General features: G+C 44.9%; 42 protein-coding genes and 1 pseudogene. 29 read left to right on the forward strand and 14 right to left on the reverse strand.

Annotation, left to right across the window (positions count from 1 at the left end; translation table 11 throughout):
• Nucleotides 1-950 precede the first annotated feature (950 nt).
• Nucleotides 951-3,728, reverse strand: a complete 2,778-nt coding sequence (locus QUA20_RS24475; protein WP_333191882.1) for a phycobilisome rod-core linker polypeptide — start codon at nucleotides 3,726-3,728, stop codon at nucleotides 951-953.
• A 680-nt stretch (nucleotides 3,729-4,408) separates the two neighbouring features.
• On the opposite strand from QUA20_RS24475, the gene QUA20_RS24480 reads away from it, so the two are divergent.
• The 6 genes from QUA20_RS24480 (at nucleotide 4,409) to QUA20_RS24505 (ending at nucleotide 7,848) form a co-directional block, all read left to right on the forward strand.
• On the forward strand, nucleotides 4,409-5,650 hold the full coding sequence (locus tag QUA20_RS24480; protein WP_333191883.1) for a class I SAM-dependent methyltransferase: 1,242 nt from the start codon (nucleotides 4,409-4,411) through the stop codon (nucleotides 5,648-5,650).
• 171 nt (nucleotides 5,651-5,821) lie between these two features.
• Nucleotides 5,822-5,995, forward strand: a complete 174-nt coding sequence (locus QUA20_RS24485) for a hypothetical protein (protein ID WP_333191884.1) — start codon at nucleotides 5,822-5,824, stop codon at nucleotides 5,993-5,995.
• A 95-nt stretch (nucleotides 5,996-6,090) separates the two neighbouring features.
• A complete protein-coding gene (locus QUA20_RS24490) occupies nucleotides 6,091-6,357 on the forward strand; it encodes a hypothetical protein (RefSeq protein ID WP_333191886.1) in 267 nt (88 codons plus the stop codon).
• Nucleotides 6,358-6,900: 543 nt separating this feature from the next.
• Nucleotides 6,901-7,125 carry a DUF433 domain-containing protein gene (locus QUA20_RS24495; RefSeq protein WP_106332354.1) on the forward strand — a complete coding sequence of 75 codons (225 nt, stop codon included), beginning with the start codon at nucleotides 6,901-6,903 and terminating at the stop codon, nucleotides 7,123-7,125.
• Nucleotides 7,122-7,454, forward strand: a complete 333-nt coding sequence (locus QUA20_RS24500; protein ID WP_333191888.1) for a DUF5615 family PIN-like protein — start codon at nucleotides 7,122-7,124, stop codon at nucleotides 7,452-7,454. Before QUA20_RS24495 ends, QUA20_RS24500 begins: the two co-directional genes overlap by 4 nt.
• Before the next feature lie 34 nt (nucleotides 7,455-7,488).
• Entirely contained in the window at nucleotides 7,489-7,848 is a 360-nt protein-coding gene (locus QUA20_RS24505) for a hypothetical protein (protein ID WP_333191891.1), read from the forward strand.
• A gap of 8 nt (nucleotides 7,849-7,856) precedes the next feature.
• On the opposite strand, the gene moaA is transcribed toward QUA20_RS24505, so the two are convergent.
• Nucleotides 7,857-8,846, reverse strand: coding sequence for a GTP 3',8-cyclase MoaA (moaA, locus tag QUA20_RS24510; RefSeq protein WP_333191893.1), 990 nt, complete (start codon nucleotides 8,844-8,846; stop codon nucleotides 7,857-7,859).
• A 269-nt stretch (nucleotides 8,847-9,115) separates the two neighbouring features.
• On the opposite strand from moaA, the gene QUA20_RS24515 reads away from it, so the two are divergent.
• The 13 genes from QUA20_RS24515 to QUA20_RS24575 all read left to right on the forward strand — a co-directional run bounded on the left by QUA20_RS24515 (nucleotide 9,116) and on the right by QUA20_RS24575 (nucleotide 17,521).
• Nucleotides 9,116-9,568: a nitrate reductase associated protein gene (locus QUA20_RS24515; RefSeq protein ID WP_333191896.1), complete on the forward strand. Its 453-nt coding sequence runs from the start codon at nucleotides 9,116-9,118 to the stop codon at nucleotides 9,566-9,568.
• A 180-nt stretch (nucleotides 9,569-9,748) separates the two neighbouring features.
• Nucleotides 9,749-9,928, forward strand: coding sequence for a hypothetical protein (locus QUA20_RS24520; RefSeq protein ID WP_333191899.1), 180 nt, complete (start codon nucleotides 9,749-9,751; stop codon nucleotides 9,926-9,928).
• 397 nt (nucleotides 9,929-10,325) lie between these two features.
• Nucleotides 10,326-10,781 (forward strand): ATP synthase subunit I, encoded by a 456-nt coding sequence (locus QUA20_RS24525; RefSeq protein WP_172184531.1) that lies wholly within the window; start codon nucleotides 10,326-10,328, stop codon nucleotides 10,779-10,781.
• Between the two features lie 27 nt (nucleotides 10,782-10,808).
• Nucleotides 10,809-11,564 (forward strand): F0F1 ATP synthase subunit A, encoded by a 756-nt coding sequence (atpB, locus tag QUA20_RS24530; protein WP_333191903.1) that lies wholly within the window; start codon nucleotides 10,809-10,811, stop codon nucleotides 11,562-11,564.
• Nucleotides 11,565-11,710: 146 nt separating this feature from the next.
• Nucleotides 11,711-11,956 carry an ATP synthase F0 subunit C gene (atpE, locus tag QUA20_RS24535; protein ID WP_172184535.1) on the forward strand — a complete coding sequence of 82 codons (246 nt, stop codon included), beginning with the start codon at nucleotides 11,711-11,713 and terminating at the stop codon, nucleotides 11,954-11,956.
• 26 nt (nucleotides 11,957-11,982) lie between these two features.
• Nucleotides 11,983-12,450 carry a F0F1 ATP synthase subunit B' gene (locus QUA20_RS24540; RefSeq protein ID WP_333191905.1) on the forward strand — a complete coding sequence of 156 codons (468 nt, stop codon included), beginning with the start codon at nucleotides 11,983-11,985 and terminating at the stop codon, nucleotides 12,448-12,450.
• Between the two features lie 87 nt (nucleotides 12,451-12,537).
• Nucleotides 12,538-13,065: a F0F1 ATP synthase subunit B gene (locus QUA20_RS24545; protein ID WP_172184539.1), complete on the forward strand. Its 528-nt coding sequence runs from the start codon at nucleotides 12,538-12,540 to the stop codon at nucleotides 13,063-13,065.
• A 3-nt stretch (nucleotides 13,066-13,068) separates the two neighbouring features.
• Nucleotides 13,069-13,614: an ATP synthase F1 subunit delta gene (gene atpH, locus QUA20_RS24550; RefSeq protein ID WP_172184541.1), complete on the forward strand. Its 546-nt coding sequence runs from the start codon at nucleotides 13,069-13,071 to the stop codon at nucleotides 13,612-13,614.
• 118 nt (nucleotides 13,615-13,732) lie between these two features.
• A complete protein-coding gene (gene atpA, locus QUA20_RS24555) occupies nucleotides 13,733-15,250 on the forward strand; it encodes a F0F1 ATP synthase subunit alpha (RefSeq protein WP_172184543.1) in 1,518 nt (505 codons plus the stop codon).
• A gap of 128 nt (nucleotides 15,251-15,378) precedes the next feature.
• On the forward strand, nucleotides 15,379-16,332 hold the full coding sequence (locus QUA20_RS24560) for a F0F1 ATP synthase subunit gamma (protein WP_172184545.1): 954 nt from the start codon (nucleotides 15,379-15,381) through the stop codon (nucleotides 16,330-16,332).
• A gap of 334 nt (nucleotides 16,333-16,666) precedes the next feature.
• The gene (locus tag QUA20_RS24565; protein ID WP_190657378.1) at nucleotides 16,667-16,852 is read left to right on the forward strand and encodes a copy number control protein; all 186 of its coding nucleotides are present in this window, start codon (nucleotides 16,667-16,669) and stop codon (nucleotides 16,850-16,852) included.
• Between the two features lie 74 nt (nucleotides 16,853-16,926).
• Nucleotides 16,927-17,130, forward strand: a complete 204-nt coding sequence (locus QUA20_RS24570) for a hypothetical protein (RefSeq protein ID WP_190657376.1) — start codon at nucleotides 16,927-16,929, stop codon at nucleotides 17,128-17,130.
• A gap of 16 nt (nucleotides 17,131-17,146) precedes the next feature.
• Entirely contained in the window at nucleotides 17,147-17,521 is a 375-nt protein-coding gene (locus QUA20_RS24575) for a hypothetical protein (protein ID WP_190657374.1), read from the forward strand.
• 29 nt (nucleotides 17,522-17,550) lie between these two features.
• On the opposite strand, the gene QUA20_RS24580 is transcribed toward QUA20_RS24575, so the two are convergent.
• On the reverse strand, nucleotides 17,551-17,763 hold the full coding sequence (locus tag QUA20_RS24580) for a helix-turn-helix transcriptional regulator (RefSeq protein WP_332958465.1): 213 nt from the start codon (nucleotides 17,761-17,763) through the stop codon (nucleotides 17,551-17,553).
• A 162-nt stretch (nucleotides 17,764-17,925) separates the two neighbouring features.
• On the opposite strand from QUA20_RS24580, the gene QUA20_RS24585 reads away from it, so the two are divergent.
• The 10 genes from QUA20_RS24585 (at nucleotide 17,926) to QUA20_RS24630 (ending at nucleotide 26,370) form a co-directional block, all read left to right on the forward strand.
• On the forward strand, nucleotides 17,926-18,369 hold the full coding sequence (locus QUA20_RS24585) for a hypothetical protein (RefSeq protein ID WP_333191909.1): 444 nt from the start codon (nucleotides 17,926-17,928) through the stop codon (nucleotides 18,367-18,369).
• A 7-nt stretch (nucleotides 18,370-18,376) separates the two neighbouring features.
• Entirely contained in the window at nucleotides 18,377-18,832 is a 456-nt protein-coding gene (locus QUA20_RS24590) for a hypothetical protein (protein WP_333191912.1), read from the forward strand.
• A 15-nt stretch (nucleotides 18,833-18,847) separates the two neighbouring features.
• On the forward strand, nucleotides 18,848-21,079 hold the full coding sequence (locus QUA20_RS24595; RefSeq protein WP_333191915.1) for a Z1 domain-containing protein: 2,232 nt from the start codon (nucleotides 18,848-18,850) through the stop codon (nucleotides 21,077-21,079).
• Between the two features lie 128 nt (nucleotides 21,080-21,207).
• Nucleotides 21,208-21,780 carry a hypothetical protein gene (locus tag QUA20_RS24600; RefSeq protein ID WP_333191918.1) on the forward strand — a complete coding sequence of 191 codons (573 nt, stop codon included), beginning with the start codon at nucleotides 21,208-21,210 and terminating at the stop codon, nucleotides 21,778-21,780.
• Between the two features lie 175 nt (nucleotides 21,781-21,955).
• Nucleotides 21,956-23,137 carry a GTPase gene (locus tag QUA20_RS24605; protein ID WP_333191921.1) on the forward strand — a complete coding sequence of 394 codons (1,182 nt, stop codon included), beginning with the start codon at nucleotides 21,956-21,958 and terminating at the stop codon, nucleotides 23,135-23,137.
• Between the two features lie 105 nt (nucleotides 23,138-23,242).
• Nucleotides 23,243-23,782, forward strand: a complete 540-nt coding sequence (locus QUA20_RS24610) for a Uma2 family endonuclease (RefSeq protein ID WP_333191923.1) — start codon at nucleotides 23,243-23,245, stop codon at nucleotides 23,780-23,782.
• Nucleotides 23,783-24,021: 239 nt separating this feature from the next.
• The gene (locus QUA20_RS24615) at nucleotides 24,022-24,339 is read left to right on the forward strand and encodes a 2Fe-2S iron-sulfur cluster-binding protein (RefSeq protein WP_006631117.1); all 318 of its coding nucleotides are present in this window, start codon (nucleotides 24,022-24,024) and stop codon (nucleotides 24,337-24,339) included.
• A gap of 57 nt (nucleotides 24,340-24,396) precedes the next feature.
• Entirely contained in the window at nucleotides 24,397-24,588 is a 192-nt protein-coding gene (locus tag QUA20_RS24620) for a hypothetical protein (protein WP_172184567.1), read from the forward strand.
• Nucleotides 24,585-25,745 (forward strand): DUF3326 domain-containing protein, encoded by a 1,161-nt coding sequence (locus tag QUA20_RS24625; protein WP_333191926.1) that lies wholly within the window; start codon nucleotides 24,585-24,587, stop codon nucleotides 25,743-25,745. Before QUA20_RS24620 ends, QUA20_RS24625 begins: the two co-directional genes overlap by 4 nt.
• A gap of 31 nt (nucleotides 25,746-25,776) precedes the next feature.
• Nucleotides 25,777-26,370 carry a CPBP family glutamic-type intramembrane protease gene (locus QUA20_RS24630; protein ID WP_172184571.1) on the forward strand — a complete coding sequence of 198 codons (594 nt, stop codon included), beginning with the start codon at nucleotides 25,777-25,779 and terminating at the stop codon, nucleotides 26,368-26,370.
• Nucleotides 26,371-26,716: 346 nt separating this feature from the next.
• Here the strand turns inward: QUA20_RS24630 and QUA20_RS24635 are convergent, their stop codons facing one another.
• From QUA20_RS24635 to QUA20_RS24675, 11 genes and pseudogenes are all read right to left on the reverse strand, one after another.
• Nucleotides 26,717-27,751 carry a methyltransferase gene (locus QUA20_RS24635; protein WP_333191931.1) on the reverse strand — a complete coding sequence of 345 codons (1,035 nt, stop codon included), beginning with the start codon at nucleotides 27,749-27,751 and terminating at the stop codon, nucleotides 26,717-26,719.
• Between the two features lie 120 nt (nucleotides 27,752-27,871).
• Nucleotides 27,872-28,444 (reverse strand): REP-associated tyrosine transposase, encoded by a 573-nt coding sequence (locus QUA20_RS24640; RefSeq protein ID WP_333191935.1) that lies wholly within the window; start codon nucleotides 28,442-28,444, stop codon nucleotides 27,872-27,874.
• 136 nt (nucleotides 28,445-28,580) lie between these two features.
• Nucleotides 28,581-32,423 (reverse strand): beta-ketoacyl synthase N-terminal-like domain-containing protein, encoded by a 3,843-nt coding sequence (locus QUA20_RS24645; RefSeq protein ID WP_333191937.1) that lies wholly within the window; start codon nucleotides 32,421-32,423, stop codon nucleotides 28,581-28,583.
• Nucleotides 32,416-34,959: an amino acid adenylation domain-containing protein gene (locus QUA20_RS24650; RefSeq protein WP_333191938.1), complete on the reverse strand. Its 2,544-nt coding sequence runs from the start codon at nucleotides 34,957-34,959 to the stop codon at nucleotides 32,416-32,418. Before QUA20_RS24650 ends, QUA20_RS24645 begins: the two co-directional genes overlap by 8 nt.
• A 331-nt stretch (nucleotides 34,960-35,290) precedes the next feature.
• Nucleotides 35,291-36,325 carry a methyltransferase gene (locus QUA20_RS24655; RefSeq protein ID WP_333191940.1) on the reverse strand — a complete coding sequence of 345 codons (1,035 nt, stop codon included), beginning with the start codon at nucleotides 36,323-36,325 and terminating at the stop codon, nucleotides 35,291-35,293.
• Between the two features lie 524 nt (nucleotides 36,326-36,849).
• Nucleotides 36,850-36,921: pseudogene (locus QUA20_RS32125) on the reverse strand (AMP-binding protein); the annotation flags it as partial.
• Between the two features lie 47 nt (nucleotides 36,922-36,968).
• Entirely contained in the window at nucleotides 36,969-43,445 is a 6,477-nt protein-coding gene (locus QUA20_RS24660; protein WP_333191944.1) for an amino acid adenylation domain-containing protein, read from the reverse strand.
• A 369-nt stretch (nucleotides 43,446-43,814) separates the two neighbouring features.
• Entirely contained in the window at nucleotides 43,815-49,502 is a 5,688-nt protein-coding gene (locus QUA20_RS24665; protein WP_333191945.1) for an AAA family ATPase, read from the reverse strand.
• A gap of 704 nt (nucleotides 49,503-50,206) precedes the next feature.
• On the reverse strand, nucleotides 50,207-50,329 hold the full coding sequence (locus QUA20_RS32130; protein ID WP_445304709.1) for an IS1/IS1595 family N-terminal zinc-binding domain-containing protein: 123 nt from the start codon (nucleotides 50,327-50,329) through the stop codon (nucleotides 50,207-50,209).
• Between the two features lie 160 nt (nucleotides 50,330-50,489).
• The gene (locus QUA20_RS24670; RefSeq protein ID WP_333191946.1) at nucleotides 50,490-50,894 is read right to left on the reverse strand and encodes a TIGR02588 family protein; all 405 of its coding nucleotides are present in this window, start codon (nucleotides 50,892-50,894) and stop codon (nucleotides 50,490-50,492) included.
• Nucleotides 50,891-51,745 carry a TIGR02587 family membrane protein gene (locus tag QUA20_RS24675; protein ID WP_333191947.1) on the reverse strand — a complete coding sequence of 285 codons (855 nt, stop codon included), beginning with the start codon at nucleotides 51,743-51,745 and terminating at the stop codon, nucleotides 50,891-50,893. Before QUA20_RS24675 ends, QUA20_RS24670 begins: the two co-directional genes overlap by 4 nt.
• Between the last annotated feature and the right edge of the window lie 364 nt (nucleotides 51,746-52,109).

Genomic DNA, 52,109 nt, shown 5'->3' on the forward strand with positions numbered 1-52,109 from the left:
TTCATTTTTTTATGGTCACAATCAAGTATTGCATATAATTGTATCACAATCATGATAATGATTTAGGATTGCTATAGATAACTAGCCAATCGCTCTGTCTGTGACGATCGCGATTTTGTATATTGAAATCAAAGACGAAGAGTTGGCGGTAATGTTCTCGCGTCAAAGTGGCTATTTTAGTACGGTTAACCGAATGTAGAAAGGGCGGGTACTTGCACCCCCCCGATGCAATTATCAAGTCCAGATTGGCTCAAAGCTCAAACCTCAAATCTAATTGCAGCAGCAAATCCAGTGGCAAATTTAAAACTGTTTGCTGCACCGATTCAGCAGATTTGACCCCGAGCAAAAACGGATACTTGCGAAGGACAACAGTCGTAGAGAGATCAAAGTTTTAGACTCTTATTCAATCTCCCAGATTCATGTGTGTAGTAAATCTAAAATCTAAAATCTAAAATCTAAAATCGACTGACAGTGCTATTTTCCATAAATCTTACCATTCGTTCGCGTACACCTGCTGAAGCCTGGTTTTGACCTGTGACCAGCCTCTCGATCGCAACAACGTAAACTTGAAAGTTAGAAAAAACAACGGCAAAAAATAAAACGGATGCTAGAATCGTAGCAGTTTGATTAAATTAGGGCTTACCCACGCTTTATTCAACAATTCGGTTTCTTCCTATATTTATCGTTGCTAAATCTCTTATTTTGGTAAAAACCGGATTTTTTAGCACACTCTCTCTTCCCTAAATCTGCGGTCTCTGCGCCCTCTGCGGTTATTTAAAAAACTCTTTATCCCCAATCAAATAAAACTTTTATATTCTGTTCATGTGCGTGTATCTGCGGTTAAAAATCCCCAAATTATACCAAAAAAAGGGCTGGTAACTACACCAGCCCTTCAACTAATTTGAGACGTTAAATTAACAGCAATTTAACATCTCAAACATCAAATCAATCTAGCTTCTGTCGATCGCAGCCGCAGGCTCAAAACTCGGAACCACAATTTCACCATTCTGCTTAGTCAACTGGTTGTACAGTCTTTCAGTATTCGGGAAATTAGCAGCCGGTAGAGTCGGAAAGCGGCGGTAAGGAACAGTATCCTCACCAAAAGCATCAGCATATTCAACGCTGTTCAACATCGCGTTGATAAAGCCCTTAATCCCTTTACTTGCCAAGATTTGGTTGTAAGTCCGAATCTCCGCTTGATTGCGAGGAGCGCGGCCCAAGAAGTGCTTTGTGCCCAACTCAATCACCTTAGTATTTGGATAAGGTGCGTAGAACTGTTTGACGTACAGCGAGGAACAACCTAAAGCTTCAATGAACTCCTTGAGATTGATTTCATTGTTGCCAAGTTTGCTTTCGAGCGCCGTGAATTCATTCTTCACAACGTAGGGATTCAAGTCGCGTTCAAAAACTTGACGGTAAGCAGCTTGAATTAAAGTTTTCAAAGCTACCTTGTCCGAAGTAGTCGTCAGCTTGAAAACCTTAGTTTGTTCGCGTCGCTTGCTGACACCTTGAGCAATCCGATTTTGCAGATCCAAATCGCCCCGATCGCCTGCTACACCGAGTTCGATAAACCGAGGCGTGTCCGCAATCTGAGCTTGGAGATTTTGGTCAGCGACGGAACTCGATCGCATCGTCCGCATCGACAAACCTGCGGGAGTTACGTAGCGCTCGTAGGGCACTGTATCTTCCCCGAAAGCTTCGTTGTACTCCAGACTGTCGATGATGCCATCGACCAGCGCGTAGAAACCCTTCTTGGCGCAAATGTCAAAGTAAGCGTTCATTTCTTGGCGGCCGTAGGTAGGGCGTCCCAGGAGTCGGCGGTGAATGTACTCGATCGCCTTACAAACGTAAAGCTTGCTCCAGTACATATTGCGGAACACGTCTGACTTCGCCAACATCCGAATAAACTCGCGCATCGGAATGTCGCCGTTTTCCAGCTTAATTTCCGCCACCTTTTGGCGCTGGCCGTCGAACACGTCGCGACCGAACACTTGCAGGTAAGCAGCCCGAATCACCGCTTGAGTGGAACTTTCGGTATATTTGACACTGGAACTGTTGCTGTAGCTGCTAGAGACACCGCGGGCAGTTTTCTTGGAAGCAACATAGTTGCTCGGTAACTGGTCTAATTTAAAGACCTTGGGGCCCAGAGAACCAGGAGCAGCACCGCGAGCCGCCGGATTGCTCAACTGATTGTCAATCCCCGCACCTTGACGGATCAGGATACGGCGAGTGTCTTTGCCGAAGGGAGCTGGACGGTTCTTGGGGTTGCGAGTTTCTTGCGGGAAAATCGCGCCGAACTGAATTTCTAAGGGGTCATTGCCAACACCGTAAACGTGCTGGTCTGGTAGCGGCTGAGTGTAGCCCGCAAACAAGGTGATGAACTGAGGAACCTTGCGGAACGGAGCGCTGAAATTGAACAAATCAATTTGCGGGCCCCAGTTGCGACATTCCTGAGCTTCTTGACCCAAACCGCGCAGGTAAGGCACGGTTTCTTCCCCGAAGTAGTCGGAATATTCCTGAGAATAAACCATCGCGTCTACGAGAGCTGCCAGACCGCCTTTAGTGACGATCGCAAAATACTTGCTGAACTCCTCCCGCGAGCTCAAACCGCGGCCTAGGAAGTGACGGGCGGCCAATTCTACAGCACGGCTGTTGACAAACGGCTCGTAGAATTGCTGGCGGTACAGAGGAGATTTACCCAACCGGCGGATAAACTCTTTCATCGAGATTTCGCCGTTTTTGACCTTGGATTCCAGGTCAGAAATGCTTTGGCTGTATGCGCGGCTAATGTCGCGCTCGAATACTTGGCGGTAAGCTGCTTTGATTATTTCTAGCTTTTCTGCCGATGACAGGCCGGTTTTCATGACGAATTTCGACCGTCGCTCGGCTGCGTTGAAGTAGATTTGAGGCAGTTGCAGCCCTTGCTGGTCGTTGCTTTCGCGCTGCCGCACCTTGTCTGAAGGTGTGGGAGCTTTGAATTCGGTAATCGCTACCTCGAAATATTGTCCGACGATCGCCGCGGCCTCTGCATTGTTTCTGAAATAGCCCAAAGATGCTGCCTTCATTTCCTGCATTGCCACAATTGTGGCCGCCGAAGAGCAAGCATTTTCGATGATTTCCCGCAATCCGCGCACGTTCACCGAAATAATATTCGGGTCGCCAGCTACGATCGCGTAGGTGATGTAGCGCAAAAACCAGCTCAAGTCCCGCAGAGATTTGGTCATGTTGCCCGGGCCGTAGCGCGAGACATTGATCGGCTGAAATCCTGCTGGGATTGGGCCGTTGTAGCCGCCACCGTTGCCAGAAAACAGATTTCCCAGCCCCAAGAATCCGCCGCCGCCTGAGCCGTTGCCACCGCCGCCTGCGCGACCTTCAACGTAGGTAACTGTTCCCAGTTTCATGCCTTCAGAGACATTCCCCGAGCCGCCGCGAGCCGCGCCTGCTACAGCCATCGCAGGTTCTTGTGGTCTTTCCAAAAATGCCAGCGGAGAACCGCCGGTAAAAATCCGGTTGGCTGCGCGAGATACAATCAGTTCCGAGTTTTGGGTCAGCGTCTCAGAAATCGCGATCCGAAGAGCCCCTGAACTGAAATAACTTGCCAGTTCGCTGAGTTCGCCCCGCTGTAGAAAGCGGTCTTGCTGTTCTGCTTGCGAAATTGTTGCGACTGGTACAGTTTGATATAGTTGCGGACGTGCAACTGAGCTTCCACCACTTGCCTTTACAGTCATTAGACTCCTTAGCTCCCTATCTAAATCGTTGAAGCATTTACCCAGACTAACCTTGCCTTCTCATGCAGGTAAAATTAGGTATTTTTGCTTTGTTTACTTTTTGCCTTTACCTGTCACGAGGTTCGGGCGCGCTTACTTTCTTAGATTAAAATGTTTTGGTTTCATCTTTCTTCCTGCCGGCAAATGTCCGACCCGAAGGCAGGCAGGGGGCACTCCCTCCGCGGAGCTCCGCCCGTAAACCCGTGGAAACAAAGACTTGGCAGGAGAGTTGCCTTTGGGCGATTGCAGGAAGTGCCGTCAATTAAGGGAAAAGAAAATCTAAAATTTTCTTCTGCCTTTTTCTGGGCCTCTTGCTCTCTTGAGAGACGCCTCCGCTTTACCCGAAAGCTCAGCGGTGGGTTATTGGCAGTCCTTGTTTGTTAAAAAGCCTGCCGAGATTTATTGTATAGATTTAAGAGAGCGTATATGAGAAAAAATGATAAGTTTTATTACGCAGAAGCTGTCAGGGCTTGGCTATCAGGGGTTAGTCGATCGCCCGATCCCTTTCTTTCAGGCTTGCCCAACTTGACGGAGCGACACTTTGGTTGCGAGTAACGAAGCAATAGAAGTGCATCGCGTAGCGCTGTTCGCCCGTAGCTACTGACAACCAATCTCAAAACTCACGCACTATTACCTCACCTATGGATACTACGCCTGATATCAGTGCTGCCGTGCGGCGGCTGTACGATACTTTCCCTTTCCCGCCCGATCCTTTGTCAGATGAACCGCCTCCAGGGTACAACTGGCGCTGGAGTTGGCCTGATGCTTACAATTTTTGCACAGGCCAAAAGCCGCGAAAACTAGATGTTCGGATTTTAGATGCTGGCTGCGGCACTGGTTCGAGCACCGATTATCTGATTCACCTCAATCCTGAAGCTTCGGTAACGGCCATCGACCTGAGTGAAGGTGCTTTGAAGGTAGCACAAGAACGCTGTCGGCGATCGGGAGCGCGCGAAGCTGATTTTCGCCACCTCAGCCTGTACGATGCCGCCGAGTTAGAGGGCGAGTTTGATTTGATCAACTGCGTGGGCGTGCTGCACCACTTACCCGATCCGATCCGGGGCATTCAAGCGCTGGCGGCGAAGTTGGCGGAGGGCGGTTTGATGCACATTTTTGTGTATGCTGAGCTCGGACGCTGGGAAATTCAACTCATGCAAAGGGCGATCGGACTTCTTCAAGGCCCGAAAAAAGGTGACTATCCCGATGGCGTCAAAGTCGGTCGTCAAATCTTTGCTTCTTTACCAGAAAACAACCGTCTTGTCAAGTACGAAAAACAGCGTTGGGCAGGAGAAAATCAGCGGGACGAATGTTTTGCTGATATGTACGTTCACCCGCAGGAAATTGACTACAATATTGAGACTTTGTTCGAGTTAATTGACGCTTCGGGATTGGAATTTCTTGGTTTCTCAAATCCGGGATATTGGCAGTTAGAAAGACTTTTGGGGAAAGCGCCGGAATTGATAGAAAGAGCTGAGGGTTTGACGGAACGAGAGCTTTATCGATTAATTGAATTGTTGGATACGGAAATCACTCATTACGAGTTTTTCTTGGGCAAAAAGCCTGTTAATAAAATTGATTGGTCGGACGATCGGGCACTTTTGGCGGCAATTCCAGAGTTGAGTAGTTGTATGCACGGTTGGCCTAGTCAACAAGTGTTTGATTGCAACTACCAATTGATCAATTTGTCAAGTGCTGAATTTGAGTTTTTGCAAGGTTGTGTACTCCCTTATCAAGGGGGGGAGAAAGAGGGAACCTCGCCTGGACAAGGTAAAGGAGAGAAGACTGTTGGGGAGATTTTAGGGAATGTGGAGATTGGATTGGATGAAGTGCGATCGATCTTGTCAAAACAGCTAATTTTGCTAACACCGTCCGATCGGATATAACAATCGACAACAGGGGAATTGAGGACACGGCAATGCCGTTTCCCTACCCCAAAATAATCGATCGATCCCCGTCGCAACAGATGTAACCATCGCCAGATTAACTGTAGGGAAACGGCACTGCCGTCTCCTGATTGTGGGTAACTTCCCGTAAAATCCAAAATCCAACATGGATTGACACAGGCCCCCGTCTGCGGCTACGCTTTGAAGTTAGAGGTTGCTTTGCTTGTAGAGGAAGTAGCCGGCGTCGCCCAAAAATCTAGTTGCACTGCCCAAAGCTGCTACCAACAGCAATGGACAGCTAACCGCCAAACTGGGACAAGCAGTCTGGAGGCTAACGGAGTATGATAACACTCTCTGTAGCCGCCCTGCTATGTGTTGAAAAGCGGGGCGGCTGGGTTTTTGGGTTTTTCTAGAAAACCTAAAACCAGGAGAACATAATTATGTCACAGGAATTCTTGCCTGACGACAACAAATTCGTTAGCGAAGCCCTCGAAGAGGATCGGCAAAATGACGACTCAGCAGCAGAATCGGAACAGGATGTGGTGTGTGTAACGGTGACAGGTTCGCAATCGGGTGTCAGGGAAACCATACTCACTTTGTACCGCCTGGGATTTGCCCAAGTCGGCGATTGGAGTCCCGTACAACGTGCAGCTAATCCGAAGCAAGTAATGAGTGTGCTGATTCGCCGTCGGAAGCGCAAAGCGTAGGTGTGACAAAAGCACCTGAGCCAGCGATTATTTAGCTGGTATTGCGAGGCTCGCGGTAAAATAGCTCAAAGGCAATTTTTGCGTCCCGAGCCTCGCAGCATTACTGGGTAAGGGTTTCAGCTATTTTTCTGAACGAGTAGTGGTGCGATTTCTGAAAAAAATCCCTGAGCCTCGCAAATCGCCTCTGGACACTTTGCCCTGTATGGGATTTAGAATGCAGGAGTCCCCACTCGCTGGGGAAACTAATTGAATGGAAACACTCTGGTAGGTGATATGTAGAATAGATTACCTAATGTCCCCACTCGCTGGGGAAACTAATTGAATGGAAACTCAAATAAACTCCCTAACTCAGGTATTGCGTCTCGTCTCTTTCTCGTCCCCACTCGCTGGGGAAACTAATTGAATGGAAACTGATCGGCCTTGGCTACTTTTCACGTCAGGGTTCTTTTTTTCTCACTACTTGCTCAAACCTGAAATCCTGACCTAAACAAACCAGGATTATTTGCAGTTATAATTACGCTTATTAGTACAAAATATTGCTTTATGGACTACCACGACATCATCACAATTGAACCGGGAAAACGCAGTGGCAAACCATGTATTCGGGGAATGCGAATCACCGTCTACGACATCTTAGAATATCTCGCAGGTGGCATGACGGAAGCAGAAATTCTGGAAGATTTTTCAGAACTAACTTCTGCCGACATCAAAGCCTGCCTTGCTTTTGCAGCAGATCGTGAGAAAAAGTTATTTGTGGCATCCCTGTGAAACTGCTATTCGACGAAAACCTCTTTGACCGAATTCTTCAGAGAATTATCGGTTTGTATCCCGATTCTGTTCATGTCAAAACATTAGGACTGACAAATACTGATGATGCAGAAATTTGGGAATATGCAAAGACAAATGATTTTGTGATTGTTTCCAAAGATTCTGACTTTCATCAACGGAGTTTACTTTACGGTCATCCTCCCAAATTTATTTATCTCCGTGTTGGCAATTGCTCAACATCTAAAATTGTTCAAATGCTACAAGATGAATTCGACATCATTAGTGAGTTTGGAGATAGAGAAACAGAGAGTATACTGCTCTTGTCGTAGCATGAAACCATGTTGTATATAGCAGAAACCCACAATGACAAATGAAACCTGGATTGTTTATAAATCCGAGTCTATGGACGCGACTGGATGGGAAAACCGTCAGTTGATGCCGGGGACTTCTTTAACAGATATCCTACATGAAGAGTGGGACAGTTCTGGCGTGTTGCCCCAAGTAGGCGATCGCATTCGGGAGTATGCTCAAATGGAACCAGAAACAAGCAGCGGCATCACTCATGGACGTGATGGCGACTGGGTTGTCACCAGTATCAACCAATTCTCATCCTTTGATACCAACCAGCGAATTGTTGTATGTTATTGCACTTACCAGCCTGTGACACCCGATTGGGAAAAGTTAGGCAGAGGTGCATCAGTACCGGCTACAGCAATAGCATAATCAGATAATTAGCCGCCGATTTGAGACATTGTGCGGCTGTAATTTCCTTGAGTAGTTCCGGAATCCCGCTGCTTGAAATTAATCTCCGGTTTAATATTCAATATCTGCTGCACTCGATCGCGCAATTCGCTTGTAGGAGTCCCGCTGCGGAGAGCAGTTTTTAAGTCAATTTGACCGGTTTCGTTCAGCAGACAAGGCCGCAGCCACCCGTCCGCAGACAAACGCATTCGGTTGCAGCGATCGCAAAAACACTCGGACATTTGGCTGATAAATCCTAAAGTACCCTTCGCCCCCGGAATTTGAAACACATCCGCCGGCCCGTTACCGCGCACTCCCGAGTCTGCTAACCCGTATTTCTCGCTAATTTGTTGCCGCAATTCGGCTGATGCTACCCAACCTTTATCGCCAAATAAATCCCCATTCCCGATCGGCATAAACTCAATAAATCGAACGTGCCAATTCCGGTTAATTGTTAACGCCGCTAAATCCAATATTTCGCCGTCATTCACACCGGGAATTACCACAACATTCAGTTTCAGCGGGTCGAATCCTGCTTGATAAGCCGCTTGAATTCCCTCCCAAACCTGCGTCCATCGAGAACGTCCCCGACTGCCAATTATTTTATCAAAAGTCTCCGGTTCCAAGGAATCCAAACTAATATTAATCCGGCGCAAACCAGCACTGTAGAGATTTTCGGCCATTCCGGCGAGCAAAAATCCGTTGGTTGTCATGGATAAATCTCGGGTTTCCGGCATTGAGGCGATCGACCTCACCAATTCCACCACCCCAGGCCGCAGCAGCGGTTCCCCTCCAGTCAAGCGAAACTTGGTAAATCCCACGGGTATAAAAACTTCGCGCAGCAGAGTTAGCAATTCCGAGTGAGTTAACAACTGCTGCTGCAATACATAGTCCAACTCGCTACCTTCCGGCATACAGTAGAGACAGCGGAAGTTGCAGCGGTCTATCAAGCTAATCCGAAGGTAGTCTACGGGATTCATGTCAATACTTTGTAATATTATTTAATTATAAATGCTGACTCGATTTTCTGCAATTATCGGCTGTAGAGTAATCTCTAATCTAAAATCTCTAATCTAAAATACAATTGATATCATCCAAAAAGGGATACAAGCCCCCAGCTACCGCCTGTAGAGTAAATCTAAAATCTCTAATCTAAAATCTAAAATACAATTGAGGGATACAAGCCCCCAGCTCCCGGCTGTTGAGTAAATCTAAAATCTCTAATCTAAAATCTAAAATTGGTAGATTTATGTTTTTTGAATTTGAAGCTGATTTTGTGGAAGCTCTGCGCTGCATTCCGATGCAGGTACGTCTCAAGTTAGATACTTGCGGTATTAAATTAAAGTTGCAGGATTGGAATCATTTTACTCAAGCAGAACGTGAAATCCTTGTAGAGAAACCTTGCTTGACACCAGCAGAAATTATCGATTACCGAGAACATCTAAACCAAGTATTAATTCTACACACAGGCAAACCGGGAACAGATTTGGCGGTTGATCAAAATCCCCCGTGGATGGATGCTGCAACTGTACCGGAGTCGGTTTCTGCAAAAGCGCAAGAGCTCGGCGTGACCATTTCTTTGGCACAATGGGCGAATTTGCACCCTCTACAGCGATTTGCTTTGATTAAGCTTAGTCGATCGAGCCACGAAAATAGAAACTTTATCCCGGCTGTTAAAGAATTTCACCTCGTAGAATCATAGGTCTCTTGCCCTGCCTCTAGTTCGTACTCTGGCTAAGAGTCCCGCACAAGACTGCACGAACCGCCTGTACATAAACTCGTGTCAAGTTATTTTTTGTATCTAAAACTACTAAATGCTGGCTATTTTCAGATCTCGCCTCTAAAATCAGTATCAAAGACTACTAATTACAGAAAGCCGATCGTGGACTTCTGTGAAGATGTAGACTGGGACAAAGCATTCGGGTATCGGCCCGGACAACAAGTTGAGTTCAAAGCACAGCCTGGAACCCTTGATAATGTTGCTTGCTACGAACCGATGACGGTACCCCCATCTGGCTGGAGAACGATCCCGTACCCCGCTGCCCTCACCAACTGGGAGTAGTTTCGACCGCAGTGATTGACGCTGGTTGCTGGTTAGAACCTCACCGTTCATCGCTATCGCCGCAAAAGTGCTAAAGTTGAGTCCAGAAGACGGGCGATCGCGACAACATTATAAATATTCATAAAATCTGCGGCTATCTGCATAAAAGCTTTCTAGCTTCAGGCTTGGGAAAGGTTCGGCACCCTTGCCGCTCCAGGTCAAGTGGCTCAGGCAGACCGTTCTGAGAAACCCATCAAAAAATTCATTTTTTTTAAGTTATGTTACCTGCACGTGGTATTATTCGATGTGAAGTGTGCGATCTGTAACGTTTGTCACACTTGTCGCTACAAGACGGTTTCAACCGAATTAATTGTAGTGGGAGTCAACTAACACCGACTGCTTTGAAAGTCAAGTAACCTTGTCAGATCAATCTCGCGCATCCACCGCCCAAACGCAGGACATCTCTCAGACAGGTTCGTCCGAACCGGAGTCCACTGATGCTATGCAAGATTTCTACAAACTTCAGCAACAGTTGTTTGTAGTCACACTCGCTTTCACGGGAATAATTTTTATCTCTGTGTGGATTTTTTATTCGCTCAACATTGCCCTAAATTACTTGATTGGGGCGATCGTAGGTGTGGTTTACTTGAGAATGTTGGCCAAAGACGTTGAGCGCCTCGGCCCGCAAAAGAGGAGTCTGAGTAAAAATCGGTTGGCTGTATTTATTGGGTTGATTGTAGTAGCAACTCAGTGGAATCAGCTACACATTTTGCCCGTATTTTTGGGATTTCTGACATATAAGGGCGCGCTCGTGTTTTATATGCTGCAAAGCCTGTTCATTCCCGATCCCGTCAATGGGTCAGGCAGTCGGTGAACCCTCCACTGTGTGAACTTCTTGTGAATGGAAATGCTAAATGTCTTAAATGCCTTTAATGCTCTTCCCTTCGCTGTGTTGGAAGTTGGCAAGCATTTCTACTGGCACATAGGCAATCTCAAAGTTCACGGGCAGGTATTCATCACCTCCTGGATTGTGATTGCTCTCCTCCTGATAGCTTCCCTGGCGGCAACTCGCAATATGCAGAGAATTCCGCGCGGAATGCAAAATTTCATGGAGTACGCCTTAGAATTCATTCGAGACTTGGCTAGAAATCAACTCGGCGAGAAAGAGTACCGTCCCTGGCTGCCATTTATTGGCACTTTGTTCCTGTTTATTTTTGTATCGAATTGGTCGGGGGCCTTAGTTCCTTGGAAACTAATTAGGTTGCCAGAAGGCGAACTAGCTGCTCCGACCAACGACATCAACACGACGGTAGCACTTGCTTTGCTGACTTCTCTGGCATATTTTTATGCGGGTTTCAGCAGGCGGGGTTTGGGTTACTTTACTAAGTACATCGAACCAACCCCAATTTTGTTGCCGATCGCCATCTTGGAAGATTTCACCAAGCCTCTTTCCCTAAGTTTCCGTTTATTTGGTAACATTTTAGCGGATGAATTAGTGGTAGCGGTGCTGGTGCTGTTAGTTCCCCTGTTTGTACCTCTGCCCGTAATGATGTTGGGTCTGTTTACCAGTGCGATTCAAGCTTTGGTATTTGCCACCTTGGCAGGAGCTTACATTCACGAAGCATTGGAAGGACACGGCGACGAACACCACGATTAACACTCTGGAATTGGTTAATGGCTAATAGCGATATGTCAGAAATCAGCAGTCCAATGACTAATGAATGATGACTAATTACCAATTACCAATTACCAATTACGCACTATCTGTTTTTCAATCTGTACACAAAGTTAAGGAAATTTATCATGAATCCGACAGTTGCTGCTGCTTCAGTTATCGCCGCAGGTTTAGCTATTGGTTTGGGCGCGATCGGACCTGGCATCGGTCAAGGTAATGCCTCGGGTCAAGCAGTAGAAGGTATTGCCCGCCAGCCGGAAGCAGAAGGCAAAATTCGCGGGACTCTCCTGCTGAGCTTAGCATTCATGGAATCCCTGACCATCTACGGTCTGGTTATTGCATTGGTGCTGCTGTTTGCTAATCCCTTCGCTTAATACTGAAGGACTGCAAAAAGGGGCGGATGTCTTTCCGCCCCAAAACAAAGGAGGAACTAAAAGTGTTTGATTTTGATGCAACTTTGCCTTTTATGGCGTTGCAGTTCCTAGTTTTGATGGTAGTCCTGAACGCTGTTTTCTATAAGCCCCTGACAAAGATGCTCGACGAGCGGGACGAATACATTCGCACCACTCAAGTGTCTGCTGGGGAACGCTTGGCGAAAGCTCAGAAATTAGCGCAGGAATACGAACAAAAACTGGGAGAAACTCGCAAACAGTCTCAAGCAGTAATTGCTGCGGCTCAAGCAGATGGCCAAAAAATCGCGTCGGCAAAAGTAGCTGAGGCTCAAAAAGAAGCTCAAGTGGCGCGAGAAAAGGCAGGACAAGAGATTGAGCAACAAAAACAAGAGGCAATGCGCTCGCTGGAGCAAGAAGTAGATGTCCTGAGCCGACAAATTCTTGAAAAGCTATTAGGCACTGCACTGGTCAAATAGCTCGATCGAACAGTTTTAGATTTTGGGTAAATGCTCAAATCTAAAATCGGTTCACCAAACCTGCACGCGCAATTATGGAAGAGTATCATGGGGACTGTTTTATTGCTAGCCACAGAAGCTAGCGGGGAAGGTGGTTTCGGTTTAAATTTCGATATTTTAGAAACCAACCTGATTAACCTGATCATTGTTATTGGATTGCTGTTTTACTTCGGGCGCGGCTTTTTAGGGAACATCCTCAGCGAAAGACGCTCCGGCATCGAAGAGGCAATTAAAGAAGCAGAAACTCGCCAAAAAGATGCAGCAGCAGCTCTAGCAGAGCAACAGCAAAAATTGACTCAAGCGCAAGCAGAAGCGGAACGGATTCGATCCGCTGCTGAAGAAAATGCGAAGAAAGCCAAAGAAGCAATTCTAGCTCAGGCAGCGCAGGAAGTTGAACGCATGAAAGCAACAGCGGGTCAAGAGTTGGAAGCAGATCGAGAAAGAGCGATCGCCCAACTCAGATCGGCGGTTGTATCTATGGCATTAGAAAGGGTGGAAGGCCAGCTAAAAACTAGCTTGAACGAAAACGCTCAACACCAATTAATCGATCGCAGCATTGCCTTACTGGGAGGCTAGAAAGTGAGTAAAGTCAGCACCGAAGTCTTACAGCCTTACGCATCCGCTTTGATGTCACTGGCTAAGTCTAACAACCTCTCAGAGCAGTTCGGCGAAGATATCCGCTCCTTGCTGAACCTGCTAGAAAATTCGGAGGAACTCCGCCTGTTTCTAGGCAGTCCTCTGGTGAAACCGCAGGATAAAAAAGCCGTAATCGATCGAATAGCGGGATCAGAAATGAACCCGTTGATGCGGAACTTTTTGCGGCTGTTAGTAGACAAAGGACGGATTCTTTTTTTAGAAGGAATTGGCAAAAAATACTTGACCGAGCTCCGAGAACTCAACCAAACTGTTTTGGCGGAAGTTACCTCGGCTGTCCCGCTTTCAGACGCTCAGCAGCAAACTGTTCGCGAGAAAGTGCAGGCGATGACAAGCGCAAGGCAAGTAGAAATTGAAACCAAAATAGACGCAGATTTAATCGGCGGAGTCGTGATTAAAGTAGGCTCTCAAGTGATTGATGCCAGCCTGCGAGGACAATTGCGCCGCTTGGGATTTCGCTTGAATTCTTAATAGTTAATAGCTGATAACTATTAGCTAATTTAGTTAGCGGTTAACTGTTAGTAGTTTTGAACAACTGACAATTGACAACTGACAACGGACAACTGACAAATAATAACTGACAACTGACATGGCAGCAATCAGACCAGACGAAATTAGCAGCATTATTCGCCAGCAAATTGAGCAGTACGACCAAGATGTTAAAGTTTCTAACGTCGGTACGGTTCTGCAAGTAGGCGACGGTATTGCCCGGATTTATGGCTTAGATAAAGCTATGTCCGGGGAATTGCTAGAATTTGCCGACGGCACTGTTGGTATTGCACTGAACTTGGAAGAAGATAACGTCGGCGCTGTGCTGATGGGACAAGGACTCGGCATCGAAGAAGGTTCGGTGGTAACAGCTACTGGCAGAATTGCTGAAGTCCCCGTGGGTGAAGCAATGTTGGGACGGGTAGTTGATGCTTTGGCCCGTCCGATTGACGGCAAAGGGGATATTAAAACTACTGAATCTCGCTTGATTGAATCTCCGGCACCGGGGATTGTTTCTCGCCGTTCTGTTTACGAACCGATGCAAACAGGAATTACCGCTATTGATGCGATGATTCCGGTGGGAAGAGGACAGCGGGAACTGATTATCGGTGACAGACAAACCGGTAAAACTGCGATCGCGATCGACACGATTATTAACCAAAAATCGGAAAACGTGATCTGCGTTTACGTGGCGATCGGTCAAAAAGCTTCTACAGTAGCTAACATCGTCAACGTCCTGCAAGAAAAGGGCGCGATGGACTACACGATCGTAGTAGCAGCCAACGCTAGCGACCCCGCAACCCTGCAATACTTGGCTCCCTACACAGGTGCTAGCTTAGCCGAGTATTTCATGTACAAAGGCAAGCACACTTTGGTCATTTACGATGACCTTTCCAAACAAGCACAAGCTTACCGCCAAATGTCGCTCTTGCTGCGCCGTCCTCCCGGTCGCGAAGCTTATCCCGGAGACGTGTTTTACCTGCACTCTCGCTTGCTAGAACGCGCTGCTAAATTGAGCGACGATTTGGGTGAAGGCAGCATGACTGCTTTGCCAATTATCGAAACCCAAGCTGGTGACGTTTCTGCTTATATTCCGACGAACGTAATTTCGATTACCGACGGTCAAATCTTCCTTTCTTCTGACTTGTTTAACGCTGGTTTGCGTCCCGCAGTAAACCCGGGTATTTCGGTATCGCGGGTAGGTTCGGCGGCTCAAACTAAGGCGATGAAAAAAGTAGCCGGTAAGGTGAAACTGGAATTGGCGCAGTTTGAAGAACTGGCAGCATTTTCTCAGTTTGCTTCTGACTTGGATAAAGCTACTCAGAATCAATTGTCGCGCGGTCAGCGCTTGCGGGAACTGTTGAAACAGCCGCAAAGTTCGCCTCTGCCGATGAACGAACAAGTGGCTGTAATCTATGCCGGTATTAACGGCTACATGGATGACATTCCTGTGGAAAAAGTCAGCAAGTTTACTGTTGGTTTGCGCGACTATTTGCGGACTAGCAAGCCGAAATACGGCGAAATTGTTCAAGGCGGAAAAGCCTTGACTGATGAAGCTGAGAAGCTGCTGAAAGAAGGCATCACTGAATACAAGCAAAGTTTTCTAGTTTCTGCGTAGACAAGTAGAAATTTTGAACCGCAGATGAACGCGGATTAACGCAGATAATCTGAAGTTGATCTGCGTTACTCTGCGTTAATCTGCGGTTTTAATTAAGAAGATGCGGGCAAGGATGTAAGGAGAAAGTTATGGCAAATCTGAAAACTATTCGCGATCGCATTAAGTCGGTCAAGAACACTAAAAAGATTACAGAAGCAATGCGCTTGGTGGCCGCTGCTAAGGTGCGCCGCGCTCAAGAACAGGTGACTGCAACTCGGCCTTTTGCCGATCGACTGGCAGAGGTATTGTACGGTTTGGCGGAACGCTTGCAGTTTGAAAATTTGGATTCGCCGCTGCTGAAAAAACGCGAAGTGCGATCGGTGGGACTGTTGGTAGTTTCGGGCGATCGGGGTTTGTGCGGCGGCTACAACAGCAACATCATCAGATACGCCGAAAATCGCGCTAAGGAAATCAAAGCTGAAGGGTTAGACTACAAATACGTATTGGTAGGACGCAAAGCTACTCAGTATTTCCAGCGCCGCGAACAGCCGATTGATGCTACTTACGCTAACTTGGAACAAATTCCCACAGCACCGGAAGCCGCGCAAATTGCTGACGAATTGCTTTCTTTGTTCCTGTCGGGAACTGTGGACAGAGTTGAGCTAATTTACACCAAGTTTGTGTCGCTAATTAGTTCGCGTCCGGTAATTCAAACTTTGCTGCCCCTCGACCCCCAAGGTTTTGAAGTGCAAGACGATGAAATATTCCGCTTGACTAGCAAAGGCGGAGAGTTTCAAGTATCGCGCGAAAAGGTTTCTGCACCTACTAAGAAGAGTTTGCCCCGCGACATGATTTTTGAGCAAGATCCGGCGCAAATTCTGGATGCTCTTTTGCCCTTGTATTTGAACAACCAATTGCTGCGGGCTTTGCAAGAGTCTGCTGCTAGCGAGTTGGCGGCGCGGATGACGGCGATGAACAATGCTAGTGAGAATGCTAGCGATTTGATCGGTAGTTTGACGCTGACTTATAACAAGGCGCGGCAAGCGGCAATTACTCAGGAAATCCTGGAAGTTTGCGGCGGTGCTGAGGCTTTGAACGGTTAGGTTAGGGTTGACAATTTGTTGATTTTATGGTAGGCGTCTGAGGGAACTCAGGCGCTATTTTTATTTATAAAGTTGTTACAATTGACCACAATGTACTAACAAAGCCAAACTCAAGATTTTTTGCAGAAACCGGGTTTATGAGCGTAAATCATACCTAAATGACTTAAATTAACGATCTGTAGCGTTTTTGGCGGAAAACGGCATTAATTGCAGTATTGCATGAGTATGCACTAAGGCATATAGTTAAAACAATGCACCTGTATGCAAAAAGCTGGTTTTTAGGCAAACTACATAAAAATGTCAAAATGTATATGTTGTAAAGCCTTGAGCCTGTATGGATGAAAACAAGACTGTGGCTATTAGAGTAGAAATGCCGCCGGAGCTGCGGAACCGATTTAAGTCGGCAGTTGCTAGGGACGGTAAAAATATGAGGGATGTTTTGCTGGAATTTATGGAGCAATATGTCATGAAGGCTGAGCAACCAAAAATAGAAGCAAGTCAAAACCAAAACAACACATAGCTGCTGCGTGCAGCGGTGGAGCGATCGCATACAGGGCAAGACATTTAGTTTTTAAACTGTAAGGGAAGTCTGAAGTGAGGAGCGATCGCGTACCGAATCCAAAGCCAGAAAACGTACACCATGTTACAGATCCCGAACTCTGTGAAAAGATGGGCGAAAAATACCACTGGCGGTTAAAAGAAATCCGAGTGACTCGTAACACCCCCCCTGATGTGGCTTGCGTGTTTGACGGGGAACAAACCTCGTTTCAGGATATGTGGCAAGATTACCAAGATTAAAGGAAAGGGAGGAAAAATGGCAAAAAAAATCTGGATTGTCTACAAAACCGAAAGCATGAGTGCTCCGGGCTGGGAAGAACGTCAGCTTATGCCGAGGGGCGGTCTAACTAATATACTTTGGGAAAATTGGACTTGGGAAGAAAACCCAGAAATTCCTCAAGTAGGAGACAAAACCCGCGATTATGAAAATCTATCTGACCCCGGTAATGGAGTTACCCACGGAAAAGATGGAGATTGGGTAGTTACTCGCGTTCAGCAGTTTTTTGCTTCCGATACTGAGGAGCGAATTGTGGTGTGTTACTGTTCTTACCAACCTGTTACATCTGATTGGGAAGCACTACAACGGGGTGAGTCTGTCAATCAGATGCTAGCAACTGTCGAGCAATATTGAGTGGATAATTAGTTCCTAAAAGCGATCGACTATTCCTGCACAATCTCATACAAATCTTCGATCGACAAATCAAAAGTCCTCGCCAACTTGTGCAAGGCTGTCACGTCAACTGTTGCTAATCCGGGCGATCGGGCATAGGTTCTGAGCGTGCTGTAGACTACGCCCGATCGCTCTGAAACTTCTTTTAGAGTCCAGCCTTTCTCGGCAGCAAATTCTCGAACCCGCAACTTAATTAATCCCATAACCTCTTGACTTTTGACTAATATAAGTCATAAACTTGTAATGTAAAAAGCGATCGCCCCAACGTCTGGAAAACTTAAAGACGATCGCCTATCAAAGTTCAAATCCCATCAAGTGGGATGTATTAACCATCTGAAATTCCCATCAAGTGGGATGTATCAACCATGTTAGCAAGCTTTCGACCAAAATCAACCCCCAGACACAGATTGAGCCGGTTTGTGACGAAAGAGGCGATCGCGCGGCTGCTGAAAATCAAGGTAGAACAAATATATCGCTTCGAGTGCTGGGCGCATATCCTGTACGTGCACGCCAAAGGCATGAGTCGGTTTGTCAGTTATGCCGACTTTCCGCCTGTTTTGGGAGTGGAATCGCCCTCTGGTTTAGATTTTGGTTATTGGAAGCGCCGGATAGCGAGTCAGAAAGAGAGACACGCGCCGGATTTTTGGGTGGATTTTTATGCGGCGAGATTTCAGAAAGCTGTTTCTGTTTCTGAATTGTTCGAGTGGGGAAATTTGGTGGGGGTGATTAAATTGATGTTGGGGGCGATCGCCCTGGAGTCGCTGCGAAAGGTTTACGCACAAGAGAAATCTCTGCTGGAACATTTCTAAATACTAAATGATTAACGATCAGGATTTTCTGCACGGTGCAGCGTTCTTAAGATTAATTAACTCTGGCTCTAGGATTAGTATCACCCATGCCTTTGAAATACATCAGTCAATATACTTAGTTGAAAGTGATAGCAGTAAGTCAGCTATTCTCTTCAAAGTTTCTAAGAAAGCTACTTCTGCATGGTCTTTCACCTTGAGCGCTCAGGAAAAATCTGCTCTAGCTACTGTGTATGACAAGTATCCTGACTTTTCGGCATTTATAGCGCTAGTTTGTCACAAAGACGGTATCTGCTGTATAGCTGAAGAGCGATTGTGGAGTATAGTTGATAAAAATGCAGATATTAGTGTTCAACACATATCCGTGTCTAGGCGACCTCACGGAAGTTACCATGTAAGTGGTCCAGGCAGGCAGCAGATGAATCAGACTGTACCTCAGAATGATTGGCCTCGCGTAGTTTTGTAAACTAAAAAAACCGCCATGAGTAAGATTCATATTAAAAATGATGGCTATTGTATCAACAAGTTTCTTGACAGGATTAAGAGCAAACTTGGAAACACAGAAGCAGAGCAGTTAAAGCAAGCTGCTGTTGGAATTGTTCAAAATTGCGTTGATGTTTACTCAACAACATTTGGCTCTGGTGATGTTGGTGCTACAGGGACAGGTATTGTTAGCAATCATCATAAAGGCAGAATACCTAATGGTACTACTGGACTAATCTATGGCAAAGTCCAAAGCGGCAAAACTAATACTACCATTGCTACGCTGGCACTTGCTGAAGCTAATAAATTCCGTTGCTTCATTGTATTAACATCTGATAATACATGGCTAGGTAAACAAACAGCCGATCGTTTCGCTAATCAGATCAAAGGTGGCCCTGTTGTGTTTAATTGGGAACAATGGAAAAATGATCCCAGAGAATTCGCTAATCAACTGCACGACTATATCAATGATACTGGTGTTGTCTTAGTATCTACAAAAAATGTGCGTCACCTTGAGAACTTGCTTAAGGTTCTGAAGTCTGCTAAAGCCAGTAGTGTACCCACTCTTATCTTTGATGATGAGGCTGACAATGCTAGCCTCAATACCAATGAAGCCAAGCAAGCTAAGAAGGAAAAAAATACGGTTCCTGATAGTAAGATATTTGAATTAATAGCGAAAATTAGGCAACAAGTTGCTAATCACATATATTTACAAATCACAGCTACCCCTCAAAGCTTGTTGCTGCAAAATCTCGATGACCCCTGTCAACCAGCATTCTGTGTACTCTCTAAACCAGGCAATAGTTATATAGGAGGAGACATTTTTTTTGAAGCAAATAGCAAACACTGCTGTACAATACAAGCAGAAGAATTGGATAAGTTAAAAAAACAGGGAGGACAAATTAACCCTGGAGATAATTGGGATATGCCGCCCGGGCTGAAATTAGCTTTGTGCTGTTTTTTTGTAGGTTCAATATACAAAATGAAGTCAGCAAAAGATATGGATGCTAAGTATTCTTTTCTAGCTCATATTGACCACAAACGGATTACTCACAGCACGTTGGAAAAGGTTATTCGTAACTTTGTTGTAGAGCTTGATAAGGCTCTGCGATCTAAATCATCTGTCACAAAGCGAGAGGATGCGCTCAAATGGCTAAGTCAAGCTCATGCAGAGTTAAGCAAAACAGCTTCTAACTTACCACCTCTCAATGACCTTGTTGTGGAGCTAGAGTATGAGTTACGAAATACTATACCAAAAGTGATTGATGCCACCAATCCAGATAAGGAACCGAAATACAGCCCAGGTATAAACATTCTAATTGGAGGAAACCGCTTGGGGCGTGGTGTAACTATTGAAGGATTGATGATTACTTATTACGGGCGTGATGCCAAGCAAAAGACGATGGACACAGTTCATCAGCACGCGCGAATGTTTGGTTATCGCCAGGAATTGCTAGATGTTACTCGCCTCTTTTTACCCGAACACATTTTAGACGATTTCCGCGCTATCCATGAGTCAGATGAGGGTATGCGTCAAGTAATTGATGAGGACACTGGCAAAATTAAGCTTACGCCAGTGTGGGTTGGTCGAAAACTTAGACCAACCCGTGCGAATGTTCTTAATCCAGCAGCTATTGGTGCTTTTACCCCAGGATCATCTATTTACCCCCGCGATCCATTGTGGAAAGCTTCTGAAGTTAAAAAACACACAGAAGCACTTGATAAACTTCTGTTTAAATTTACGGGAGAGGATGATGAAGACTATGAAGTAGACATCGACTTTTTAATCGAGATTATTTCAGAAATGCCAAGCCGTTCCTGTGGCCCTATGTACGTCTGGGAAGATAAGCGAGTAAAACAGGCACTTCAAGCAATGAAAAAACAAGATATCCATAAGGGTATTCTCAACGTTCGTCGAGGTAAAAAGAGTGATGGGCTGGACTTGAGCAACCAAACTATTCGACCTTGGGTTTCTGGTTTTGCACAAAGTCAGTGGCTAAGTAAGCCCAGACAAAAATACACTGATGTCCCTGTACTCGTTGTTATGTATGAAAAAGGTGAAAAACAAAAGAATTGGGATGATCAACCTCTCTATTTGCCAACACTAATTCTGCCTAAGAACAAATTCGTCTTTATGTTCAATTACTCAGAGGAATCTGAAGAAGTAGAAGAGCAGCAAGAAGATGAACTAGAATGGGATGATTCAGAGGAAATAGACGACGAAACTTAATAAATACCGCTAATTTAAAGGTTTATGAACTCTTGCAAGAAGTGGGCAATATTTTTAACAGGGAACGGGAAACTTGGGAGATGCTAAAAGTCTAAGTAGCTCATTGAGGTATGTGGAGTAGATAAATTATGACTCAATCTCCTACGACAATATCCCTCGATCGCATCATCGAACAAGATGCCGAATCTGTACTGATTTGGGTAAACAACATATTTTCAGGTAAAACCCCGCAACCACAAGACTTTAACTGGCTATTATTAGCTGATGTTTGCTCTGCTAAGGCTCGAAAAAGTCAAAATGGTTCAGGTTTGCCCGATCGCACATGGGCAGAAGTAGCAACCGCAATTTACGATCGACTAGCCGATGATGCCGAGCGCAAAAAACCAGGTAGCGGCGAGTCTTTTACGATTTCCTCAATGATGCTGCAGGCTGGGGCGATAGAAAAACACGGAGTAATTTCCGGTCATCCTGTTCTCGATGTTAACTTAATTTTACAATGGTTTTGGAACAACATCAAAGAGTCGTGCGAAGATGTGGAAAAAAAAGCAGCTAATTGGAAAACGCTACCCCTTGCAGAAATTCGCGAGCTAAGACAACTTAAAAATCAATTGAAAGTTATCGCAGCACTTGCTGACAGCGATAAATATGTTTTAGAAGAAGAACTCAACAGTTGGCTTTTCCTGCGCGAGAAACTACCGTAAAAGTGCGATCGCCTTTTTGTCACTTACACTCATCTACCAGACAAGTTCTGAAATCAAATTGCTACAATATGTTTAAGACTCCCCCAGTCCGCCTTCGCGGACTTCGTTTCTATAGCATCGAAATTCTATTCGGTGGTATTGAATTAATATCCCACCATTATCGGAGCAAACCACCATGTCAGACGACTTTTCCTTAGACGAGCTTTTAAATAGAAGTTACTACGCCTTCAAAGATGCAGAAAACCAAGTGGGACAGTGCAATGTTTTAGTCATCGGCAAAACCGGTGTCGGCAAAAGTACCCTGATAAATTCCGTTTTTCGCCAGCGCTTAGCAGAAACCGGAGTCGGCCGCCCCATCACTCAAGGCATTCGCCAATATACAAAACCTAATTGCCCGATTACAGTCTACGATACTCCCGGACTCGAACTCAACGCCGAACAAATTAAAGTTATTCAATTAAACGTTGCTAAACTGATTGAAGACCAAAGACTCCTGCACCCAAAAGAACACATTCACGTCATTTGGTACTGCATCAATCACAACGCCAATAGAATAGAATCTGTCGAGGAAAACTGGCTAAAAGAAATGGAAGTCAAAGATGTACCAGTTCTTTTAGTGCTGACTCAGACGACATCTAAAAAGCCGGGCGAGTTTTTCAAGCAACTGGAACACATGAATTTGCCCGTCAGTCAAATTATCCCCGTCATGGCTGAACCTGAAGAAATTGATGAGGATTATACAGTAAAATCTCACGGTTTAGATAAGTTGGTCGATGCAACTTTTCAACTGCTGCCCGAAGTAGCTAAAAAAGCTTTTGTTAAAGAACAAATTGCAAACATTGCGCTCAAATCCGATATGGCATTTAAGTATCTAAGTGCTTATGTTGCAGGTTCTGCCATTGTCGGTGCCACTCCTGTACCGTTTGCTGATGCGCCGATTTTGATGACGATGCAAACGGCAATGATTGCTAATATTACTGTGATTTTTGGAATGCCCTTTGATAAGGGGTTTATTTCGGCGATGCTGTCTGCTATTAGCGGTGCTGGCGGGGTGACTGCTGTTGGCAGAAGTATTGTGACTAATTTGATTAAAATGATTCCGGGTGCTGGTACGGTTGTGGGCGGTGCTATCTCCGGTGCAACGGCAGCTACTCTCACGCTTGCCCTCGGTTTGGCTTACATTGAAGTGCTTAAAGCTTATATGAAAGCTCAAATTAATGGGGAACAACTTTCTTTGCAGCAGTTAACCAAGATGTTTGTGGAAATGTACAAGGACTATGCTAGTTCTGGGCGTAAAACTTTGAAGGATGAGCAACAGAATCAACCTAAACCTCCCAATCAGATTAAGATTGATTAGATGGGAAATTGGTACGATATAGAAGTTTTCCGCAAGTCCAATCACTGCACCGATCGCAAAAAGCCCTACAATATCAGTGAATTCTGCATAAGGGAGTAAATAGCTATGGTAATGGCAGCGGTTTTATCAGAAAATGTTTCTCTAGAAGACTTTATGGTTAATCCCCCCGAGTGCATGGAATGGGTGGACGGGCAAATCGCGGAGAAAAAAGGCATGACAGTAAAACACAGTCGAATCCAATCTAGACTAGATCGTTCTTGGGGAAATTACAAAGATTCTAGCGGACAAGGCGGCGAAGTTTATGTCGAAGTTCCTTGTCGTACTGACAGGCGAGTGCGCCGTGCTGATGTAGCTTATCTGACTCCTGAACTTGTGGCTCAATTTGGCGATGTTTCTACTTTGCCTCAAAGTCCGCCGTTAATTGCGGAAATAGTTTCTCCTATTGATAGTGCGGAAGAGATTTTTCTTAAAGCACAAGAGTATTTAGATTCGGGTTGTCTGGAAGTTTGGATAGTTTTTCCAGAAAGTCGCTGGATATTAATCGTGACTCAAACTCAAAAGTTAAGCTTTAACCAGGGTTCTACCGTCAGCACTCAGTTAGTGCTGACGGGTTTTAGTGTTGCTGTTGAGGAGTTGTTGGCTTGAAGGCCAAAATTAGTTACGTATAAGTGCTTTCTGGCAGAGTTCGCCCGCGATCCTCGTGATAATTTGTGAAACAGTCCTTGACAAAATGCCGATCGCCCCAAGCAATTAATAAAAATTTTTAGCAATAAAAAATGCAGTTGTAAATTTGCACAAAATCACCAACAGCGGTAAAATACTCATTGCTTTGTTTGCAAATCTAGCGTAAATTCCAATTGGGAATTAAAACGAATAATTGAAATATGTCTAAGACTTACACTGTTGAATTGATCCACCAAGGCTCTACCTATACGGTTGAAGTGCCGGAAGATAAACAAATTCTGCAGGCGGCCAATGCTGCGGGCATCGATCTGCCGAACTCTTGCAATGCGGGGGTTTGTACTACTTGCGCTGCTAAAGTTATTGAGGGTGAAGTAGAGCAAGTTGATTGCATGGGCGTTAGTCCCGAACTTCAGGCAGAAGGTTATGTGTTGCTGTGCATTGCTTATCCCCGATCGAACTTGAAGATAGAAACCGAAAAAGAAGACATTGTGTACGATCGCCAGTTCGGTAAATCCTAGGACTAAGCTAAAATTTACCTAAGTACCGATCTCCGTAAAACCACTATGGATCGCCCGATGACTACCCATTTCATTTCCGCAGAAGTTGACCTCCACGATACCGCCGAAGAATTGCACTCGGCTATTGAAATTGAACTGCAAAAGCACGGGGAACCCCTGCGGTGGGCAGTCACAGACGTGGATGTCGATCGGCAAAAGGCTGTGGTAGAAGGCTACGTGCTTGTGGAAGCATCCCCCGTAACAGTGTGAACCGGCGCCCTTTAACAGTGGTTTTGATAGTCCCCACAGGCGTTGGAGCCTCGATTGGTGGGTTTGCAGGAGATGCGCTGCCCGTTGCTAGGGCGATCGCCCAAATTTCAGATACCCTGATCACTCACCCCAACGTCCTCAACGGTGCTCAACTTTATTGGCCGATACCTAACGCTCTCTACGTTGAAGGTTACGCCCTTGACAAATTTGCTGCCGGATGCTGGGGCTTACAACAGGTACATCAAAATCGCATCGGCTTAATCCTAGATTCCGCGATCGAACCAGACTTGCAGTTGCGGCACTTGCAAGCCGTTGATGCTGCTAGAGCCACATTAGGTTTGAATATAACGGATTGTGTTTTAACCGATCGCCCCCTGCAAGTAGAATTGCGTATTTCTGAATCAGGGGCATCCTGGGGGACGATCGGCAATCCAGACAGTTTATTGCGCGCTGCGGAAAAATTAATCGAACAAGCAAGAGTAGAGGCGATCGCAGTTGTGGCCAGATTTCCCGACGATGAAGGCAGCCTCGCCCTCGAAAACTACCGCCGCGGCAAAGGAGTTGACCCCCTCGCCGGCGCGGAAGCTGTCATCAGCCACCTCATCGTCAGGACGTTTAAAATCCCCTGCGCCCACGCCCCCGCGTTGTCTGCGCTTCCCCTCGATCCGCACCTGTCCCCGCGATCGGCTGCTGAGGAAATCGGCTATACTTTCCTACCTTGCGTCCTTGCCGGCCTCAGCAAAGCTCCCCAATTTGTCACTCCTACTGTGGGACAGGCATCTTGCCTGTCGCAGGTATGGGGCGGGCAAGATGCCCGCCCCACAAGAGACAAATTCTATGCAAACAGGCGAGATTTCGAGTCCCAGGATTTGTGGGCAGATCGAGTCGATGCGGTGGTGATACCCGCCACAGCCTGCGGCGGCAGTGCTATTCTGAGTTTGAGCGGGCGATCGTCGGTACAAATCATCGCTGTGGGCGACAACAAAACCCAGATGCAGGCGACTCCAGAAAAACTCGGAATCAAAGCTTTGCAGGTAAACTCATATTTAGAGGCGATCGGAGTTTTGGTCGCTTTGCGAGCGGGCATCAGTCCAGTTTCCTTGGGTGCAGACATCTCCTCCCTGCGTTGTTTGTCTGACTCAACAAAACAAATCTAAAATCTCAAACCTCAAATCTAAAAGTGATTAAGTGGCAGAAAAACTTCCCGGAAATCCTGAAATTGAACCCTTGACGCGCACCCAAGTTTTAGTAGCAATGGGCGTGACAGCAATTATGTTGCTGGCGGTAGCTAAATTGTGGTTGCTATTTGGATCGGTATCGCTTTTGCCAGTCAAATTGATAGGAATGGACTTGCTCAAAGGATGTGCACTCGGACTGGCAATTACAGGCGGCAGTGCGATCGTTTATCACCTCTGGCCCGGTTATCGCCGGAGTGCAGACGTTTACTTGGAAGTAGTGCTCAAACCTTTGTTTTGGCCTGATTTAATTTGGCTGGGACTGCTGCCGGGACTTAGCGAAGAATTGCTATTTCGAGGGGTGATGCTGTCTGCTTTGGGATTGAATGTTACCAGTTTAGTTTTATCGAGTTTTTGTTTTGGCATTCTGCACTTGGGAGGCATGGATCAGTGGCCTTATGCTGTTTGGGCAACGGCTGTCGGATTGCTGTTGGGTTATAGCGTTTTAGCTACTGGGAATTTGTTAGTGCCAATTACGGCTCATATCTGCACAAATTTGATTTCTAGCTGTGTTTGGAAGTGGGAAAATCATGCGGTGAAGCGGTAGGAGCGATGGATATCGACCATAAACCGGGCGATTGAAATCGCTAACAACGCGATCGCACAGTTAAAGTCCGATCGTTTTTTCGCTTGGCTGCAACATAATGGTGAGGTATTTGCCTGACACATAGCAAGTTCGATGCTCTGTTTGGACTCAAAATTTGTTCAACTCCCGATAATAGCAATTCTGAAAAATATTCCTACAGTCATGAGGTTGGGTTGCACTTCGTTCCACCCAACCTACTTTTGTTATTGTTGCAGAATTTTTCAGAATTGCTATAAGAGGATGGAGATTTATTGAGCAATAGGAATCCTACACCAGAATAATCCCGGTGTTTTTAGAGCTGGGAATGTCAAGCAGGTTTCGCCTCGATCACACTTACTGGCCCTTTTGTTTCTATCATATTAGTCACTTTAAACCCTGCGGAGGAAAGTAAATTATAAAATTCATCCTTTGTCCGCATAAAAGTACCCCCCAGAATGAACAAAGTTAAGCTGCCCATGCCAATAAATGGCGACATTTTGCCTTCAGGCAACATAAAATCAACAATCATCAGCCGATCTTTAGCTGTCATAGCTTGATAGCACTTTTTAAGAATTGTAATAGCATGACCATCGTCCCAATTGAGGAGAACACGAGAGAGTAAGTAAAGATCGCCACTAGGGGGAACCGCCTCAAAAAAGCTGCCTCCAACTATTTGACACCTATCTGCAACTCCAGCCACTTCCAAAACCGGATTTGCATCGACAACAACATCTTCGCGATCGAACAAAATAGCTTGTAACTTGGGATTCGCATTCAGAATCACAGCCGTTAGAGTTCCAATTCCCCCTCCAACATCCACAAGTGTCTTAACGTCTGAAAAATCATAAGCTTCAAGCACCGGAAGCAGCCACTCCCTTGTTGTCTCCTTCATCCACTCATTAAAATTTACTGCAGCATCAGAATTCTGCTTCAAATAGCTATAAAGATTAGTCTTAAAAGTATGTTCAAATGGAGTTTCTCCACTCTTTATACCGTAGAGTAAATTCCCCCATCCCTGATAGAGTTCGTCACCCATTCCCAAAACCGTACCTCGTAAAGAATCAGAAGTACCCGTTAGGAGATGTTTTCCTAGAGAATTTAAGCAAAACTTTTCATTATTTTCGAGAGAAAATACACCAACGCTTACTAGCATACGCATCAGGTGATAAATACCCTGAGAATTTACACCAGCAGCTTTCGCAAGTTCATCAGCAGTCTTAGAACCATCACTCAGAATATCTGCAATTTCTAGTTTTGCCGCTACAAAAAGAGCCTGGGATATTTTAAACCCATACATCATTTCTAGTAGCAATGAGGATGAGTTTTCGCCTTCGGGTTGTGCATTCTCTGTATATAAAGTCATAAGTTCTCCTTAAAAAATCATCTATTTAAAAATTGCAGAGGTAAGTAGTTGGGCTTCAACCCTCTTAAAAAGTACGTAGTTGGGCTTCAGCCCTCTTAATGCGCCCAAGCAGTACGTACCTTAATCATCCCATCCTTTTCCATAATCTCTTACCGGATATTCTACCCATGCACTTCTTAGCCACTCTCTTCCATGATACTCTAAATACCAATGTACGCTACTTGCTGACCAATCATAAGGAGATTTTGCCCAGCCATGTTTGACAGGATTGTAATGGATATAATTAATGGTTGTATAATAATGTCTTTCCGAACGAATAGCGCGATCGCTAAACGAATGCCACACTTTACCTGTAAGATTCTCCTCAAGATTCCATTGTCGAGCTAACCGGCCGTGAATGGAACGAAAGAGTACACTTAAGTGTGACATATTAACATGACGTACTAAGAGATGATAATGATTTGGTAAAACTACCCAAGCATTAATTTTTATACCATTTGAAATAAAAGTATCAAAAATTATATCTAAAAGTTGCTGACGGCGTTCCTGAGTATTAATGCGAGATTTATGCTCAAAACAACTAACTGTAAGATGGTAAAATTCATAATCTTGCACTGGATGAGGTGGAGAATGAGCAGGATATCCCTTAGCCAACCTTTGATTGACAAGTTGCACCCGTTCTTCTAGTGTCAATTTACGATATTCATACATAAAAAGTAAGTAGTTGGGCTTTAGCCCTCTTTAAAAAGTAAGTAGTTGGGCTTTAGCCCTCTTTAAAAAGTAAGTAGTTGGGCTTCAGCCATAAGAGGGCTGAAGCCCAACTACGTACCTAATCAAGATATACTCTAAGTTGTTCAGCCATAACCTGAACATGAGGAGGGTAATTCATAGTAATATGATTTCCCGGCACTTCTCGAACCTCTACTCCTCCAGTAGCAACCTCAATCCAAGGTAATTCTGGATTTTTGGCATTAACTTCATTTTGTTCGGTAGCACGGAAAAATATAATTCGACCTCCATAAGTTTGAGGGATGTAATTTAGCATCGCTTGGGCGTGTACTTTAAAAAGATGAAGAAACTGGCGAATCTGAGGTAAACCAAAATCGGGAGGCACTACCCTATTAGCAATCTTTACTTGCTCCAAAAAGTATAGAAGTTGCTCATCTGGCTCAAGTTTTTGAAGGACATCCATAGAAAGAGACAGATTGAAACCAACGCCTAGTAAATACAGCAAAATTGCTGTATCATCTTCCGTCTCTAAAACTGGCATTTGACCGGGCCCAGGAGTATCTATTAAAGTTAGCAGCGCTATCTTTTCACCTTGGGCATTGAGTTGCTGTGCCATCTCAAAAGCAACAGTTCCTCCAAAGGAAGAACCACCCAAAAAATAGGGTCCTTCAGGTTGTTGAACTCGCACTGCTTCAATATAGCGAGCAGCCATTTCTTCAACTTTAGTAAAAGACTCAGTTTCCCCCTCTGAGACGTGCGCTTGTATTCCAAATACAGGGCGATCAGAACCGAGATAACGTGCTAAATCCCGATAAATGTAAACGTGACCGCCTACTGGATGAACTAAGAACAAAGGTTGTTTAAAACTACCGCGCTGAATTTCTACTAACAAAGATTCAGAAGCTGGCTGGAGTGGCTGGTTAGTATTATCCGATAAGTCGGAATTGTCTTTAATTAATGCCGCCAAAGCTGCAATAGTCGATGATTGCAATAGGCTATGGGGAGACAAGGATCTTTGCAGTGTTTCGTTTAATTTAGTTATTAGTTGAACGGCTAATAAGGAATCTCCGCCTAAATCAAAAAAATCATCATGAATCCCTACTTGCTCGATACCGAGAAATTCTTGCCAGATACTAGCCATAGTTTGCTCAATCTCATCTCTAGGAGCAATATAGGTATTGTCTAAATTCGGTCTAGAGTGATGTGGTGTTGAATCGACTGGTTGGGAATTTTCATCTGGTAAAGATGCAATTTTAATCGGTTGCTCGATTCCTGGTGCTTCAATCCAATAACGTTGGCGCTCAAACGGATAGGTCGGCAATGGGAGACGATAACGCTGCTCATCAGCATAAAATTTAGACCAATCTATTTGTACTCCTCCTAACCAGAGTTTACCCAATGTAGTAAGTAAGAAAGCTAAATCTGAATTTTGGTCTTGTGGATGGCGCAATGAAGAAAGTACAATCTGCTCAGCCCCCTTATTAGGATGCTGTTTTGCTAGCGTGTTCAACGTCCGTCCGGGCCCCACTTCTAGCAATATTTGATTTTGGTCTTTTAATAGCTGTTGTAACCCATCTGCAAAGCGTACTGTTTGCCGCAGATGTTGAGCATAATAACTCGGATTTGTCGCCTCTGTCGCTGTAATCCAATGACCAGTAACGTTTGACAAATATGGAATTTTAGGCGATTTCAGCTTAACTTTTTTCACCTGTTTGGTAAAAGGTTCTAAAATTGGCTCCATCATCTGTGAATGGAAGGCATGAGAAGTGTGCAATCGGCGACAATCTACACCTTTTTCGAGTAGTTTTTGTGCCAATTCATCTACGGCATCAGTAGCACCTGAAACCACACTCATAGATGCTCCGTTAATCACAGCTAAATCGAGTTTATTGCCCAAAAATGCTTGCACTTGCTGTTCGGGAAGTGGAACTGCAAGCATGGAACCACTCGGCAGTTGTTGCATTAATTTACCTCGTGCAGCTACCAAGGACAAGCCATCTTCCAAGGAGAAAACACCTGCTAAACAAGCAGCTACATATTCACCAATGCTATGACCAATCATCGCTTTGGGATGCACTCCCCAAGACATCCACAATTTAGCTAAAGCATATTCGAGCGCAAACAGTGCTGGTTGTGTAATCGCAGTCTGTTTTAGTTGGTTTGTAGCTGCTTCTGCTTGTGCTGCGTTTGGATAAAGTACATGGCGCAGGTCAATTTCCAACTGAGATTTAAGAATTTCCGAACATAGGTCGATCTGTTCGCGAAATATTGGTTCAACTTGGTATAGTTCCAAGCTCATATTGATGTACTGCGAACCCTGTCCTGAAAACATAAATACGACAGGTCGATCTTTGGACTCTTGGAAGCTAGTAAAAACTCGTTTTGCATCGAGTGTGTCGAGGGCAATAACACTTTCTTCTATGTCATTACCAACTACTATCCGTCTATGGCTGAAAGCTCTTCTACCAACTTGAAGCGTATAAGCAACATCAGCAAGATTTTCATCTGGATGTTGCTTTAAATATTCGCTCAAATTTACCGTTGCACTATCAAGTGCAGATCTAGTTTTTGCCGATAAAACCAACAGTTGTGATGGTCTAGATTCTTCCGATTTTTCTACAGTAGGCGCTTCTTCTAGTACCACATGAGCATTAGTTCCACCGATGCCAAAAGAACTAACTCCAGCACGACGGGGAGTTTTACCTGCTTTCCATTCGGAAAGCTTAGTATTGACATAAAAAGGACTGTTTACAAAATCAATCTTGGGATTAGGCTGTTCAAAATGCAAGCTAGGCGGTATTAACTTGTGTTTGAGAGCTTGGACAGTTTTGATTAAGCCAGTGACACCAGCAGCAGTATCCAAATGTCCGATATTGGATTTGGCAGAACCGATGGCACAGAAGCCTTTTTTCTTAGTTTCGAGTGAGAAAGCTTGCGTCAGCGCGGCAATTTCGATCGGATCTCCCAGGGGTGTTCCGGTTCCGTGAGCTTCTATATAGCTGACGGTTTCAGGGGGAATTTCTGCCAGTGCTAAAGCATCTGCGATCGCCTGCGCCTGACCATCTATACTGGGAGCTGTGTAGCCAATTTTGAAAGCACCATCATTATTGAGCGCAGAACCTTTAATCACCGCATGAATATAATCTCCATCCGCGATGGCCTCCTCTAATCTTTTCAAAACCACAATTCCCACACCGCTACCGCTAACAGTTCCCTGTGCTTTAGCATCAAAGGCTCTACAATGTCCGTCTGGTGAAAGAATCATTCCCTCTTTATAAAAATATCCTGCCTTTTGGGTAACGCCTATAGAAACCCCACCAGCCAAAGCCATATCGCATTGGTAATTCAGTAAGCTTTGGCAAGCCATGCTAATAGCAACCAATGAAGTAGAACAGGCTGTTTGGACAGTAATACTCGGCCCTTTCAAGTTTAATTTGTAAGAAACGCGAGTTGACAGAAAATCTTTCTCATTGGCGATCATAAGTTGGAAATCTCCAACTGATTCTCTGAGCTTGCGGTTTGGATAAAGGTTGTGCAATAAATAAGTATTGTAACTTCCTGCGCCTGCGTAAACCCCAATCGAACCCTCATAAGTTTCTGAGTTGTAGCCAGCTTTTTCTAGAGCTTCCCAAGCCGACTCTAAGAAAAAGCGGTGTTGTGGATCTGTGATTTCAGCTTCTCTAGGATTAAACCCAAAAAATGAAGCATCAAATAACTCAATATCTTCTAGTACGGCTCTTGCTTTTACATAGCGTGGGTCACGCACCACTGACTCGTCAATACCGAAAGATTCTAGTTCTTGTTCAGAGAAGAAAGAAATAGATTCTACACCATCCCGTAGATTTTCCCAAAACTCATCAACATTTTTAGCACCAGGAAAGCGACCTGCCATGCCGATGATAGCGATACCTTCTATAGAGTTGGTATTCTCAGAGTTATCCATTTTTATTCTTTCCTTGCAAGCGCTGTTTTTGCTTTTGGCGATTGATTGCGTCTTTTTGTTTATTGATGCGAGCTTGACTTTGCCCAAAAGAGGGTTTTTCCTCTGGCTCATGACTTAAATACTTAGCCAAAGAGCTGATGGTTGGATATTTAAACATTTCCATGATTGAAACATCTCTGTCCACCACTTCGCGCAGTTGGCTATGAGCCTGAGCCATCAGTAATGAATGACCGCCTAGATCGAAGAAACTATCGTCTACACCTACTTTTTCTAAGTGTAATACCTGTTGCCAAACTGTAGCAATAGCTTGTTCTATCTCAGTTTGGGGTGCGACATAAGTTGTTTCTAACTCTGGGTTAATAGCATCGGCATTGGGAGCTGGCAGTGCCTTACGGTCTACTTTGCCGTTTGGTGTCAGCGGCAAATGATTCAAAAACACAAAACTGGAGGGCATCATATAGTCTGGTAGTTTCTGCTTCAGAAAGTCGCGTAAGCTCCCGACTGCTGTGCGTTCAGGTCTGAGATTGGAAACAATATAAGCGACTAAGCGCTGGTTGCCGGAAGCATCCTGGCGGTTGATAACTATAGACTCCTGCACATCCGGGTGTTGGCTCAATACCGCCTCAATTTCTCCTAATTCGATGCGGAAGCCGCGAATTTTCACTTGGTGGTCGATGCGGCCGAGAAATTCGATGTTGCCGTCAGGTAGGTAGCGGGCTAAGTCGCCAGTTTTGTAGAGGCGAGAACCTGATTCGTTGCTAAAAGGGTTGGGAATAAAGCGCTCGGCAGTTAGTTCGGGCCGATTGAGGTAGCCCCGTGCTAAACCAGCACCACCAATGTATAGCTCTCCGGGTACACCGATCGGGACAGGTTGTTTTTGGGCATCTAGAATATAGACCTGCGTGTTGGCAATGGGCCGACCGATGGACGGTGGCTCGTTACCCCCTTTTTTCACTAAAGTATATGTGGAATATGTGGTGTCTTCGGAAGGACCATAAAGGTTGAAGACCTGTTGGACTGTTTTGTACTGATAAACCTGCTGTACGAGTTTATTCTGAAGAGGTTCACCAGCCAGATTGACGATGCGGATAGAAGAAGGTATGCCTTCCATTCTCAGTAACTCTGCGATCGCAGATGGAACTGTATTGATCAGAGTAACATCTTGGGCGGCGGACAATGTGGGCAGATGCAATGCGTTCTCTGCCAGAATGACTTTGCCACCCCAACTTAGGGGAACAAACAGCTCGAAAACTGACAGATCAAAGCAAATAGAGGTTGAGGCCAAAACTCCAGCGAGATCCTCTGGATTAAAGACTTGTTTTGCCCAATTCAACAGAGCAAGTGCATTGCGATGCTCGATCGCCACTCCCTTGGGATTACCAGTAGAGCCAGAGGTGTAAATAACATAAGCGAGGTTATTGCGCTTCACATCACTGATTAGATTGGCCTGGCTTTGTTGCTCAATAATTTCCCAGTCTGTGTCTAGGCAAACGATACGTCCTTGATGTTTAGGAACAGATTTTACCAACCTAGCCTGAGTCAGCAGCATTGGTACAGAGGCATCTTCTAGCATGAAAGCTAAACGCTCTGACGGATAAGCTGGGTCTAGCGGCACATAAGCCCCACCAGCTTTGAGAATGCCCAACAGTCCCACGATCATTTCCAAGGATCGCTCTACACAGATACCCACCAATACCTCTGGCCCTACACCCAAATTCCGCAGGTGGTGCGCTAGCTGATTCGCTCGTTGGTTGAGATCTTTATAGGTAAGTTGCTGATCTTCAAAGACTAATGCGATCGCATCGGGCGTTAGCTCTACCTGCTCTTCAAACAACTGGTGTATACAAGCATCTTTAGGGTAATCGGTTTCGGTGTCATTCCACGCTGCTAACTGTTGTCGTTCAAACTCAGTTAAGAGGGGCAACTCGGCAATTTTCTGTTCTGGGTTGGTGACGATCGCTTCCAGTAAAGTTTGAAAATGCCCCACCATCCGCTCGATCGTGTCAGAATTAAAGAAATCTGTGCTGTACTCAAAACGACCGACTATGCCTTCTGGTCTTTCCTGTAATTCCAGGGTTAAATCAAACTTTGCCGTTTCGGTATCAATATCCAACTGGCTCCAATTCAGAATCGAATCAACGCCTGACATTGGCGGTTGCAAAACAAAAGCAACTTGAAACAGGGGATTTTGACCTAAATTCCACTCTGGGTGCAGTGCTTCTACCAACTTCTCAAAAGGCAAATCTTGGTAAGCAAATGCTCCCAAAGTCACTTCCCGCACTTTTTCAAGCAACTGCCAGAAAGTAGGGTTGTCCTTGAGAACGGTACGCAGTACCAATGTGTTGACAAAGCACCCCATTCGCTGATGAATCTCTGACTGGTTTCTTCCTGCGGTGACAGTGCCTACTACTATGTCGGTCTGCCCCGTGTAGCGATAGAGTAAGGTTTTGAAGGCTGCCAGCAGTGTCATGTAGATGGTAACGCCTTCTTGATGGCTTAATTTCGCGATCGCCTCACTTAAAGTTTGAGGTAGCATGACACATTGCCTTGCACCCCGAAAGCTTTGTATTGGCTATCGCGGGCGGTCTGTGGGCAGTTGCAGTGTTGGCAAATCGGCTAGTTGCTGCTTCCAATAGGCGAGCTGGTTAGCTTCTTCATGTAGTAGTTCTTCAATCGGAGCTGTAATTGACACTTGACTTGCACCCTGTTTGATTGATTGCGTGTTTTGAAAAAACTATCTTCTGGGCTCCTGACTCCTGCGTTGAATTCACAGAAAAATTCACACAAATTGTGATGAAAATTCATTGATTCTACAATTTACGCTAGGCTCGCAAGCCACGCTCTTTTGCCTTGTGACCAACTTCTTTTTAAGCACGTTTCGCCTCGATCGCACTTACTGGGCTTTTGGTTTTTATGATATTAGTCACTTTGAATCCCGATGATGAAAGTAAATTATAAAATTCATCCTCTGTACGCATCAAAGTCCCGCACAAAGCGAGCAAATTTAGGCTGTTCACACCAATAAGTGGGGAAATTTCTCCTGAAGGTAACATAAAATCAACAACCATCAACCGGTCTTTAGCTGTCATAGCTTGGTAGCAGTTCTTAAGAATTTTAATCGCATCAGTATCGTCCCAATTAAGGAGAACGCGAGAGAGTAAGTAAAGATCGCCACCACCGATAACGGAATCAAAAAAGTCTCCTCCCACGATTTGACACCTATCTTTAACTCCCGCCACTTCCAAAACCTGATTTGCACCGACAACAACGTCTTCCCTATCGAACAAAATGGCTTGCATTTTGGGATTGTTATTAAGAATAAAAGCTGTTAAAGTACCAATGTTTCCTCCCACATCCACAAGTGTTATAACTTCTGAAAAATTATAAGCTTCAAAAATCGGAAGAATCCACTCTCTTGTTGTCTCTTTCATCCACTCATTAAAATTTCCTGCCGCTTCCGAATTTTGCTTCCAATAGCTATAGAAACTCATCTTGAAAAAATTTTCAAATGCGGATTCTCCTGTTTTTACACCGTAGAGTAAATTACCCCATGCCTTATAACCTTCATCACCATTTGCCAGAATTGTACCTTGTAAAGAATCAGAAGTACCAGTTAGCAGGTATTTCCCCATAGGATTTAACTTAAACTTGTCATTTTGTTCCGCAGTAAAGATACCCATGCTTACTAGCAGACGCATCAGGTGATAAAGGCTACGAGAATTTACATTGGTAGCTTTGGCAAGTTCATCGGCAGTTTGAGAGCCGTTACTCAGAATATCGGCAATTCCCAGTTTAGCCGCCACAAAAAGAGCCTGGGTTCTTTTATACCCATAGATTATTTCTAGTAGCGCTGACGATGAGCTTTCACCTTCTGGTTGGGCATTTTCTGTATATAAAGCCATGTGGTTTTCTCGAAAAGTTATCTGTCAGGATTCAGAGCAAGCGTGCGATCGCAATCGAATGGTAAATTAACCAGTACCAGTGTTTTTAGAGTATCTAGTAGATTGGCAGCTTTTAGCACTTACACATTAAAAATGAAAGCAATGGGTCAAAGTTTTAGACTCCACATAAAACTTTGTTGCTTTGATGTATTTAAGCTAACTTGCGATTTTTATTTTTGACACTCTCACCTTTCAAAGAAAGGCGATTCTCAGAATAATTACACGATACTCAGAGAGTTGTCAAGAGTTACTACAAACTTTTTTACCAATCAAAAATTTGTAGTTTAATCTACCTTAGACAGTTTCGACGAATGAACCAAAATCCGTAAGTGCGTAAGTTTGGTGGGTTTTAAGGGCAGTTGGGGGTTCAAAAGCGTAAGCTCCGAAAGAGCAAGGGTCAGCGATCCTGATCGGGTGCGATCGCCTGCTGCCACTTGAAAGCGCTGGTTGATGTCTTGGAGCGTGTTGACAGCACTGCGATGCTAGATCGCTACTCCCTTGGGTTGACCAATAGAACCGGATGTGTAAATTACATAAGCTAAGTTATCCGGTGTCACCCCACTGTATAGCGAGTGATACCTTCTATAGAGTGGGAGTTTCATATTTATCCATTTTTATTCTTTCCTTGGAAGCGCTGTTTTTGCTTTTGGCGATTGATTGCTTCTTTTTGTTTTTTAATGTGTTCTCGACTTTGCCCAATAGAGGATTTTTCCTCTGGCTCCTCACTTAAATATTTTGCCAAAGAGCTGATGGTTGGATATTTAAACATCTCCATCATTGAAACATCTCTGTCGAGCGCTTCTTTCAGTTTACTCTGAGCCTGAGCCATCAGTAATGAATGACCGCCTAAATCGAAGAAATTATCATCGACACCTACTTTCTCTAGGTGTAATACCTGTTGCCAAACGGTAGCGATCGCTTGCTCGATATCGGTCTGCGGTGCAACATAAGTTGTTTCTAACTCTATGTTAAGAGCATCTGGAACTGGTAGCGCCAGAGGGTCTACTTTGCCATTAGGTATCAGCGGCAAGGCATTCAAGAACACAAAGCTGGAGGGCATCATATAGTTGGGCAGCCTCTGCTTGAGAACATTGCGTAAACTCCTCACCGCTGTGCGTTGCAAAACTTTCCAGAAACCCTGAGTTTCCAGAAGATACGCTATGCTCTGTTGAAAAATATCTTGTTCGATCACACCCAGAGCCAACTCAATCCCTGCTTGGTTTCCCCGACACCAAGCCACACTTCCCGCCAACCACCGCTCTTCACCGGAACCCGGCATACGCAAGCGCAGGCGGACGGTTTGACCCGCCCCACAAGTATCTGGCACATCCACTAAGCCGACGCCACCGATAGAAATGTCTTCTGTGCGAAGTTCCACCGCTGGATGACCGTCAAATTCTGCCAGACACTCGCTCTTGAAGGGAATACGTTCTGGTGTGAGGTTGGAAACGATATAGGCTACGAGGCGCTGATTGCCGGACGCATCTTCCCGCTTCATAACTACAGACTCTCGTACATCCGGGTGTTGGCTCAATATCGCCTCGATCTCGCCCAGTTCGATGTCCAATAAATTATCATCGACACCAACTTTTTCTGGGTGTAATACTTGTTCCCAATCTGTAGCGATCGCATCTTCGATCTCAGTCTGGGGTGGAATATAATCCAACTGTGGGTTAAAAGTATCTGGCTCTGGCAGCGCTTTGCGGTCTATTTTGCCGTTGGGTGTCAGCGGCAAAGCATTCAAAAACACAAAGTTGGAGGGCATCATATAGTTGGGCAGCTTCTGCTTGAGAAGATTGCGTAAACTGCCGACTGCTGTGCGTTGCAAAACTTTCCAGAAACCCTGAGTTTCCAGAAGATACTCTATGCTGTGTTGAAAAAGATTTTGTTCGATCGCACCCAGAGCCAATTCAATCCCTGCTTGGTTTCTCCGACACCAAGCTACAGTTCCCTCCAACCATAGTTCCTCATCGAATCCGGGCAGATGCAGGCGCAGGCGGACGGTTTGACCGGGCCCACAATTATCTGGTACGCCCAGTATGCCGACGCCACCGATGGAAATGTCTTCCGTGCGAAGTTTCACCGCCGGATTCCCGTCAAATTCTGCCAGACATTCACTGTTGAAGGGAGTACGTTCTGGTCTGAGGTGGGAAACAATATAAGCTACTAGGCGCTGATTGCCGGACGCATCCTCCCGCTTGATAACTACAGACTCTCGTACATCCGGGTGTTGGCTCAATACCGCTTCGATCTCGCCGAGTTCGATGCGGAAGCCGCGAATTTTAACCTGCTGGTCGATGCGACCGAGGAATTCTATATTGCCGTCGGGTAGGTAGCGGGCTAAGTCGCCAGTTTTGTAGAGGCGATCGCCTTGTTCATGGCTAAAAGGGTTGAGGATAAAGCGATCGGCTGTTAGGTCGGGTCGGTTGAGGTAGCCCCGCGCTAAACCAGCACCGCCAATATACAATTCTCCCGGAATGCCGATCGGGACAGGTTGTTTTTGGGCATCTAGAATATAGACCTGCGTGTTGGCAATGGGCCGACCGATTGGCGGTAGCTCTTGACTATCGGTACATTCGGCGATGGTGGCACAGACTGTGGATTCGGTCGGCCCATAAGCGTTAAAGAACCGACGACCTGATGACCATTTGGCTATGAGGTCCCGGGAGCAGGCTTCTCCAGCGACTATTATTGTCCGCAACGCTGGTAGTTCATTGGCGGGCAGTACCGCTAGCACTGATGGTGGTAGCGTAACAGTCGCGATCGCATAGTCGCGCAATAGCTGAATCAGAGCTGCTCCAGGTAGCAGGGAGTCCCGCGTTCCCATTACTAGCGTCGCTCCTACCCTCAAAGCCATGACCACCTCCCAGATCGAGGCATCGAAGCTCACAGAGGCGAATTGGAGGACACGGCTGTTAGGTTGCAGATTGAAGATCCGCATCTGTGCTGTAGCTAGGTTGCTTAGCCCAGAGTGCGCCACTAGAACTCCTTTTGGTCTGCCTGTAGACCCCGAAGTGTAAATCACATAAGCCAGGTTCTCAGGGGTTAAGCTGCATCCAGGGTTTTCCTCACTCTGTCGCTCAATGATTTCCCAGTCTGTGTCTAGGCAAACGATACGCCCTTGATGTTTGGGAATAGATTCAACTAACTGCGCCTGAGTCAGCAGCACTGGTACAGAGGAATCTTCTAGCATGAAAGCTAAACGGTCTGGGGGATAAGCCGGGTCTAGCGGCACATAAGCCCCACCAGCTTTAAGAATGCCAAGAAGCCCCACCACCATTTCTAGCGATCGCTCTACACAGATACCAACCAATACCTCTTGCCTCACACCCAAATTCCGCAGGTGGTGCGCTAACTGATTCGCTCGTTGGTTGAGCTCTTTATAGGTAAGTTGCTGATCTTCAAAGACTAATGCAATAGCATCGGGCGTGAGCTCTACCTGCTCTTCAAACAACTGGTGTATACAAACATCTTTAGGGTAATCGGTTTCGGTATGATTCCACGCCGCTAATTGCTGCAGCTCAAACTCAGTTAAGAGGGGCAACTCCGAGATTTTCTGCTCAGGGTTAGCGACAATGCCTTCGAGTAAAGTCTGAAAATTCCCCAACATCCTGGTGATGGTTGCCGCATCAAATAAGTCAGTGTTGTACTCAAGGCGACCAATGATGCCCGATGGTCTCTGATCAAGCTCAAGGTACAGATCAAACTTTGCCGCGCCGGTATCGACATCTAGCTGGCTAATCGTCCACCCATCCATTTCCGCAAGCGGGGGTTCGAGGACAAATGCGACTTGAAATAGAGGGTTATGGCTCAGATGCCGCTCTGGCTGTATTTCTTCCACTAGCTTCTGGAAGGGCAATTCTTGGTGAGCATAAGCCCCTAATGTCACCTCCCGTACCCTCACCAGTAGTTCCTCAAAACTGGGGTTGCCAGAAAGGTCAGTACGCATTACTAAAGTGTTGAGGAAGTAACCCATCATCCCCTCTAGCTCTTGTCGGTTGCGGATGTTGGCAGCAGTACCCACAGGAATGTCGGTCTGCCCTGTATAGCGGTAGAGCAAGGTTTGGAATGCTGCCATCAAAGTCATAAACAGGGTGACACCCTCCCTACGACTCAGATCCTTAAGCATCTCGGTTAGGCTCAGGGGTAGCGCTAGACATTGCCTTGCACCCCGAAATGTTTGCATTGGCGATCGCGACCGGTCTGTAGGCAATTGCAGTGTTGGCAGATTCGCTAGTTGCTGCTTCCAGTACCTGAGTTGGTTTTCCAGCACTTCGCCCTGTAGCCATTGTCGCTGCCAGTAGGCAAAGTCCACAAACTGAATCGGCAGTTCTGGGAGGGGCGATGGCAAGCCTAAAGAAAAGGCGGTGTAGAGTTCCGCGAGTTCCTTCAACAAGACGCTGTACAGAGAAATAGCATCGATCGCGATGTGGTGTATGGTCAGGAACAACCTATAATCTGCCTCGCCCAACTGCAGGAGAGTACCCCGCAGTAGCGGCCCTTGGGCGAGGTCAAAAGGCTGCTTCGCTTCCAAAGTTGCCAGCCTCAAGGCTTCAGTCTCCCGTTCTGCCTTTGGAAATTCCTCAAGATTCACCACTGGCAAAGCAAAATTAAAAGCATCTTGAATCACCATCACTGGTTGCCCATTTACCAGAGCAAAGGTCGTTCGCAAAATTTCGTGACGCTTGATGATTTCGCTGATGCTACGCTCTAGTGCGACAATATTGACGGAACCAGGCAGGCGAATGGTAATCGGTTCGTTATAGAAAGGTATATCGGGAGCCAGTTGACATAGAAACCACAGTTGTTGCTGGCTGAAGGACAGAGGCAAATCCTGGTTCCGGGAAATTGCTTGAATTGGCGGAGCTTGGGGTATGGCAGCTTTTTGACTGGCGATTTCCAGATTGTGAGCAAGATCCGCTACTGTGGCAGACTCAAACAGGGTACGCAAGGGTAATTCCACCTGGAAGGTGTCTCGCATTCGAGTTGCAATCTGCGTGACTAGCAGAGAGTGACCTCCCAATTCTAAGAAGTTGTCGCGAATACCGACTCGCTCTAGTCCCAGCACTTCAGCCCAGATTCCTGCCACTACCTCTTCGACAGGAGTTTGAGGTGCTACATAATCTTGTCGTACTTCGGAAATTTTAACCGCAGGCGCTAATAGCTTCTGCCGATCTATTTTGCCGTTGGGCGTTAGCGGCAAGGTTTTCAGGAACACAAAGCTGGAGGGCACCATGTATTCGGGCAACTTATCTTTCAGGAAGTTACGCAACTTTCCTGCGACGGTGCGTTGCAAAAATTTTAAGAAGCCTTGGGTTTCTAACAGATCATCTATGCTCTGCTGAATTACAGCTTCTTCAGTGGGTGTGAGAGCTAACTCAATCCCTGCCTGATTTCCCTCACACCAAGCAACAGTTCCCTCAAAACATTGCTCTTCGGTATTTCCGGGTAGTACGAGGCGCAGACGAACCTGCTTACCTCTTGACCAATCATCGGGAACCCCAACCACGCCGATACCACCGATGGATATATCTTCTGTGTGTAGTTTAAGGGAGAGATCGCCATCAAATTCTGCTAAACACTCACTTTTGAAGGGTGTACGTTCTGCGGTAACTTTGGAAACAACATAAGCTATCAAACGCTTCTGTCCGGGTACATCCTCTTGTGCTGCTACTACTGCTACCTGCAAGTCTGGGTGTTGCCCCAGCACTGCTTCAATCTCGCCGAGTTCGATGCGGAAGCCGCGAATTTTAACTTGATGGTCAATGCGGCCTTGAAACTCAATGTTGCCATCGGGTAGATAGCGACCCAGATCCCCTGTACAGTATAGGCGATCGCCTGTATGAGGATGAGTGATGAAGCGTTTGCTGGTTTTTTCCTCATCTCGCCAATAGCATCTGGCTAAACCGATTCCTCCAATATAAAGCTCCCCTACTTCTCCCTCTTGACACGGCTCCATTGCTTCGTTGAGCACGTAAAAATGTTGGTTAGTCATTGACCGACCGTAAGGGATGCTTTTCCATGCTGGGTCAACAGTTTCGATGGGGTATAAAATCGACCAGATAGAAGCCTCGGTTGCACCTCCTAAGCCGATAACAGCGGGGGTTGAAAGTTTGCCTACACCAGATGCCAACTCAGTCCCATCTAGCTCCCTCCCTTTAGCAAGGGGAGGGTTGGGGAGGGGTTGATTCAATTCACTCTTGATTAAAGCTTTGATTTGATCTGGCAAAGTCAGCGGTATCCAATCACCGCTGAGAAGGACTAAGCGCAGAGATGATGGTAAATCTTTGCTATTAGCAGCGGCATAATCCACAAGCATCTGCATCAAGGCGGGTGCGGAGTTCCAGATGGTGACTTGTGATTGCGCCATCGCATCAACCCAGTGAGCGGGATCTGGCGATGCTGAGGGTTGGGGGATTACAACGGTTCCTCCGGCAGCTAGCAAGCCGAAAATGTCATATACCGATAGGTCGAAGCTGAGGGAAGATAGAGCTAAGACGCGATCGCTACTTCCGACTTCAAAGCGTTGGTTAATATCGATGAGCGTGTTGACTGCACCGCTATGCGCGATCGCTACTCCCTTCGGTTGACCAGTAGAGCCGGATGTGTAAATCACATAAGCTAAATTATCCGGTGTCACCCCACTGTCTGGGTTTTCCTCTGTGAAGCGATCTACTGTTTCTGAATTCCCATCTAAACAAATGACGTGTCCTCTGTGTTCGGGAAGAGACTCGACTAAATGCTGTTGTGTAAGCAACACAGGCGTTTGGGAATGTTCCAACATGAACGCGAGTCTGTTTTGCGGATAATGCGGATCTAGTGGCACGTAAGCTCCGCCAGCTTTAAGAATGCCCAACAGACCTACTACCATCTCTAAAGAGCGCTCCACACAGGCTGCGACCAATACCTCTGGCCCGACACCGAGAGTCTTCAGATAATTCGCCAACTGGTTAGCTTGGGAGTTTAACTCCTGATAAGTTAGCTGCTTCGCTTCAAAAATTACTGCAATAGCGTCAGGCGAGCGCTCTACTTGGAACTCAAATAGCTGGTGAATGCAAGTATCTGGGAAATTACCTAGCATTTTATTCTTCCTTAGATAGGGAAATCCTGAGTTTTTTTGAGTTTTTTGCTCCGTTCCCATAAGAGTTGCGGAGTTAATAGCAGACCCTACTTAAAAGGGTGAACTTATTTGAAGAATGTCCTCCCCAAATGACCGTTGATAGCACCGAGTACAACCCAATAACCCACCCTCGGTAGACTTTTGCTGCGATCGCCTAATCACTTTATGATATATGTTAATCTCGATATCTGTGCGAGCGCGGTCAATATTTCATCTACATTTAGGTACGTAGTTGGGCTTTAGCCCCCAAAGAGCGCTGAAGCAGTTGGGCTTTAGCCCCCAAAGAGCGCTGAAGCGCAACTACGTACGTACTTTGAATCAACCCTTAAGTCAGGTACGTAGTTGGGCTTTAGCCCCCCCCAAGCGCTCAGTTCCCTGCTTGAGAGGAATCTCAATCACGAACTCTGCTCCCTGTCCAGGAGCGGAAATACAAGTCAGCCTACCATGATGTTTCTCTACTACAATCTGGTAGCTAATAGCCAATCCCAAACCAGTGCCAGAGCCGACACGTTTTGTAGTAAAGAAAGGGTCAAAAATCTTCTGGCTTACTTCCTCTGTCATCCCCGCTCCATTGTCGGCAATCCGAATCTCTACTTGGTTAGTATTTATGAGTCTGGTACGAATACGAACTTGTGATTTTTTATTGTGGGTTGATGCTATACGAGAAGTCACTAATGATTCCTCTATAGCATCAATCGCATTGCTGAGTATATTCATAAATGCTTGGTTCAGGAAGCCTGCGTAACATTCTATTTCAGGGATCTGACCATACTCTTTAATAATTTCAATTCCAGGATGGTCGGGCTTAGCTTTTAGCTGATTTTGCAACAGTAGCAGAGTGCTATCGAGCCCTTCATGGATATCTACTCGTTTCATTCCTGCCTCATCCAATCGCGAGAAATTCCGCAGCGACAAGACAATCTGGCGGATGCGTTCTGCCCCTTGCTGCATCGAATCAAGCAGTCTAGGAAAATCGGAAATTAAGAATTCCAGGTCAATATTTTCTGCAAATTTTTTAATTTCAGGAGTGGCATTAGGCAATTGATCCTGATAGAGATTCAGCAACCCCAGCAAGTCATAAAAATAGTCGCTAGCGGGGGTAATATTGCCGTATATAAAGTTAATTGGGTTGTTAATTTCGTGAGCGATACCAGCAACCATTTGCCCCAGGCTTGACATTTTTTCAGTTTGAATTAGCTGAGTCTGTGTCGCTTGCAATTCTTTTAGGGTAAGTTCAAGTTGAATTGCTTGTTCTCTCAGCAGGCTATTTTTTTGTTTTAACTGCTGAGTCCTCTCTTCTACTTTTTGTTCAAGGGTTTGGTTGTAATCCTCTAATTGTTCATTAGCTGTTGTCAAGTTTTGAGTAGCGGTTTCCAATCTCCCATAGAGCATCGCATTTTTAAGGGATATAGCTATCTGTGAAGAAAGTATTTTTAATAATTCCAGCCTCTCCATTGTAAAAGCACCAGTTGTTATATTATTTTCCAGGTAAAGAATACCAATTAGCTTGCCTTGATTTATAATAGGCATAGATAATATTGACTTGGGTTGGGTTTTTATGATGTAAGGATCGTTTATGAATCTTTGTGACACTGCTGCATCATTTAAAACCACATTTGCTTTAGTTATTCCTACATAATTAATTATGGTAATGGGCAGATTATCACTGTTTTCTACGGGTGATTCTGAACACAATACAACCACATCTCTCTCCACAACACCTGTAGCTTCTATAACTAATTTTCCATCTTTTTCTAAGATCAGGCACCCTGTTGTAGCTCCTGCATTTTCCATCACAATTTTAAGTAACTTATCTAGCAACTTATCAAGAACTATTTCTTCAGCCAAGGCTAGATATGCTTTGTTAACAGTGGACAAATCCAAAACCGCCGAATTTCCTCCAATGGTCGATGTTGTTGTTCTATTAATCTCTATGCCTCTGGATTCTCGCATCAGCATCTCGGAAAATACCAAAGGATATCTAGACTCTAAATCTTTAACTTTATTTTTAGCTCCCCAACGAATATACCCGTAGTAAGCTTGTGTCAGATAGATGCGAGCAAACTTGTCTCTGCCTAGGGAGAAATAAAACTCGGCTGCTAGTTCCGATGCTAGTGCTTCTTCCTGAATGTATCCTTGTTCTTGAGCTCCCGTTATAGCCAGGTCATAATATTCCATTGCTTCTGCAATTTGCCCTTGAATGCGTGCTTTCTCAGCCTCTACAAGCTCATATTTATGCTGGAAGTTAGATGGACCATTAAATGCCCATTTCTGCATTTGTTGTTGATTAGCTTCTACAATAGCAAGGTATTCTTTTTGATCCGAGCTTGAAACTTGGGAATACTGAGCAAGGAGAGCCAGCGAATAGTAAAAGTTGTGAGCAGCAGAAACTACCATGCTCATGACACTAACTGCGTGTTCTGCTGCTAAACTGGCGTTAGCAACAGCATTTTTATGTTCTTTAAATAGATAAAAGAGAATCGTTTTGGCGAGATAAGCAATAAATAGCAAAATTCTATTGTTAGTTTCAATTAAAACAGGCAACATTTGTGTTTCATTAAAACTCTTGCCAACCAACTGATATTTTGCCTCAGCTTCATTTTTAAGATTTAGAGTCAGTTGGTGGCATATCTGGATGTAGTAGATAGAATAGTCTTGTTTTAGTTTGAATACTAAATTAAGATATTGTTCTTGCTCTTCTTCTATTATATCTAACCGCTCCCCCATCAAAAAGATGCCAGAGCAATAGACAGTAGCATTATAGCCCGCATATTCTATATCTCCAGTTTCCAGTCCACTTTGTAGCCCCTCCCTTAGTGATGTTAATGTGTCCTTAATATGAACCTTCCAGGGTCTGATCACACCATGAAATAAATTGCAGACTTTACATTGAAGTTCTCTAGCATTAAATTGATCCAACAGCTTTAAAGCTAACTGACCTGCATGATATGCTGCATTTATATCCCCACTCATTGAATATATAAAATTTCCATAAAAAGCATAAGCAAAAGCAGCCAGTGATGAATGACCCCGTTCAACACAGAGCTTGGTTTGGGTAAGTACAAGCAGTGGCACAATATCTGGCTTGACTGTGCAAGCAGAAGAAATAACGCTCATAAGTATCCGCAAGGCTGCTAATTGATACGGGTCTGTCATTTCAGGGAAATTTTCTAAGTCTGCGAGGTTTGGCAACTCAACCACAAAACCCCCATCACCCTCATTATTTGACAAGGAAACACCCAGCATATCCAGCACTTGCAACCCAGTATCAATGGCTTTTAACATCTGGTTTTGGGCCATATAAAACTGGATTTGTAACTCGTATACTTTCACTCTTTCGAGTAAGGTGTTAGCTTGTTGCAGAACAACTTCAGCAAGAGTAGCTGACTTTTCGTAATTGGTATTGAGATATTCTGCTTCCACCGCTTCTACATAGAGTGCTAGAGTCAGATCGTAGTTACTCTGCCAACTATTTTCTGCTAAGAGTTTTAACCCTACTCTTAATTGCATGACAGCAGCTTCATAAGCTGACGCTGCTTTGGCTTTTCGACCCGCTATTAAATTTAATTGAGCCAGCTTGTGTTTTTCTTCTCGCTCGGTAATGAATTCTAATCCGATATTTAGCTGATTAACTATATCAAAAACATTTTCTTCTAGTGCGTCTTGAGGTGTATTCTTTAATAGTAGTTGACCAATTTTTAGGTGCGTAGCTTTTTGCTCCTCAGAAGGAATCAGAGAATAAGCCGCTTGCTGCACGCGATCGTGCAAAAATTTATAGGATACTTTGTAAGTATTAATTTCTGATTGCGTTCCTTCACCACTACCCATTATCAATGATTCATTACCATTGAAGAGTAAAGAAAGTTTTGAGGCACTTTCCCCGATGGGTAAAACTAGGGCTTCCTGAAGCCCATCCCACAAAGCAGATGCCGTTTCTGATATAGATTTTTCACTTACTATTGCTAAAACGTCTAAATTAAACCTGTTGCCAACACAAGCTGCTAACTTTAAAACTTTCTGGGTGTCGGGAGGCAGTTTTTGAATGTTCTTGGCTATGAGTTCGACGACATTATAATCTGCGACCGCAAGACTTTGAATTTGCCCCATATCCCACTGCCATCTGCCCATCCTGAAGTCAAATGTCAACAGTTTTTCTGCGTAAAGGGAGGTGAGCAGTTGAGTTGTAAAAAAGGGATTGCCTTGAGTTTTATTGTAAACTAACTCAGCTAATAACTTGCACTTTTCTATTTCATTGTTATTGTTTTTAGCAAGCAAACTTTCTTGCTCAATTTCTCCGTGTTGCTTGGAAAAACAAGTAAGAGGAGGGGCTGCTGATGATCTGTTGTCACCCAAGGTATCAGCGACTAATTGATTTACTGTACTAAGTGTCAACGGTTGGAGAATGATATTATTTATTATTGACCCGCATGAATAAATACTATCTAAGGTCTGCATTAACGGATGAGTTGCGCTGACTTCGTTATCTCGATAGGCTCCAATCACCAATAAATATTGGCTATCTGGGTCAGTTAGCAGCACATGAATCAATTTCAAAGAAGCAGAATCTGCCCACTGTAAATCATCTAAAAATAAAACTAGCGGATGTGCTTTTTGGGTAAAAACATGAATGAATTGTTTAAAGGCAAGATTGAAACGGTTTTGTGATTCGCTGGCTCCTAATTTAGAAACTTCTGGTTGCTCACCAACAATCAATTCCAATTCTGGAATAACGTCAATTATAACTCTAGTATTTTTGCCTAAATCATTTAAAATCTTCTGTTTCCAAAAGTGGATTTTTTCCCGGCTTTCTGTTAATACTTGGCGAATTAGTTCTTCAAAAGCTTCTATTAAGGCTCCATAGGGAATATTCCGTTTAAATTGGTCAAACTTACCTGCGATAAAATAACCCCTTGCTCCGACAATGGGTTTGTGGATTTCATAAACTAAGCAAGATTTACCTATTCCTGAGTAACCGGAAACTAGCACGACCTCGGCTGTTCCAGCACTAACTCTATCAAAAGCATCCATTAGAGTGGCTACTTGTGTTTCTCGTCCGTACAGTTTTTGTGGGATCAGAAATTGACCGGACTTATCACGCTCACCCGGAATGAAGTTACAATTTTTTCCAGTTTGTTGTAACTGATGTAGACATTGTTCTAGATCCGCTTTGAGACCATAACCACTTTGATATCTATCTTCAGCAGTTTTGGCTAATAATTTCATCACTATGTTACAAATTGCTTTGATAATCTTACCATTTTGAATTTTAGATGTGGGATTATCGCTCGTAAATTCTAGTCTGCTGTTTTGCTCTTTTGCCATAATTTCCCAGAGTGGGGTCGGCTGTTTCGCGATGTGGCAGTGAACTAATTCCATCGGATCTGTAGCCTTAAATGGTAATTCACCGCACAGCATTTCATAGAATGTGATACCTAAAGAGTAGAAGTCTGTCCGATAGTCAATTGAGCGATTCATTCGCCCTGTTTGCTCTGGCGAGATATAGGCGATTGTGCCTTCTAGTAAAGTGGGATGGCTGAGTGTTTGGGTTTCTCTAGACAAGCGCGTGGCAATGCTAAAGTCAGTAATTTTTACTTCTAACGTAGCAGGAGTGATGATGATATTTGTCGGCTTAATATCTTTATGAATAATTTTGTTATCATGCAACTTACCCAGAGTATCTGCTAACTGAATTGCAATTTTTAAGAACTCTTTGAGTTCAAGTTTGCGACCATTCAAAAAGTTTTTGAGGGCTTCTCCTTTTGAATCTTCCAATATCAGTGCTAGACCATGATGATGATTTTCCAATCCATAGGGCTTGACAATACCTTCTAAATTGAGATGTCGGGAGATTTCATATTCATGTCTCAATTGCATAATCTCTTCGAGAGTAGGATATTCTGCGATCAGGGCTTTGATAATCACAGCAGTCTGATCTTCCCTCCTCTCTGCGCGATAAACTACTGTATTTAAACCTTCACTAATTTTTTCTATTAGTTTGTAATTTGCCTTGATATTCATAAATATTGTATCTCTGTTAACAGTATTTGATGCTGTGCGAAAGTAAATAGTGGGGGCAGTTTGGCTAAATATTGTTTTGTTTCTTTAATTAATATTGAAACTAGAAAAAAGTATTTTTTCGTTAAGTATCTTAAAAAAGTCTGAACTTTTGTAAAACATATTACCCTTTTTATCTAAGTTTTATATTTTTGATGATAACACATCCCCAGCTAAGTAGATAGGCGCAAAACAACATAAATGGTCTGTGGGGCGGGTTTAGCCCGTAATCATCGCTAGGAGAGATTTTGCCCTTTTAAAACCCGCCCCGCCCACCTTCGTTTATAGCGGTTTTCAACCGTATGAGGTACAGTAACTACAACGAGTGAACCAATTTGTGAGAGATGTGAGAGCGATCGAGTCGAATCCGTCCACAAGTGCTGACACTCAGGTGTAATTACTTACGTGCACCAACCCAACGTAGATCTTTTTTGAGGTGAGACTCTTCTGCTTTTAATCGGATTTAAATCGGGATAAAAAGGATACAGGTAAATAACTTGCTTCTCCTACGGCTTCAATCCACGCTTCGGGGTACCCCAGCATATTTCTTATTAACGTAGGGTTGGAGCCATTGCTGAGAAATCAGGATCGCACGAGCAATCCCGGCAAGTGAAATACGTTCTAACAACAATCGATCAATTAGTTCTCGTGTCTCCTGCTCAATCACCTTATGAATGCGGATATTCTACGAATGGCCGATCGCACTTAACACACTTAAACCGCTGTTTACTGTTGTGAATGCGACCGTTTTTGACTGTCTGGCAAGAAGAACAGTTAGGACAAAGAGGCATTGTCAGGGATATATTAGCAAGAACTACTGCTAATCTAGCATCATTACTTCTAGGAGACTACCGGAAAAACCTTGTCTTTTTCCTAATCGCTAGAAAATCACATCGGTGCTATGTGCTATTTTGTACATAGCACTGATGTATCATTACTTATTTAGCACTACTAAGGTAGTTTATAACTGCTCGATCGCATAATCAACTCACCTTGACTGGGGTCGCGGCTGAAAATAAAAGCTCCTTCTTGAGTTTCGCCGCTTGACAAAAAATCAATTTGCTGGTCGCCGGATTCCAAGACTTCGCCGTTGACGCGCAGTTCGGCAATAATTTGCACTGATTCGGCTGTTTCGCCGCCCGTGTTGGTCACTGTAAAAGGTACGTAAAATTGCCCTTGATTTTCGCGAGTTGGCGTGTTCCGAGTGACAGAAATAATCGGAGGTTCATGCTTTTTAGTCAGCCAGTTGTAGAGTACGAGTCCGGTGAGGGTAAAAAGGATCGAGCAGGCGATCGCAAATGTCACCCATTCAGCAGGAGTTCTTTTTTTTTGCTGTTCATTATTACTTTCACTCATACCGCCAACCTCCCCGCCGCGCCGCCAATAGTCGCCGGCAATCCCAATACTAACGTATAGCTCAACCAAATCGACCACGGGTCGTCAAAACTGAGTTTGTGGAAGAAAAACATCATAAATGCAGAAGCCACCAGCGACACTAAATACGCCATGACAGTTTCGCTGAGGGGACGCTGAAAAATCCCTTGCTGGTGCTGCCTTTTGGCTTGATAAGTAAAGCCTGCTACAAATACAATACCGTAAGAAATGAGCAGCGAAGCGGCGATAATTGCTAATTGCCAAGGCGGCGAAATCGCTGCCGCTAGCATGGGAATTTCGTCAGTTGGGGCGATACTAAAAGCAATGATAGTCGCGCCGATTAAAGTAGCGCCGATATCTGCTAAAGTTGGATTAATGGTAGGTTCCTTTTCGCTGTCTGAACTTTGATAGCGATCGCCGCTCAAAAAACCCCTTGCCAGGGCCACTCCCAAGGCAAACGGCAGCCCTTCAAAGATGATTTTACCCAAAGTTTCTTGCAGCGGAGTCTCCGGCGTAATTTCCCTGAGCAAAAACAGGACAAAAGCCGCACAAACAATGCCGATAGCGATTGCTTCTACGCTATCGATTGCAGCTTCTAGCCAGCGGATGCCTTTAGTTTTGCGAAAACCTTCAGTGCGAGTCAGCAAGAAAACGGCGATACAAGTAGTTGCGATCGCGATCGACATTTCCGCTGGGTTCGTATGCGAACCGATCCACCAAACCTCCATCGTATAAAGCAGCGGAATGCCGAATAAAAAGCCGCCCGATGCACCTCTAATGATGTCGTTTAGTTCATTTAACCACTGATTTTTGCGTCTTTTTGATTTGTTCATGTTTCAGCTAAAAGGCGAATTGAAAAATTGAAAACTTCTGGAAATCGATAATTTGACATATTTCAAGTGTTATGATAGATAGCATTTCCACTCAAATTTGCGCATAACCTCTTAAAAATTCCTCTCTAGAAATTCCCGCGTGAGTACAAATTGCTCTCAGTGTCCCTGATTTTCTTTGATCGTGGTTAGGCATTACTAACGGAGTCTCGGTGCCATCCTGATTCTCTCACACCATGACAATATGTTCGCCTTCTCTAATAATCCGAAAGAAAACCCAACAATTGAAACCCACATTCCGCAGGTACCATCGCCTCATCGAAAATTTTTCAAAATATAGGACTTGAAAACAAAAAAAAATGACTCA

It is taken from the genome of Microcoleus sp. Pol7_A1 (assembly GCF_036701085.1).
Taxonomy (GTDB): domain Bacteria; phylum Cyanobacteriota; class Cyanobacteriia; order Cyanobacteriales; family Microcoleaceae; genus Microcoleus; species Microcoleus asticus.

Bases quoted from the DNA above. Each gene is read 5' to 3' on its own strand.
- QUA20_RS24590 (WP_333191912.1), top strand. From the start codon at position 18,377: ATGATTAACGATCAGGATTTTCTGCACGGTGCAGCGTTCTTAAGATTA.
- QUA20_RS24620 (WP_172184567.1), top strand. From the start codon at position 24,397: ATGACTACCCATTTCATTTCCGCAGAAGTTGACCTCCACGATACCGCC.
- QUA20_RS24585 (WP_333191909.1), top strand. From the start codon at position 17,926: ATGTTAGCAAGCTTTCGACCAAAATCAACCCCCAGACACAGATTGAGC.
- QUA20_RS24560 (WP_172184545.1), top strand. From the start codon at position 15,379: ATGGCAAATCTGAAAACTATTCGCGATCGCATTAAGTCGGTCAAGAAC.
- QUA20_RS24545 (WP_172184539.1), top strand. From the start codon at position 12,538: ATGGGGACTGTTTTATTGCTAGCCACAGAAGCTAGCGGGGAAGGTGGT.
- QUA20_RS24645 (WP_333191937.1), bottom strand. From the start codon at position 32,423: ATGGATAACTCTGAGAATACCAACTCTATAGAAGGTATCGCTATCATC.
- QUA20_RS24675 (WP_333191947.1), bottom strand. From the start codon at position 51,745: ATGAACAAATCAAAAAGACGCAAAAATCAGTGGTTAAATGAACTAAAC.
- QUA20_RS24580 (WP_332958465.1), bottom strand. From the start codon at position 17,763: ATGGGATTAATTAAGTTGCGGGTTCGAGAATTTGCTGCCGAGAAAGGC.
- QUA20_RS24660 (WP_333191944.1), bottom strand. From the start codon at position 43,445: ATGCTAGGTAATTTCCCAGATACTTGCATTCACCAGCTATTTGAGTTC.
- atpE (WP_172184535.1), top strand. From the start codon at position 11,711: ATGAATCCGACAGTTGCTGCTGCTTCAGTTATCGCCGCAGGTTTAGCT.
- QUA20_RS24540 (WP_333191905.1), top strand. From the start codon at position 11,983: ATGTCTTTCCGCCCCAAAACAAAGGAGGAACTAAAAGTGTTTGATTTT.
- QUA20_RS24670 (WP_333191946.1), bottom strand. From the start codon at position 50,894: ATGAGTGAAAGTAATAATGAACAGCAAAAAAAAAGAACTCCTGCTGAA.
- QUA20_RS24650 (WP_333191938.1), bottom strand. From the start codon at position 34,959: ATGCTACCTCAAACTTTAAGTGAGGCGATCGCGAAATTAAGCCATCAA.
- QUA20_RS24575 (WP_190657374.1), top strand. From the start codon at position 17,147: ATGGCAAAAAAAATCTGGATTGTCTACAAAACCGAAAGCATGAGTGCT.
- QUA20_RS24490 (WP_333191886.1), top strand. From the start codon at position 6,091: ATGTCACAGGAATTCTTGCCTGACGACAACAAATTCGTTAGCGAAGCC.
- atpA (WP_172184543.1), top strand. From the start codon at position 13,733: ATGGCAGCAATCAGACCAGACGAAATTAGCAGCATTATTCGCCAGCAA.
- QUA20_RS24505 (WP_333191891.1), top strand. From the start codon at position 7,489: ATGACAAATGAAACCTGGATTGTTTATAAATCCGAGTCTATGGACGCG.
- QUA20_RS24495 (WP_106332354.1), top strand. From the start codon at position 6,901: ATGGACTACCACGACATCATCACAATTGAACCGGGAAAACGCAGTGGC.
- QUA20_RS24615 (WP_006631117.1), top strand. From the start codon at position 24,022: ATGTCTAAGACTTACACTGTTGAATTGATCCACCAAGGCTCTACCTAT.
- QUA20_RS24610 (WP_333191923.1), top strand. From the start codon at position 23,243: ATGGTAATGGCAGCGGTTTTATCAGAAAATGTTTCTCTAGAAGACTTT.
- QUA20_RS24600 (WP_333191918.1), top strand. From the start codon at position 21,208: ATGACTCAATCTCCTACGACAATATCCCTCGATCGCATCATCGAACAA.
- QUA20_RS24605 (WP_333191921.1), top strand. From the start codon at position 21,956: ATGTCAGACGACTTTTCCTTAGACGAGCTTTTAAATAGAAGTTACTAC.
- atpB (WP_333191903.1), top strand. From the start codon at position 10,809: ATGGAAATGCTAAATGTCTTAAATGCCTTTAATGCTCTTCCCTTCGCT.
- QUA20_RS24475 (WP_333191882.1), bottom strand. From the start codon at position 3,728: ATGACTGTAAAGGCAAGTGGTGGAAGCTCAGTTGCACGTCCGCAACTA.
- moaA (WP_333191893.1), bottom strand. From the start codon at position 8,846: ATGAATCCCGTAGACTACCTTCGGATTAGCTTGATAGACCGCTGCAAC.
- QUA20_RS32130 (WP_445304709.1), bottom strand. From the start codon at position 50,329: ATGCCTCTTTGTCCTAACTGTTCTTCTTGCCAGACAGTCAAAAACGGT.
- QUA20_RS24655 (WP_333191940.1), bottom strand. From the start codon at position 36,325: ATGGCTTTATATACAGAAAATGCCCAACCAGAAGGTGAAAGCTCATCG.
- QUA20_RS24635 (WP_333191931.1), bottom strand. From the start codon at position 27,751: ATGACTTTATATACAGAGAATGCACAACCCGAAGGCGAAAACTCATCC.
- QUA20_RS24595 (WP_333191915.1), top strand. From the start codon at position 18,848: ATGAGTAAGATTCATATTAAAAATGATGGCTATTGTATCAACAAGTTT.
- QUA20_RS24665 (WP_333191945.1), bottom strand. From the start codon at position 49,502: ATGAATATCAAGGCAAATTACAAACTAATAGAAAAAATTAGTGAAGGT.
- QUA20_RS24565 (WP_190657378.1), top strand. From the start codon at position 16,667: ATGGATGAAAACAAGACTGTGGCTATTAGAGTAGAAATGCCGCCGGAG.
- QUA20_RS24515 (WP_333191896.1), top strand. From the start codon at position 9,116: ATGTTTTTTGAATTTGAAGCTGATTTTGTGGAAGCTCTGCGCTGCATT.
- QUA20_RS24480 (WP_333191883.1), top strand. From the start codon at position 4,409: ATGGATACTACGCCTGATATCAGTGCTGCCGTGCGGCGGCTGTACGAT.